The organism is Rhodocytophaga aerolata (genome assembly GCF_030503435.1).
In the GTDB taxonomy this organism is placed as follows: Bacteria; Bacteroidota; Bacteroidia; order Cytophagales; family 172606-1; genus Rhodocytophaga; species Rhodocytophaga aerolata.
The window spans coordinates 922,743-980,413 of the sequence record NZ_JAUKPO010000001.1; the positions used below are offsets into that span (position 1 = coordinate 922,743).

The following is a 57,671-nucleotide window of genomic DNA, read 5'->3' on the forward strand; positions in this document are numbered from 1 at the left end:
CTCATTTGCTTAGTTACATTCGCATGTAGCACGTTCAGTCAGGCGCAGGAGCTTAGATGCAATGTAATAATTGATACAGATCAGCTTAGAAGCTCTATGGTTACAGAAAAGCAAGTATTTGTAGATATGCAAACGGCTATTTCTAACCTGATGAATAATCAACGATGGACTAACGACAAATATCTCCCTCAAGAACGCATCAACTGTAATTTGGTGATCCGTATTACCGATATGCCTAGTATCAAGTCATTTGTTGGTACGGCTCAGATTCAATCATCCAGGCCAGTATATGGTACGGATTACGAATCTTTTCTGCTCAACTTCATTGACCGTGAATGGCAATTCGAATATACGCCTGCCCAGCCAATGGATTTTAACGAGAATACCTTTACAAACAACCTTACCTCTATGTTGTCTTTCTATGCCTATATTATTATCGGCTTAGACAATGATTCTTTTAGCAGGCTGGGGGGTAGTGCATATTTGCAAAAAGCCATGATTATTGCTAACACCGCCCAGCAAGGAGCAACAAATGGAGAAAAGGGCTGGGGATCTACAGAAGATAACCGGAACCGCTATTGGCTTATTGAAAATCTATTGAGTCCGCAGATGCTTCCGCTAAGAGAGGGATTATATACCTATCATCGCCAAGCACTCGATAATTTTCTGGCAAGCCCGGAACAAGCACGCACACAAATATTAGAGGTATTAGGCAATATCAAAAAAATAAATCAGATCAGACCAGCAGCTTTGTTGACTAACACCTTCTTTGATACCAAAATCAATGAATTAATCAATTTTTTCCTGGAGGGAACACCACAGCAGAAACAGACAGCTTATAACTTACTAGTGGAATTAGATCCTACCAAAACAGATAAATATAATGCCTTAATTAAGAATTAATTATTTATTCATTCAATTTTTATTGATTAGTTTATTTATGGGTAAAAGACAAGCCAGAATTTTTGCAAAAGATATTCCCATAAAATTGCTTGATTTAGTAAATAAGGAGGTAAATATTCTGTTAAAAAATGGCACTGTATTCCATGGAATAATAAAGAATACTGCTGGTTCGGCCATTCATTTAACCGATATGCTTGGCAGAAAGCACATTGTGGAGATGAGTTTGATTGCTGAAATAATTTTAGATATAGAGTCTTTATATTAGGCTGTATGGTTTATATCCTGGCAGAGTTCAATTAGTACTCCATTGGTTGTTTTAGGATGGACGAAGCAAACAAGCTTATTATCGGCACCTCTTTTAGGCATTTCGTTCAGTAAAATAAATCCTTCTTGTTTCAGCCTTTGCATCTCCTGTTCTATATCTGTTACCTCAAAAGCAATATGGTGTATTCCTTCTCCGCGTTTCTCAATAAATTTATTTATTACACTATCGGGATTAGTAGCTTCTAATAATTCTATTTTTGTTTCTCCAACTTTAAAAAACAGGGTGGTTACTCTTTCGCTTTCTACCGTTTCTTCTTTGTATGGCTTTACACCAAGTAATTTTTCATACAACCTGCTAGCTTCTTTTAGATTCTGAACAGCGATTCCAAAATGTTCAACTTTGTGCATACTTCATTTGAATTGATATTGTTGGGTAAATGAAGAAACTTTTTGCTTACCAAAAAAGTTTTACCGTAGATTTGTATTACAAGCGTCAAATTCGAATATTTTACAGATATATAAATTATCACAACTATTTACTTCCTACTGCCATGATAAGCGTTACTGATAAAGCAAAAGAAAAAATAATAGAACTGCGGTCAAAAGATGGATTAACCGATAATCATAATATTCGCGTATCTGTGCAAGGTGGTGGCTGCTCGGGATTAATGTATGATCTTGATTTTGATTCTAATGTGAAACCTTCTGACCAGACTTTTGAGGATAAAGGCATCCGAATACTCGTTGATAAGAAAAGTTTGCTTTATTTAATCGGCACTGTTTTGGATTTTTCTGATGGATTGAATGGAAAAGGCTTCCAATTTATTAATCCTAATGCCAGTAGAACGTGCGGCTGTGGCGAAAGTTTTGCAGTATAATTATTTCCTTACGTCTTTTAACAAACCTTTGCTGATACTAAGTTAGCAAAGGTTTTTTTATGCTCTACTGGCATATATAATATATTTAAGTTTTTACTGTTTACTAAAAATTCACAAGATGTATCTAGTTAACAGATGACGCTTAAAAAGTACACTTGTAAGAAAAGAGTTTCAAATTACAGAATGGATATTTAATAGCTTAATTACCTATAATTAAGCTATTATGAAATAAATAGGTCTAATAGTTTTATTGCATAAAAAGAACTGCTATTTTTAAATGTTTAACTTTTAAAAGTCTATTCTTGAATCATCCAATAAACAAAAATACTATTTATTTGCATTTTTCTAATATCAACAAGTTACTCTTAAATTTGCAATAACTTAGTTAGTCAACAAGACTAAAACTGTATTCAGTAATTCAACCATTTGACTAACGTATTTCTTTGGTAAAAAATAATAGAATATTATGGAAGTAATCCCAAGTAGATTCAAGAATATAGTAATGGATAATAACTCTGCTTATACATTTGAGCAGTTAAATGAAACCGTTTTTTTAATTCAATTCTTCGATCATCTTAAAGAAATTCTGGGTAACAGCTTTGAGGAGTATCAATTTTACATCTATGCAAACATAGATAGTACTATTCTCCCCGACTCACTAAGCATAAAAAATCCCAAAAAAGTATTATTATTTCTATCCAATCAGAATCATGAAATAAATGAGGGGCTTCCTGGAAATTATTTTGCTGTTTTTAAATGCCATTTACCAGCCGATATAGTAAGGGAGAGAATATTTCATTTCCCATTAGGCTATGTAAAAGACACCAAGCATCATCCGGTAAAAAAGATAGAACAACGAAAATATAAAGTATTTTTTTCAGGCAATCTTAATAAGGGCCGGGTATCTCTATATAAGGTATTGTCTAATTCCATTATCCCTGATATAATTTATGGGCAATTAATGAAGGTATTTAAACGGGTACCTAGCTTGATTAAGAGAGATTTTTCTTCCAGATTCCCTTCCTCGTATGTGCACTTCACAAATGGATTCAAGAAGGGCTTAGATTCTGAAGCATATTCTCAGATTTTATATGAAAGTCAGATTGTACTTTGCCCAAAAGGATTTCTTAGAGCAGAAACCTACCGGCATTTTGAGGCTATGCGGGCTGGCTGTGTTATTATATCTGAAAAGCTGCCAAATACGTATTTATACAGAGACTCTCCCATTATACAAACGGACACCTGGAAAGAAGGAATAGCCTATGCTCAAAAATTAATAAATGATCCGGTTTTACTAGCTCATCATCATACAGAAACACTTAAATGGTGGGCTACTGTATGTAATGAGCTGTCAACTGCCCGACGGGTTGCTGAGGTATTACGCTCCCTAAATACAGCGACTACAAAGCCTCAAGCAGTTAAATCTTTATAAATTTTACCTAGTTTTTCAACATAATGAAAATTTTATTATCAGCATACGCTTGTGATGCTAAAAGCGGAAGTGAATCAGGAATAGGCTGGAACTTTGCTAAAGAGTTAGCTAACCAGGGAAATAAGGTAACCATACTCACCAAAAACCCCGCAAAAGATACAGCCTTCACAGAAGAAATACAAAGACTCGGCCTGCAGAACAGGATATCTGTACTCTATTACGATCTTCCAAGATGGCTTCAAACTATTTATAAATCAGGTGGCAGATCTGAACAATTATTCTATATCTTCTGGCAAATAGGCATTTACTTTTATGTAAAAAAGCTTTTAAAAAAGCAAGAAGTTGATCTAATTCATCACATAACCATAGGTGTATTCCGCACACCTAGCTTTCTATATTCCCTAGGAAAGCCCTTTGTTTTTGGACCGGTAGGCGGGGGCGAAGAATTTCCTAAAGTATTGATGGAAAATTTTTTACCTAAATATAGATTATTAGAAAACCTCCGATCTTTTGCGAATTCTACAGCTAGGTTCAACCCCTGGTTAATCCAATGTTTCAAAAAGAGTCAATTAATTCTATTGAAAACCAGTGATAATTTAAATTTTATCCCAAAAGAATTTCATTATAAATGTAAAGTTTCCTTGGAAGTTGGCATAGCGCAGATACCGGATTTCGATAATACAAGGCACAACAAAACCATAAAAATACTATATGCGGGCCGGCTGGCTTATTTCAAAGGAATACATTTAGCTATCAAAGCTTTTGCCAAGGCAGTTGCCATTCATCCCGATATTGAATTTACGATAGTTGGTTCAGGTAATGACGAAAAGTGGCTAAAAGATATAGCCCGGCAGCAGCAAGTATATGACAAAATAACCTGGGTTCCTTTTGTTGCGCGCAATGTGCTGTTTGAGATGTATAAAGAATATGACCTGCTTTTGTTTCCAAGTTTGCACGATTCCAGTGGAGGTGTTGTATTAGAAGCTTTATCGTTTGGATTGCCCGTAGTATGCCTGGATCTGGGTGGACCTAAAGAAATTATAGACTCAAAATGTGGTTTCATAATCAGTACTAAAAATTTAACAGAAGACGAAGTAGCAATTAAGCTTTCCGAAGCATTGAACCAATTAATAAGCAATCCTGCGCTATTGGCACAAATGCAAGCCCACGCACGGATGCAAGCTTCTACATTCACCTGGGATAAGGTTATTCAAAAGATTTATACCTATGTGCATGAGTCTATGGAGAAGAAAAACAGGCTAGTAGAAGCAAAAGTATAAGAATACAATTAGTAACGCAGGTATAATAATACTACCTGGCAGGGTTGCAGAAATTAGCAACTTATTCAACTTTAAGGCAAAGGGTAAGCAAAATCAGGCTTATTCTTTGCCTTACTGCTTATTAGCCTTCCCTCCTCATATATTCAATCGAAGCTAGTATGTAGCTGTAACACCTATGTTATTCTTGTAACTATACTCCTGCAAGTTTCTTTGTAAGTCAGCTTTTCAGTTTCCCCGGTTTATTATTTATTGATTAGCAAAATAATTTTTCTTCTTCAGTAGCTAAGCTTAGTTTTGGCTACTACAATTAAGCACTTAAGATATGACACAGCAAGCCTCCGACGAATTAAATCAATTGCTCAGGTTGTTGGCAATGGAAAAAGAAGTTGATTTAGCGCAGTATCAGGAGAAAATCGTAAACACTCCCTTGCATACACGCCGGGAGCAGGGCACAAGCTGGTATCCGGTAATTATAGTAGAATCTGGCTTTGGTATTGGTGAAAGATTATATATTGAAGTAGAGCGTACAGCCCAGACACATATGCCTCATACATTTGGCCAAGGCAAAGCAGTTTCATTATTCAGTAATGCAGGAAATACTAAAGAAAAGAACGCGATAGAAGGAGTAGTAGTGTATGCCGGATTAAACCGGCTCAAAATCAGCTTTAATGAAGATGATTTACCAGACTGGATTGATGACGGCAAACTGGGAGTAGATCTGCTGTTTGACGAGAGTAGTTACAGAGAGATGGAAACAGCTGTAAAAAAAGTTAAGGAAGCTGACAAAACCCGGTTGGCACAGCTCCGTAATGTTCTTCTTGGATATAGCAAAGCTGGTTTTACTTGTTCTGTTTTTTTTAGTGGACTTCCTCACCTCAATGAAAGCCAAAATAAGGCGGTGCATCATGTGTTACAAGCACAGGATGTAGGAATTATTCACGGCCCTCCGGGTACTGGTAAAACTACTACACTGGTTGAAGCTATTATTCAGACATTAAAAACGGAAAAGCAGGTTTTGGTTTGTTCGCCTAGTAATGCAGCAGTCGATTTGTTAACAGAAAAATTAGCAAACAAAGGAGCAGCAGTAGTACGCGTAGGAAATCCCGCCAGAGTTAGTGAAGATATGCTGCAGCACACAGTAGATGCGAAAGTACAAACAGACCGTAACTTTCCGCAAATCAAACAACTACGCAAACAAGCCGATGAGTATAACCGCATGGCCCGAAAATACAAAAGGCATTTTGGTAAAGCTGAACGTGACCAGCGGAAATTAATTCTGGCCGAAGCACGCAAACTTTCGCAGGAAGCAAATAACACCGAAAAGTACATTACCGAGGGTATATTTGCCAGAACGCAGGTAATTACTTGCACATTGGTGGGAGCTGCTAACCGGATGCTTGGAGATAGAACTTTTCAAACTGTATTTATTGACGAAGCGGCTCAAGCATTGGAACCTGCCACCTGGATACCAATCCTGCGGGCTTCCCGGGTAATATTTGCCGGAGACCATTGCCAGCTCCCGCCTACCATTAAATCGCAGCAAGCAGAAAAAGCAGGTTTAGCAATAACCTTGTTTGAAAAAACTATGGCCCGTCAGCAGGCAGATGTAATGCTTACCATACAATACCGGATGCATGAGCAGATTATGCAATTTTCTAACAATCAGTTCTATAAAGGAGAGTTACAAGCTGATGAGAGTGTAAAAGAAAAAACATTAGGTATGGATGAATGGCTCAGTCAACCTCTTACTTTTATAGATACAGCTGGCTGCGGCTATGAAGAAAAATACAACCCCGAAAACCAGAGTGTGTCTAATGGCGAAGAAGCAAATTTACTGCTTAAGCATCTCAACATATTGTTAGAACATATTAAAACGCACAATCCCGGAAAATTGCAGGAAACATTCCAGATAGGTATTATCTCTCCTTACCGCGCTCAAATAGACTATTTGCAAGCACACATCACTTCTTATTCTTTATTAGCTGAATGCAGGAAATTCATATCCATAGGTACAGTAGATGGATTCCAGGGACAAGAAAGAGAGATAATCTACATTAGTATGGTCCGCTCTAACGACAGGGGCGAAATAGGCTTTTTGAACGATATACGCCGAATGAATGTAGCCCTAACCAGAGCCAAAATGAAATTAGTGGTAATTGGCGATAGTGCTACTTTATCTGTTCATCCTTTTTACCAGGATTTTTTAACGTATATTGAAGACATAAACGCTTATAAAAGTGCTTGGGAATATATCAATGACTAATAATGAATAAGTAGCGTTTACCTGTTTATCCATTATTAGTCATTAGGTATTATTTATTGAGCCAGAAATCCACCGTCCACGGCAAGAGAATGGCCTGTTACAAATGTAGCCTCCTCTGAACTTATCCAAAGCAATGCATCAGCTACTTCCTCAGGTTTACCCATGCGCTTCATCGCGTGCATATTTGCTATAGCCTGATGCAATTTATCGTCTTCAGCCAATCCGGCATTTTCCAACATAGGTGTATAAATAAATCCTGGGCAAAGCGCATTAATGCGGATACCTTGTGGAGCATATTCTAGAGCAGCCGTTTCTGTCAGGCCCACTACACCATGCTTGGCGGCAACATAAGCGGCAGAACCCATAAAGCCTACTTTACCCAGAATGGAAGCCATATTCACTATATTTCCTTTTTTTGCTTTTACCATTTCCTGTAATTCATATTTCATACACAGGTAAACGCCAGTCAGGTTTACATTGATTACTTTTTGCCATTCATCTTCCGGATAGTCGGCAGTATGAGCAGAGGCTCCGCCGATACCTGCGTTATTTATGGCCACATCTATACGTCCAAACTTGCTGATACTTTGCTTTATCATTTCTTTTACACTCGTAGCATCGGTCACATCGCAATGGATGAACAAACTTTCTTTAGATTTTTTTATAACTTCTTCCAAAGTGGCTTTCCCCTTCTCTTCAGATATATCGGCAAGTATAAGTTTAGCTCCTTCTGCTGCATACCTGATGGCTGATGCTTTTCCTATACCGGTAGATGCTCCGGTAATTAATACTACTTTGTCTCTGAATCTTTCCATAAAATTTAGTGGTTTATCAATATATTAACTCTGGCTATCTTAATTTGTTTGTACGGAAACAACTATAAAAGAGACAAAAATGATTAACATTTAGCCAATTCCTTAGCAATAAAGAAAACTATATCAAAAGAGCTTAGTATTTTAGAAGTTACTTTACTAATTTTCACGAGCTGTTAAGCGGTAATTTCTATCCGGTTCCCATCCGGGTCCAGAATTACACTCTCATAGTATCCATCGCCTGTTTGCCGCGGTTCACCTACTAAGCGTATTCCATTCATACGCAATTGTTCAGTGAGCAAATCAACCTGCTCTTTTGTGCCAACTGAAAAAGCCAGATGTGTAATCCCAGTAAATTCCGCCCCCTGCCCGTATGTAGATTGTGGAACAGAGGGCTTATGCATGAGCTCAAGCCTGGCTCCCGAATCGAATGAGATAAAATAGGAAGAGAATTGCTTAAATGGATTGATATATTTAGTAGTTGCTTTTCCACCAAAATACATAGTATAAAAATCTTTAAGCTCTTCCAGCTGGTTTGTCCAGATAGCTATATGTTCAATACGCATACAAGATGATTAGTTTAAAGTAAGGGTAGTTAAAAGGATTTATGTAATTGGTAATTTTCCTATTGTTAATTGTTAAACAAAATAATTAATGCGGAACCAGCCACCATAATACAGGCGCCTACCAGCTTTTTAAGTATATCGGTTTCTTTGAAAAATCTATGTCCTAATAAAACACTTAGCAAAGCTGAGAGTTGAAAAAGTGCCAGAGCATACCCAACAGGCATATGGTCAAATGTATAATTTGTTGTGAATTGCATAAGCCCGATACAAAAAATAAGCATTGCATACGTATTTATATGTCCGCCGGTAAGCCTGATTTGTCCAATGAGCTGAGCAGATTTCTGATAATAAACAATACCAAAGGAGAACAAAGCGCCAAACCAGCACCAGATAATAAATGATACTTCAGGGGAAGAATAATTAATTACTTTTTTAATCAATACTGCTTCTATGGCAGCCAGGAACATGGCTAGTAACCGGTATTGAATATCTTTGCGCGTAAACACAACCCATGAAAATCTTTCTTTGGCTGTATTTAACACAACATAACTTCCCACCACAATCAAAACAATTCCTAAACCACCCCAGATTCCGGGTACTTCTCCTAATAAAAAGAAAGCAACTACCAAACTAACTACAGATTTGTAAGCATTTACAGGTCCCAGAATTGATAAATCACCTTGTTGTAAGGCTTTTATTAAGAAGCCATTTCCTAAGGCTCCCAGAAACCCAACACCTATAGAAAAAAACCAGAACTCCTTAGGAAAACTAAGCCAGTTAATGGTAATAGCATATATACCCGATAAAAGGCCCAAAAACAGATAAGTAACAAAATTAATAAACAATGGATCGGCCCGGTTGTTGGCTAGTTGTTTTTGGAAAACATTGGCAAGTGGGTTAGCTAAAATGCGAAAAACTACAGCAAGTACAGTAAGCATTGGTTCATAGGTAAATCAACTTCTGCAAGGGCTAGCCAAGCGATACGGAAAGTGAAGGTGAAATTGTTAAATACCGGTGGCTGCCTTTTGGCTGCACCCGGACAGTATCGAAATTCAGAATTACCTCTTTTGCTCCAGCTTCTTTAAGCAAAGGTGCCTGGTAAACTCCTCCAACACCAATGGTAAACATTTCTGCCCCTGTAGAAGCTTTTACCCCACTTACTGCATCTTCAAAAACGATACATTGTTCGGGTGGTAATTGTAGTTTTTTTGCAGCTAACAAATAACAGGCAGGGTCTGGTTTGCCTTTTTCTACCAAGTCTGAGGTTACAATTATATCGAATATGCCTTTTAACTGAAGTTGTTTGATAACATTAGCCACCTTAGGCGGTAAAGAACTAGTTACAAGTGCTATAGGAATAGCATTCTTTTTTAAGTCTTCAAAAAATCCCTTGATTCCGGACATGGTTCTATAGTCCATGGTTGTTTCGAAATGCTCACAACGTTCAAAAAGCTCCTCCTTTTCTTTAGAAGATAACTCTGGAAAAAGCACAGATACAGTTTGCCTGGCAGGGCATCCATGAATCTGACGTTCCATCATTTCAGTAGTAATTTGAAGATTATGTTCAGCGGCAATGGTGTGCCAGAAAGCTTCTATAGGTTTGCGTGTATTGATTACTACACCATCCATATCAAACACTACGGCAGAAAATATATTTGTTGCTATCATAAGAAAGAAAATATTATGCGTTTTTATGCATGTTTTTTTATATTACTTTACAAATATGAATAAAATAATTGCATAAATCAACATAAATACGCAAATTAACGCAAATTTAATTTTGGTTCATGCACAAACCCGCATTGTTATGCTTAAGGAAGAAAGATTCAGATTCATACTAGAAAAAGTAAAGAGCCAGCAAAAAGTACTTTCGTCGGACCTTAGCCAGGAACTAGGTGTGTCGGAGGATACTATCCGGAGAGATCTTAATGAACTGGCGAATGCAGGCCATATACACAAAGTGCATGGCGGTGCTCTGCCGCGCTCGCCTGCCCTGTTGCCTTATAAAGAACGGGAATCGTATGCCCAGCAAAACAAACTTGAAATTGCAAAAAAAGCCTTAAACCTCGTTAAGCAGGGACAAGTAATTATTTTGGATGGCGGAACAACCACCCTCCAGATAGCCAGACTTTTTCCAGAAAACTTATCAGTTACTGTATTCACCAACAGTATACCCGTAGCCTTTCATCTAGCCGATCATCCTTCCATTGATGTAGTATTAGCTGGCGGGAAACTTCTTAAATATTCTCAGGTAACCCTTGGTCTGGAAACCATAGAAACTTTCCGGTCTATCAGAGCCGATATATGTTTTCTTGGCGTATGCAGTATTCATTATGAAGTAGGATTAACCGTACCTAACCGGGAAGAGGCCCAGGTAAAACAGGCAATGATTGCTTCTGCTGCACAAGTAGTTGCTTTGGCAACAGCTGAAAAAATAGGCACAGCCGAAACCTATATCGCCTCTTCCATAAATGAAGTAGATATTCTCATTTCTGATACGCCAGTTTCAGCAGAAGTAAGTAATTTATATAAGGATAAAGGAATAGAAGTATGGTAGCTATGTACTAAAATCAAAACATAGCTATAACAGGTAGCTATTCCAGATTTACATTGTCTACTACTACCCAACCCCGGTCAAGTTTGGTAATTTTATCTATCCGGAGTTTGTATTCTTTTTCTTTATAAGTGAACCGTACCACCGGGTTATGAATAATATATAACTCTCCCTCCTTCTGCATTTCTGCAATGTTGCCCATACCCGTATAATTAACTTCTTTCCAGTTTATCTGGTCAGTTATCCCTTTCTGAATCACCTCCTCAAAATTAGCTTTGGATGACTCTTCCATGCTCTCTAAGGCCTGTTCCGCATCATTCTGGCTTTGTTTTGACTTCTGAGAAATAGAAGCTGACTTTTTATTAAATTCTTCCAGATCAGTAGGGGTAAGATGGACTTTGAGGTAACCATCTACATCATTGGATTGCAAAGCTGTAATCAATTCTTGGCCAAGCTCCTGTATACCACTTTCGGCTTGCTGGGCAAAAGATACCTGCAAACTAATAATTGATATATATACGATGAATGTGAATACTTTTAAGTTTTTCATACGCTGTGTTTAAAACTACTCCTAATTAACGTAACCTGACGCCTTAAAGATTTACCCATTGTTCGAGAAGTAAAGTTTTTAAACCGGCCAGTCAACCCAGGTAGGGAAGATAAAAAAGATTGGTTTCCAGACAAATGCATGTTTTTTTCTCTCTGCCTGCCTAAACATTCTGCTTCGACAAATACTTATTTTTATGATTTTGCAATAGCATATTTTGATTGTATACTTGCATACCTAATCGTTGATGGCACTAAACATACAGGACATACAAGCCCCAATAGCAAATGAGATGGAATTATTCGAACAGAAATTCCGCTCCTTTATGAAAAGCAATGTAATGCTGTTGGACAAAATCATGAATTACATTGTGAAGCGCAAAGGCAAGCAAATTCGTCCGATGTTTGTGTTTTTAACAGCCAGAACCTGCGGGCAAATTACAGAAGCTACTTACCGCGGGGCCGCTTTAATTGAGTTGTTACATACGGCTACTCTTGTACACGACGATGTAGTAGACGATGCCAATTACCGGAGGGGTTTTTTTTCAGTAAATGCCTTATGGAAAAACAAAATTGCCGTACTGGTGGGCGATTACCTGCTCTCCAGAGGTATGTTGCTTTCTATTGAGAATAAGGATTTTGAACTGTTAAGTATTGTTTCAACTGCGGTAAAAGAAATGAGTGAAGGGGAATTGATGCAGATGGAAAAAGCCCGCCGTTTAGATATTACAGAAGATATTTATTTTGAAATTATCCGTCAGAAAACGGCTTCTCTCATTGCTTCGTGTTGTGCCGTAGGGGCAAGTTCGGCTCATGCTTCTGGCGAAACAATTGAACAAGCCCGCAAATTTGGCGAAAAGGTAGGTATTGCCTTTCAAATAAAAGACGATTTGTTCGATTATGGAACAGATGAAATTGGCAAACCAGTAGGCATTGACATCAAAGAGAAAAAGATGACTCTACCTCTTATCTACTCTCTTAATAAAGCCTCCTGGTCAGATAAACGACGTATTATCGATATTATCAAAAACCAGAACGATAAGCCCCGTAAAGTAGCCGAAGTAATAGACTTTGTAAAGAAAAGTGGCGGAATCGAATACGCCACCCATATTATGCAGAAATACCACACCGAAGCTTTGCATATTCTGCATTCTTTCCCACCTTCTGTGTACAAAACTTCATTGGAACAACTGGTAACCTTCACAATAGAAAGAACCAAGTAATTTACTCCTATCCAAGATTTATATCTGCTTTCTATAGAACTGTCTCTATTTCGCTAACCAAAAAATATTTGGCAGAGAAAGTATTTCTATTATTGCATCAATATAATTTATGAATGTTTTTTAATCCATTTTATTTAATTTATCAGCATATATTTTTTAAGTAGTGCATATTTCAGCCTTGACACCCTGATAATAGACTAAATTCTCTTTTCCTGCCTACAATTTTACGTTATACGACAATTCTATAAAAATTTTGTACTATAGCTATTTAAGCGAAAATAATTTTCAAAAGGTGCCCAATCTTTAAACTTTTTATTCTATAAATTGCATATAGTACATTTTTCAACAAAACCAAAATAACCAATATGAAGAGAGTTATACTCATTTTCCTGGTTTTGCTCATGTCTGTTATGTATTCATCCAGACTTCAAGCACAAGACAGGACAGTTTCAGGCAGAGTTACGTCAGCAGATGACGGAACAGCCTTGCCTGGGGTAAACGTTTCCGTAAAAGGAACTACCTCTGGTACCGCTACAAACGCCGAAGGAGATTATACATTAAGTGTACCTTCCGATGCCACATTAGTCTTTAGCTTCATTGGACTTACTTCTCAGGAAGTACCTGTAGGAAACCGCAGCGTAATAAATGTACAAATGGCTTCCGACATAAAATCCTTAAATGAAGTAGTGGTAATTGGATATGGTAGCCAACAGAAAAAGGATTTAACAGGAAATATTGCCAGTGTAAGCGGTGCCTCCATAGCCAATATACCGGTGTCCAGTGTAGAAGAATCACTGCAAGGCAGGGCTGCGGGTGTATATATTAACTCCGGTAGTGGTAAGCTAGGTCAGGGGGTGCAAATACGTGTAAGAGGAGCTGCTTCCGTATCTGCCGGTAACCAGCCTTTATATGTGGTGGATGGCATTCCGATTACCTCTTCTGATTTGGGAAGTGCTAACTCAGAACTTGCTAACCCCATAGCTGATCTTAACCCAAATGATATTGAATCTATTGAAATATTAAAAGATGCCTCTGCAGCCGCTATTTATGGTTCCAGAGCTTCTAACGGGGTGGTGCTAATTACGACAAAGAAAGGAAGAATCGGCAAAACCAAAATTGACCTGGGTTATTTTACTGGGGTAAGTACGCCTACCAGAACCCGTGAGTGGCTAAATGCAGCCGAGTATATAGAGTTATTCTCAGAAGCAGCAGAGAATGAAGGATACGATCCACAAGAAGAATTTGAAGGAAACGGATTGCCCTGGAATTCCACAGACGATACGGATTGGGCAAGTGAAGCTTTCCAGACAGGGGGTATTTCGCAGTACAATCTTTCACTAAGCGGCGGTAACGAAAAAACACGGTTTTTCCTGAGCGGTACTCATAACGATCAGAAAGGTATTATCGTAGCAAATGAATTCAAACGGTCTTCTGCGCGGATTAATCTGGATCATTCAATTAACCAAAAATTCCGGATTGGTACCAATATTTCGTTAATCAGAAGTGTAAACTACCGGGTACCCGATGACAATGCCTTTTCTAATCCGCTACAGTTAGTGGCTTTGCCTCCAATTCAGCCCAAAATAGATCCTGCCACTGGAGAGTTGAATAGAAATACACTGTATTACAATAACCTAATTGAATTGTCGAACGCAACCAATGTGGCAACTACATACCGTACAATCAGCAACATATTTGCTTCCTACGATATAGTGCCTGGCCTTACATTCCGTACGGAATATGGAATAGATTTTCTTGCATTGGATGAAGATATCTACAGAGGAAGGATAACAGAAGATGGCGGGCCAACAGGATATGGCTACAGCAACCAGGTAAGAAGTTTTAACTATACCACAAACAATACATTAAACTATAATAAAATTTTTAACGATGTGCACACCCTGGATTTGTTGGGCGGTATATCGTATCAGGAAGCTAATGTTAGAGGGACATCCGTAGAAGGAAGAGGTTTCCCTAACGACAACTTTCAACGAATTGCCAGTGCTGCCCGGATTACCAGTGGTTCTTCCAATGAAACCGGATATAGTTTCCTTTCCTATCTAGCCCGCGCCAATTATAAGTTTATGGATAAGTACTTGTTTGCCTTAAGCGGACGTATAGATGGTTCTTCCAGGTTTGGACAAAACAACCGGTATGGTTTCTTCCCTGCTGCTTCTGCCGGATGGATTCTCTCAGAAGAATCGTTTATGCAAAACTCCAATGTACTTAGCTTCTTGAAATTACGTGCCAGCTATGGCCTTACGGGTAATTCTGAAATTGGTAATTTCCAATCCCGGGGTTTGTATAATGCCATATTCTATGCTGATCAGGCGGGTATCACTCCTTCTACTATAGCTAGTCCTGATTTACGTTGGGAAAATACTGCCCAGACCGATATAGGTATTGATTTTGGATTCTTCAATAACCGTATTTCCGGTGAGTTAGATTATTACATAAAAACTACCAGAGATTTATTATTGGATGTACCGCTTCCGGCGATTAACGGGTTTACTAGCATAACTAAAAATATTGGTAGCCTGGAAAACAAAGGAATTGAATTTGTATTAAACACGCAGAACTTAGTAGGCGAATTTAAATGGACTACCAACTTTAATATCTCCAGAAACAGAAACAAAGTTCTTGAACTGAATGGAGATCCTATTGAAGGCGGTGGACGGTTAATAGGCCGTGTAGCCGAAGGAGAGCCTCTGGGGTATTTCTATACAGTAAAATATGCCGGTGTAGATCCTGCTAATGGGGATGCCTTGTATTATGACCTGGAAGGTAACAAAACCAGTGAATACAGCAGCAATTACCGCCAGAAAGTAGGGGACCCAAATCCTGATTTTATTGGTGGTATGACTAACACATTCTCTTACAAAGGTTTTGATCTGAATGTGCTTACACAATTCGTATATGGCAACGACCTTTACAATGTAGCCGGTTACTTCCAGTCAGTGAACGCCGATTATTTTGATAACCAGTCCAGAGACCAGTTAAAAAGATGGCAGAAAGAAGGAGATATCACCGATGTACCTCAGGCCAGATTATATGCTGGCAATGGCTCCGGAACTTCTTCCAGATGGGTACAAGATGGTTCATTCCTGCGTATCAGAACCGTTACCTTTGGGTATAACTTACCTACTGACCTAATCAAACGAGTTTACTTACAGAACGCCCGTATCTATGTGACTGGCCAGAACTTATTCACTTTCACTAAATATGAGGGCTATGATCCGGAAGTTAACAGTACCTATTTCCAGGGAACTACTGCCCAGTCTACCAACATTAACTTAGGCCACGATTTTTACACACCTCCGCAACAGAAAACAATCACGGTCGGAATAAATCTGGGTTTTTAAGTATTCCATATACATAACATTGCTATCTATGACAACAACATATATAAAAAGAGTAAGCTTGCTGATCTGTCTGGCATTTTCCGTAATTGCCTGCGACAATAAGCTAGATATTCAACCAAGGCAGTCCATTGATGCAGAAACTGCTTTAAACAACGAACAAAACGTAGAAAGTGCTGTAATTGGTGCTTATGCTACGCTAGGTGGTCCGGCCCTTTATGGCACTAACCTGAATCTGATACCTGAGCTATTAGCCTCTACCGATTATGTAAACTGGCAAGGTACCTTCCAGGGATACAGGGAACTGGATAGAAAAACGATTACATCTATCAACTCTGAAGCAAGCAGAACCTGGATAGACGCTTATGAAGGAATAAACACGGTGAATAACGTACTGGAAGCCTTACCGGTGGTGGAGGATGAAGATTTAAGAGCACAACTGGAAGGCGAAGCCTTATTCATCAGGGGAATTTTGTATTTTGAATTAGTCCGCTTGTATGCATTGCCATGGGCAGCCGGAACAGCTAACAGCCAGGCAGGCGTTCCCTTGATTCTGACAGCTACCAAAACGGAAGCACAGGCTGCCAACAAAGTAGCACGCTCTACGGTAGCTCAGGTGTACCAGCAAGTAATAGCAGACCTAACCAGAGCTGAAAGCTTATTACCAGAAGACAATGGCACCAGAGCTGACCAATTTTCTGCAGCGGCTTTTCTCTCCCGTGTATATTTGCAGCAAGGGGATTATACCAATGCCCGTGATGCGGCCAATAGGGTAATTGAAAGCGAATATTTCCGGTTAAACCCCTCTGTAACCTCTGCTTTCAGAAATAGAAATACGGCTGAAAGTATTTTTGAAATTCAGCAGAATGACCAGAACAACGCTGGTACAGCTAACGATGGGTTAGCTACTTTTTATGCCAGTTTACCGGGCATTGGCCGTGGAGATGTACGGGTACTGGAAGTTTTTGCAGAGCAATATGATTCATTAGATGCACGCTTAAATGAATTAATTTATGAAGGTACTGGCCGCCGAGCAGGAAGACTCCGTTCCGGCAAATGGACTGATTTTGGTGCAAATATACCTATAGTTCGTTTGGCAGAGATGTATCTAATCCGGGCAGAAGCGAATGTACGCTTGGGCACAGCTATAGGAGATACGCCTATAAATGATGTTAACAGAATCCGACTACGTGCAGGTGTAGATCCTTTGGTAACAGCAACATTAGAAGATATACTGCTGGAAAGACAATTGGAGTTAGCTTTTGAAGGATTGCGTGTACATGATGTAAAACGTACCCAAGGGTCCACCGGCGACTTTGCTTACAATGCTCCCGAGTTGGTGCTTCCTGTTCCACAACGGGAACTGGATACAAATGACCAGTTGGTGCAGAATACCGGATACTAAACTCATATAAAAATATACAAAAAGGGCCGTTACTTAACGGCCCTTTTTGTATGTATTCGTTTGGCTATACTTTTATTTTTTTATTCATTTCAGCTTTCAGCTTCTCTACTTTCTTTTTGTACTCCTCAATTTCATTTTCTTTTTCACTGTTCATAGAAGCTACTCTCTCTTGTATTTTCCGTAAGACATCTATAGTCTGCAGGTTTTCTTTCTCAGCCAATTTGTATTGATTAATATTCCGGGAGAGCACTGAAACGCCAGTTACTTGGTTTTTATCATTCCAGATAGGATTAAGTGACACATCATAGAAGACTTCGCCATCTTTGGTAATAACCTGGTCTACAATACTGAATTTTTCACCGGCAATAGCTTTGTCAAAATTCACTTTCCAGTAAGCGGTGTTGGCAGCAGCAATAATTGAAAAGATATTGTACCCAACCTGGAGCGGCAATCCTTTCTTTTCATACCGGCTTTGCAAGGCTTTGTTTAAAATGGTAATAGAATAATTAGTATCGATAGCATAAATATCATCTTCGGTGTTATCAATTAAGGCACGAAGCCGGGCTTCTTTTTCCTGGATATGTTCTTTTTGCTGCACCAGCGTTTCCTGAATAACCTTTAATTCTTCCAGATTTTGTCTCAATTCTTCTTCCTGCATCCGCAATTCTTCAGCATCTATACTTATTTTTTCGTACAACCGCTTTTTCTCAATTGCATCCTGTACCCGGTCGGTAATATCAAAAGTAAATTGTATAAGCTTATAGGGTTTTCCCTGTGAATCTAATACCGGGTTATAAGTTGCCTTCATCCACACGATCTCACCTGTTTTGGTTATTCTGCGGAATTCACCACTATAAAATTCACCTTCTTTCAGTTTACTCCATAATTCAAGAGTAGCTTCTGTATTTGTTTCATCTTCAGGTATAAGGATGCGGTAGTTCTGCCCTATTAACTCTTCTCCCGTATAATGCATCAGATGCAGAAAACTTTCGTTCACGTCTAAAATGGTTCCGTTTAAATCCAGTTCCAGTAAATTGTTAGACTTATTAATGGCATTTATCTGGCTGGAAAGCTCAGCTTCTTTTTTCTCTAACTCATCGCGGGTAATCATTAATTCATAGAGGTTATCCCGCATCATTTCGCCTTGGGCCATCAGTTCTTCTTCCCGGTCTTCGGCCTCTTTTAGCATCTTAGCTTTCTCTTGTTCCTGTTTTCTACGTTCCGTTATATCTCTTATAAATATGGACACACCTACTACTTCGTGTGTATCTGTTTTTACGGGATTGAAGGAAAGTTCATGAAAAACATTCTCCGCATAAGGCGTATCTTCCCAGGTAATCAGGAACTGCTCACCTTGCAAGGCTTGGTCGAAGCAATGTTTCCAGGCTTGCTTCTTCTCAGAAGGTAAAGCTGCCAGGAAATTAACACCTTCGCTTATCTCTGCATACCGCAACTTGTATACATCCAGCATTACCTGATTAATTACTGTAATGTTGTATTGTATATCAATAGAGAAAATGGCATCGCCAGTATTATTAATTAAGGCTCGTAAGCGGGCTTCTTTTAAACGCAGAATATGCTGGGTCTTTTCTAATTCTTCCTGGGTAGACATTAATTCTTCCAGGTTCTGACGCAGCTCCTCTTGCTGGGCTTGTAATTCTTCGTTAGTTTCTTGCTCTATGGCATACAACTTCTGTAGCTGATGTTCATGCGTTACTAATTGGGTAATATCATGCGTAAAGATGCACACCCCGGTGACTTCGCCTTGTTTATTCATTACCGGATGATAGGCTACTTCCAGCATACCTTCCCCAAATAGGTTCTGCACATGATCCATCACAAACTTCTCTCCGGCAAAGGCCCGTTCATAATCTGGTTTCCATACTTTCTCCTCTACGCCTTCAAACATTTTTCTGTAATCGCTGCCTTCCCTTATGAATATATCCTTACTGGCACACAGCTCTTTTAAGGCTGTATTCATAAAGGTGATCGTATAATTTGTATCAATAGCAACAATCTTATCATCTGTATTGTTAATTACTGCCTGTAAATGGGCTTCTTTATGTTGCAGGATTTCTTGCGCCTGCTGCATTTGAACCATGGCAGCGCGTAACTCAGAATCTTTGGTAAGTACTTCCTCTGAGCGTAGTTGGGCCTCTTTCAATAGTTGCTCGAGTTGTGCTTCATTTTGGTACCTGGGGGTAACATTCTGTATGAACACAGCTACGCCTACTACTTCTCCACTACTGCATTTAATAGGCTGATAATGGAGTTCTGTATATTCCTTTCCTGCTGCTTGCAGTTGCTGTGTGCTGATGATTGTTCTTTCGCCGGCAAAAGCCCGTTCAAAGGGTGTTTTCCAAAGGCTTGTTTCTCCTTCAAACATTCGGCTGCAATCCTGCCCTACCTCCAGATAAATACCTTTCTGAGCCAGTCTAGTCTGCAAAGGTTGATTTATGACGGTTAGCTGATACTGGCGGTTAACAGCATATATGCCATCAGCGGTATTATTGATTACACTGCAAAGGTTTTCTTCTTTCTCTGTTAATTTTTGCTGGTTTACCTCCAGGGCCTGTTTGGTAATTTGCAGGGATGCCAGTTGTTCTTTTACCACCTTCCGCTGTGCAATCAACTGACGCACAATAGTACGGGTCAGAAAATAAGAAACGATTCCGCCAATAAGCAATATGCCTACCAAAACCCGTTTTAGTATGGAAATATGCTGAATGGCAAGAATATTTTGGTGGGAAAGCGTAGCCTGCAGTAAATTTACCAAATCGTTGATCTGACTGGTAATTTCACCTGCCTGTGGCCGAAGTTCCAGAGCAATCTTGTCTTGCAGCGGTTTATGTACTTCATAAGTAGTCGTTTGTTTGCTTAAAGCAATCGCTTCTGCCAGAATTTTGTTGTAACGATGTACACTTAGCCGCAAGGCAGTACTAAGTTGCAGGGCCTGCGGTTGCTGCCATACTTCCAAAATGGCTTGTAAGGAGTCCAGCGATTTAGCAATTTCCGGTCCTGAATTGATTTCTGCTTGCGCACCAACAGAGGGCAAGTAAATACGTTGCTCCAGCAACAGCACTTGTTGATTAATCTGTTGCTGAAGGCGGTAGGCCTCCAATTGGGCTACTTTTATATACGTGTTTTTTTCGTAGGAGAGACGGTGGATATAGTCCAGACCAAAAATAAATATTACATATAAGGCAAGTGAAAACAAAAAAATATAGATCGCTACGAAAAGCAATTTTACGCCAGCCGGTGTAAAACCAGCCCATTGCATTTTAATATGAGGTAACGTAGAATCCGGCATGATATATTTTATTAATCTATAGAAGTATATTCACTACCAATTTGTTGTAAAAAATTAAAAATAGAAGACGATAAATAATCTGTTGAATAAAGTAGCTACTCATGCAATAAGAGTAAAAGACCTATGGATAAAAAATAAAAAACAGCTAAAAAGATACTTACCTCAGAACATTATCTGTTTATGTGAGAAGCACTTACTCAAGCAAATTAATGCTAGGGATCAAGTAGTGGAAGGAAGCTGAGGTTAGGAGGTATCAGGTACATACAACTCCCTTAGAAACGAAAAATGCTTTTATGTTTGCACCTGTATATTTGCACCATATAGGCGGCCTGTCTTCTTGCAAACTAATCCTGTATCTTTGTAGTAGTTTGATTCTTTGTTGCCAATCAAGTCATAGTCTATATCTACATAAATGCTTGAAGCTAAAATAGGTTTGTTTAAAATTTATGAGATTAAAACACTTTAATATCACCTTTGGTAGCCAGATTTTCAAGGCTTTTAGTGAAGAATCCCGTATACGGATTATCTACCTGCTCTATAATAATGAAGAAATGTGTATCTCGGATATAGAACATATTCTGGACTTTACACAAGCCAAAACATCGCGTCATCTGATTTATTTGAAGAATGCAGGCTTATTAGGTTTTAAAAAAGTAGACCAGTGGGCCTATTATTATTTAAAAGAAGAGGTGAAAGACATTGTACAACAAATATTCCAGTACCTGGGCAAAGATCCGGTGTTACTCAACGACCAGGAAACATACCGCATCTTATATTCAAACCGGGAGCTGGCTATTTGTAAAAGGCATCAGCATAAGTGGTCGGGAGGAGTATTGAAACAATAAGTCAATAGAGACGGTTAGTAAAAGAGGCTGAGGTAAGTCAACCCCATTTTATGCCTAACAAACCAAAAACAACCATTTGTATATGAAATATAAAAAACATGTATTCATCTGTACCAACCAGAAAGAAGGAGGCAAAAGATGTTGCGGAGAAGAAAAAGGCATGGTGCTTGTAAATGCTTTTAAAGAAGCCATTAAGACAAGAGGATTACAGATGGAAATGCGGGCACAAAAAACAGGTTGCCTGGATGCCTGTAACTTTGGACCGGCATTAGTAGTATACCCTGAAGGCACCTACTATGGCCATGTACAGCCAGAAGATGTGCAAGAAATTGTAGAGCAACACTTACTACAAAATCAGCCGGTTACCCGTCTGGTACTTCCTTACTAATTATTTATAACAGCCAAGTTAACGTAAAAGCATAGCAAAAAGCTTTTATTATTAACCAGTTATGTAAACCTTATTTTATGCCAGCTTACCAGCATATATTTTTTGACCTGGATCATACCTTATGGGATTTTGAACGATGTTCCTGCGAAACGCTACACGAACTTTTCTATACATACCAGCTGCACACATTAGCGGATAATCTTACTGTAGATACCTTTGTTACTGCTTTCCGTAAAGTAAACCGCCGTTTGTGGACTTTATATGGAGCCGGAGACATTACCCAGCAAGAATTACGTACCACCCGTTTCAACCTGATATTTAAAGAATTGGGCATTAGCAATAAGGAAATGGCAGCCAGGCTTGCTGATGAATATATTCAGCTTTGTCCACAAAAGCCGCACTTGCTGCCCTATGCCAAGGATATGTTAGATTACCTGAGTAACAAGTACATGTTGCATATTATTACCAATGGCTTTGCTGATGTGCAAATGATTAAACTGAAAAGTGCCAATATCATGTCGTATTTTTCTGAGATTATCACGTCTGAGAAAGCAGGGTGCCATAAACCAGACAGACGCATATTTGATTTTACCCTTCAACGGATAAAATCACATCCCAAAGAATGTATCATGATTGGTGACAGTTTAGACTCAGATATTAAAGGAGCCAGAAATGCGCAGTTAGATCATATATTCTATAACTATGAGAACATAACGCACCAGGAAAGCCCTATGCACGAGATAAAATGCTTGAGTGAGTTGAAGGAGTTACTGTAATTGCGAAATAAGAGAAATGGAAATTCATAGCTATTTATACTTTCAGAAGTTTAAATAAACTGCTAGCTTTTATTCCTCATTACTATATTTTCCAAGCAGATTACAGTTTCTCTATCAGTTTTTTGAATAATAAAGATAGCTTTTGGTCGGCTTTAGCAGCTACTTCTATAATTTCCTCTATGCTGATAGGTTGCAGATTGTCCGGGTCACATTCGTCGGTTACAACAGATATTGCTGCGCAAGGCAAACTCATATGATTGGCCACAATTACTTCCGGCACAGTAGACATACCCACCACATCCGCCCCAATCATGCGCAAAAAGCGGTATTCAGCACGGGTTTCTAGATTAGGGCCAGCGACCGATACATACACCCCTTGCTTTAAGGGAATATTTTCCTCAAGACTGATTCGTAATAATCTGGAAGCAAGTTCTGCTGAATAAGGCTGACTCATATCCGGGAAACGGGGTCCAAACTCATTATTATTCCGTCCAATTAGTGGATTATCTGGTAACAGATTTATATGATCTGAGATTAGGATGAGATCGCCTTTTTTGTATTGTAAATTTAATCCGCCGGCTGCATTGGAAAGGAGTAAATGCTGGATGCCCAGTAGCCGCATTACCCGGATTGGAAAAGTAATTTGCTGCATACTGTAGCCTTCGTAATAATGGAAACGGCCCTGCATAGCCAATACCTTTTTATCACCTATTTTTCCATAAATTAGCTTGCCTTTATGCATTTCCACAGTGGCTTCCGGAAAATGTGGAATATCCGTATACTCTATTAGTTGCTCTATGGCAATATACTTGGTAAGCCAGCCTAACCCTGTCCCCAGCACAATGCCTGTTTCAGCATGCTGTATACCCCGGTTTCTAAGGTAGGAAACAGCCTCCTCATAATGTGTCTTTGTCATAAGTTAATGGAAATTACAATAGTTTTCACAAAAGCGCGTCCGTCCGCAAGTATAAAAAACAAAATATAGCTGTGCACCAGATACCCTATAAAGATTTCAGTTGATATGTACTCTGTTTCAAAAGGGCTAAATCTTCTTCCCGGTCCACATCCTGCAAAGTAGGTAACAAAGTATATGCTTTATGCAACTTGTGTAGATCAGCCAGCGTACTGTTAAATACGGTTGGCGAGCTCCAGGCTTTATTAATGAACAGCTCAGGAATACTCTTTACTAAACCTAGCAAATAATAGCCACCATCCGTAGCAGGTCCAATAACTACATTAGCAGTTGCTAGTGCATCGAAAGCTTGGTGAATAATATGAGTAGTCAGTTCAGGACAATCACTGCCAATAATTACTACTTGTTGGTACAGTTGTTCAAAAGCCCAGCAAAAGGCATTCTCCATCCGCCGGCCCAGGTCTGCTCCCTGCTGAACCTGTTTGAGATAGTGCTCATTCGGCCATATATCGTTTTCCTCTACAAAATCAGAGTAAAATACGGCCCTGTCTGTATGCACTTCTTTGGTAATATTTACTGTATAGGCTAATAATTGCTCATATATTTGCAGGGCACTGTTTTCTCCCATCGTTCTGGCAAGCCTGGTTTTTACTTTTCCTTTTATGGGGTTTTTTACAAAAATCAATAACAATCTACGCGGTTGAGACATATTAGGTGATAAGGCTGAGCCACTCTAGTAGCCATAGCAGTTTAAAAGTAGCTAAGTATTAAGCAGTTGCCCCGCCACAGCTGGAACCTGCGCCAGCTGTACAGCCATAACAATGTTGCCTCAATACAATTTCCCGTTCATTTAATGTCTGTAAATTAAACGTAGATATGTGTTGAGAACTGGCAGCAGCTACAGGAAGATCCAACATCTGGTTAAAATCACAGTCATACAAGCCACCATCCCAGCTGACAGATATTGTATTGCGGCACATCACCCCTCTGGCTGCCTGGGCATTGAAGGAATTAACCAATTTCTCCATATATCCTTCATAATTGCCACTTTGCATCAGAAAATCCAGAAATCGGCTAATGGGCATATTGGTGATAGCATATAAGTTATTAAAGTGGATATTGAACTCCTCAAGCAATACTTTTTTAAACTGCTGTTCTAAGGAGTGTTGGGTAGCCGGCAGAAATGCACCACTGGGGTTGTATACTAAATTCAGCAACAAACCAGTGCCTTCCTGTCCATACCCTTGTTCATTTAACAACTGTAGTGCTTTCATAGAATCTTCAAATACGCCTTTGCCCCGCTGCCGGTCGGTACGGTCTGCATTGTAAAAAGGCAAGGAACTAACTACTTCTACATTATGCGTGCGGTAAAATTCTGGCAGATCATAATATTTAGGATTAGCTACAATAATTGTCAGATTACAGCGGACCATTACTTTCTTGCCCAATTTGGTGCATTCTTCTACAAACCAACGGAAATGTGGATTCATTTCGGGAGCCCCACCGGTAATATCCACTACAGAAATAACATGGGTAGCTAATACCTTCAGGCACTGCTCCATAGTCTCCTTAGTCATGATCTCTTTCCTGTCTGGCCCGGCATCTACATGGCAATGCCGGCAGGTCTGGTTACACATCTTCCCCACATTTACCTGGAATATATCTATCCCGGTAGGCTGCAAAGGATATAATCCGGATTGAGCTAATTTTTCCCGGAAATGAGGCAATAGTTTACCGTTTTTTGGCGAAGCTTCTAATAACTCCAGCTGGTAAGCTGCCTGCGCCAATGGGTCATTACTGCTTTTTAAACTCTTGGTTAATACCTGGGTCATAAAATGAATTTACATAGCAACCCATAGCTGCTGCTATTTTTGAAATTTACTACTTACACTTTCCGGTCGTTATGGAAAGCATGAAAGCCCATGCACGATGTTACATGGAAAGATCTTTCACTTTATTCATCATTTGTACGCCATGAACTAGCGTAGCCCCACCTCTGATAGCTGCTGCCACATGCACTGCTTCCATCATCTGACCTTCTGTATATCCTTTTTCCATGGCATCTACCGAATAGGCGTCAATACAATAAGGGCATTGTACGGCATGAGCTACCGCTAAGGCAATTAGTGATTTTTCTCTGGCCGAAAGTTCACCTTCAGCAAACACTTCTCCGTAGTAGCTGAAAAACTTATCGGCCAGCTGCTTTTGAAATTCACCAATGCTGCCAAATTTTTTAAGGTCTTCGGGGTTATAATAGGTTGGGTTCATACGAGCGTAACTAAGAAAGAGATTGACTATTTGTTTAACTGATACATACGAAGACTTGTTTGAAACAGATGTGTAACGTATATTTTTGTCGAACGATTAATGGACGCCACAAGGAGTCTGTTTACTACTAGGCACGAATTCCCAATATGGAAAAAAAACCTGCAAATGACAAAATTAGTATTATTATCCCCACATATAATGAAGCAGGCACTATCGAAAAATTAGTAAGTTACCTTATTGGTTTTAAAGCTGAAGCTATACACGAGATTCTGGTAGCTGATGGCGGTAGTACAGATGATACTTGCCAGCTAGCCCAACAAGCAGGCGCTTCAGTTATTGTATGTCCTAAAAAAGGCCGCGGTGCACAAATGAATTCCGGAGCAGCCCAGGCGACAGGTGGTATTCTATACTTTTTACATGCCGACTCTTATCCGCCATCGGGCTTCTGGCAAGATATTATTACTTCCATCAAATGTGGATATCCCAGTGGCTGCTATCAGCTGGCATTCGACGATCCACATCCTTTTCTGCGTTTCAATGCCTGGTTCACCCGATTTAACATAGATGCGGTCCGTTTTGGAGACCAAAGTTTATTTGTTACCAGCGACGTATTTCAGAAAGCCGGGGGCTTCCGGGAAGATTTGATTGTAATGGAAGATCAGGAAATTATTGGACGGATCCGCAAGTATGCCAAGTTTAAAATTTTGGCAGGCAAAGTAACTACTTCGGCTAGGAAGTACCGGGAGAATGGCGTGTATAAACTTCAGGGAATTTTCTTTCTGATTTATTTTCTTTATCAACTAGGTGTACCACAAGAAAAACTGGTAAAGCTCTATAAACGGTTGATCCGGCAGAATAAGGTATAAATCAACAACACCTCACAGGTTTTAGAAACCTGTGAGGTGTTGTTAGTTAGCTATTCTTAAATGTGGGTGGTATAGCCTATTTTATCGCCATCGGCATTGTATAAATCACCATTTTTAGATACATAGATATACTTCTTCTGGTCATTATAAATTACCAGCGGAAAATCTTCGTTGGTAGATTTAGCTATTTTACCCACAACCGCTATTCCATTCTGGCCTACTTTAATCAGATTCAAGTTTTTAGTGAGGTAATAATCCTCTGAAGCAGCATGGTTAAACACTACTTTGCCTATCAGGTGCTGCTTATCAATGCCTGTTTTGGGCTGTACTTCTGGCTGATAAACAGGCTCCTCTACAGACGGATACTGCTGAGCCACTGTTTCTTGCTGTGGAGTTTCCTGCTGCCTGGCTATTACCTCTGTGGACACGGTTTCATCCGCCTGTTTCCAGCCTACCGAAATGGCTTCCAGCCGGGCATTTTTAGCCGGATGTGTATAAGAACCTTCGTCAGCAGCTAATACGCGCATAGCCGCTTGTGCTTCATGTAAACTTGCCCCCATTTTCCGCAACACAAATCCTGAAAACTCGTCGGCCTCCAGTTCGCTGGAAGGGCGGCTACCAGCGTGGTCTAAGGTATGTCCGTTCAGATGATGGCCAATTTCATGAGCTAATATACTAATAGCCGCCCAGTTGGTACGGGTAGCTCCTTCAATCTGGGATATAAAATTCTGGCTGTACAGGATATACCGTTTGCTGTTGTAAATAACAGCAGCTGCATTATCCACATTAGCAGCCTTCAGTTCGAACCTCGGCTTTAGGCCCACAGCTTCCATAATCCTTCTGACTACCATATTTGCTTCACTACTGGATCTGAATTCGTACAACTCTCCATTAATTGGTTCTCCGGTATAAGTACAACTCTGCTCTACCTCAACAAGCAAAGGAGTCTGGCTGAAACTCTTACCAAAATTTAACAACACAAACAGCAAGCAAAATACAATTTTGCCAATATATAGTTGGTTTATCATACAAAAAATATAGGTATTAACGTGTAGTAGATCTTATATCATCCAAATATGATACCAAGTTGTGCGGGAGTTTTATTCTATATAACCTTATCCTGTATCTTTTATTGTATCTGCTTTGCAGCCAAATTTTTCTACGTCATTACAGTAAACAGCTGTTATCCTAACTTCCCGGCATACGTATACTAGTCATCCAATGACCTGCTTGCTCTTCATTCTCTTACTATTTTATGCCGAATTATGACGCCAAATGACGAAAATGCTACATTACCAACATCTCAACGGCCTTTCCGTGTCTTGCTGATCTCTGGTTCTCAACGCAGACAATACAATTGCCCGGGGGTAGATTCCAAATCCCGTACGCTTATGATGCGGATGGCCGAACAACTGCCACCGGACTGGGAAATAGACATGGAAGATCTGGCAAATGTATACGGACGAGAAAAAATACAGCCTTGCAATGCTTGTGTATCTACCTCTATGGCTTTGTGTGTATGGCCCTGTAACTGCTATGAGAAGAATAATTCCAAAGAACCTGACTTGATGTGGAACCTGGATCTGTATAGCCGCCTGGATATGGCTGATTCCTGGGCTATTATTGGCCCGATTAACTGGTATGGGCCGCCCAGTAACCTTAAGCTAATGTTTGACAGATTAGTATGCATGAATGGCGGCAATCCCCAGGAAGACCTTATTGAGCACAAAGATCCTGAAAAGGCCATGGCTTTGGAACATACAGATCAATGGAAAGAACTTAGTGTAAATCACCTGGAGGGCCGTACAGCTGCTTTTTTCTGCTATGGCGATGGAGGCGGAGATGAGCTGGATGAAAGCGGCCGGCCAAAACTACTGCAACATAAAAACTACTTTAACCCGGAAGCAGAACCTTTCGAAAATGATAGAGAAGCTTTTGCACCTTTAGTATGGCAGTGCCGCTACGGTGGAGTAGAAGTTCCCGACCATTTGTGGCAGTACAAAGAATTTGGTCATGGCAAAAAATACAGCGATAATCAGGCAGAAGATATGGTAAAAGAAACGGACGTAATGGCTCAGTTTGATCAATGGGTAGCTGATTTTGCTACATTCGTACAGAACAAAGGAAAAGTAGAACCAGGAAAATACAGGGCTTATGGCTATCAGGCTCCTGGCCATCAGTGGCGGGACGTCAAACTGGGTGTCCGTTATGCGCGTATGATGGCAGGCATTCCGCCTAAAGATTCATCTCCGTATGAGCAGCAACAGATGGATTTAAACAAAGACCAGACTTTTTCACCCAAGAAGGGTGAAGGAGAGAAACTAAGAAAAAGGAAGAATTGAAAGCTCTGGCAGCAAAGCATGGTTATTACAAAAAATATTTTAACTTTATTTGGGAAGGATAGTATAGTTCTTTTAGCAAATACCTACTTAAGATTTAAGCTCAAACCTGTTAGGCTTTGAAAACCTAACAGGTTTCTACTGTTTCTACTTGGGTAATCATTCTCTGTAAAAGCTATAAGTCTCATTCCTTCATCGCATCTTATTTGAATAGAACCCGTATACGGAATTGCTAAAGCTCGTTGAGCCTCTATAAAACTTTTTATGGGGATCAGGAAACATACTCCGAGCAAATATATACTGCTAGGGAAAGACTACTTGTTATACCTGTATAGGAAATAACTGCCTTATGCAGGTTTTTTATTGAGTTTAATGCTTCAATATTTTTAAGATACAGATAGTTATGAATGCAAAAAAAATGTTAACAGGCATATTGGTTACAGCCATTACAGCTGCTTTTCAGGAGCAATTGCAAAACTTGTCAGAAAAGCAATCAAAGAAAATAAAGAAAAGAATTACAAAAGAAGCTAAAAAGTTAGCGAAGCGGTTTGCGGTATTTCTGAAGAAAAAGGAGAAAAAAGCCCTGAAAGCAGCAGGCGCTTTTACTTCCAAACTAACCGATAAAATAATCACCAGTGTAGAAAAAACAGCTGATAAACTTGGGCAAACAGCGGCTAACACAACAGACACTTTAGTGAAAGGAGCTCAGAAAATACTTCCCAGTAAATAACTGGCGAAATTTCCTCTAAGGTTTCTACTACCAATTACGCAACGGATAAAGGGGTTTACTTAAAGGTAAGCTATTGTTCAATTTTTTTAGAGAGGTCTTCCAGCATCTTCTTTTCCCGCTTGGTTAGTCCATCTATGCCTTTTTCGCTTACCTTTTCCAACAACCGGTTAAGCAACTCTTCATCATAATAGCTGGACTCGTAATAGTCGTTTTTTGGTTTGCTCGTATATCCCCAATAATTTTCGATAAATAGTATTTCGGGCCGTTTCACTAGCAAAATCATAAAACCTATAAACGGCAGTAAGATTGAGGCAATAACTACGGGATAAATTTCCAGAATGATGGGTTCTATGGCAATAGAAATAAGTACCCCGGCAATAGCACCCCCTAAATGTGCCTCATGGCCAATGTTGCCAACCTGTGTTTTTATGCCATATATAGCCACTAACACGTAAAGTATACCAAACACCCAGCCCTGAATATGAAAGGGAAGAAAGGCAAAGGAAATTTCAGCTTCCGGAAACAGCACAATACTTGAAAAAATAACACCGCTAACTGCACCTGACGCGCCAATAGCCCGGTAATCGCCATGGTTCCGGTGTATGAATAAAGCCAGAAGATTGCCTGCAATGAGGCAGCTAAAATATAAGAGCAGAAAATTCTTTAAGCCCAGGACATATCCCGTACCGGAACTGAATGAATACAAGGCAGCCATGTTAAAGATTAAATGCCACCAGTTAGCATGCAAAAAACCGGAGCTTAACAGCCGGATATACTCTTTATGAATCAGAATAGCATCTACCTCAAATCCATATTTCTCGAAAAATGATTCGTCGCGGAAGCCTCTGTAAGATATAACGACTGTCGCCAGAATAAGCAGCAGGGAAATACTTTCAATATTATTCATAGGGAATCATCAGATTTTAGTAACTTTTGCACAAGCCCTATGTAATTTAATGAAAAGTTTTTCAATTCACCAATACCTGAAACTGACTTACCAGCGATAAGCAGTAAGCCATAGAAAGCAGCCTGAACTCTTTAGGGTATTTACACACTTTTTAATTCGCTCACCACTTTCGTCAGTGTAGACTTAGCATCGCCAAATAGCATAAGGCAGTTTGGAAAGCCAAAAAGTTCATTTTCTATACCAGCATATCCGGCACCCATGCTGCGCTTACTTACAATAACAGTACGCGATTTATCGGCATTCAGAATAGGCATCCCATAAATCGGACTTTGTGGATTTGTGCGGGCAGCAGGATTTACTACATCATTAGCCCCAATAATCAGGGTGACATCTGTATTAGAAAACTCATCGTTGATATCATCCATTTCTATGAGTTTATCATACGATACATTCGCCTCAGCCAGCAATACGTTCATGTGGCCAGGCATACGGCCAGCCACCGGATGTATGGCAAACTTTACGGATATGTTTTTCTTTTCCAGCAAATCGGTAAACTCACGTACTATGTGCTGTGCCTGCGCTACTGCCATGCCATAACCGGGCACAATAATAACAGAGGAAGCAGAATCAAAGATCATGGCAGCTTCTTCAACACCCACTTCTTTTACTACAATATCTGATTTGCCTGCAACCCCGCTACTGCCCGATGTTTGCCCAAAACCTCCTAATAATACGCTTACCAGAGAGCGGTTCATGGCTTTACACATAATCTGGGTGAGAATAATACCAGATGCACCAACCAAAGCCCCAGAAATAATTAACACCTGATTATTCAGAATAAACCCGGTAAAACAGGCAGCTACCCCCGAATAAGAATTCAACAAGGAAATTACTACTGGCATATCAGCTCCGCCAATAGGAATAACGGTAAGTATACCCAGCAGCAGAGAAGCGCCTATCAGCATCATCATATATAAGTCATTATTGGGATCTAAAATTACCATTACACTCAGTATGACGATACCCAAGAACAGTACGGCATTCAGCGGATGCTGTCCTCCAAAAGTAATGGCCTGTCCGTTTACTTTGCCACTTAATTTACCATAGGCTACCAGAGACCCTGTAAGCGTAACCGCTCCGATAAAAACACTTAATACGACCCCAACACCAGTAACAATTGGCATTACAATATCAGCATCGTGCACCATCCGCCAGTATTCGGAAGTGGCCACCAGTACCGAAGCGCCTCCACCAAAGCCGTTAAATAAGGCTACCATCTCCGGCATCTGGGTCATTTCTACTTTTTTTGCTACATACAATCCTACTGCCGATGCCAGAATAATGGTTGCAAAAATTTCTGTATAGCTTAGCACGTTCCGGTCGAGCAGGGTAACTACTACAGCAATAAGCATAGCCAGCGCCGAATAGGTATTTCCCTGCCGGGCCGTAGAGGTTTTTCCCAGCATTTTTATGCCAACAACAAACAGAACAGAAGCAATCAGGTAAGCCAGTTGAATAAGTATGGTTCTATCCATTAAATAGGTGTATTTGGAAAGTGAAGGTTAGAAAAAGAGGCAACTAGCATCCGCAGGATTTAAAAGCTGGAATGTGCGGAGCTTCCATCTATTATTTTTTCTTTTTAAACATTTGCAACATGCGGTCGGTAACAGCATAGCCACCTACCACATTCAGGGTAGCTAAAAATAAGGCCACTATACCTAGTATTTTGCTGGTAGGAAAACTACCTGGCAGTGGTCCGGCACAGATTAGCGCCCCTACGATTGTAATACCGGAAATGGCATTAGAGCCCGACATTAAGGGGGTATGCAAGGTAGGCGGAACTTTGGCAATCAACTCAAATCCCACAAAACTGGCTAGCACCAGTACATACAACAAAGCGATAAGTGTTTCTACAGACATGGGTATAATTTGAGAATTTGAAGATTAGAAAATTCAAAAATAAGTATGGACAGTTAGTGTTTGTTGATTAATCGTCAAAGTGCTTTATTCAGCAGTTACCACCATGCATTGATTTTTCTTGTTGGAAGTATACTATTTCAACAAGAAATTTTTCGCATGTCAGTATTCCCATAGCCTCATATTTTTTTCACTTCTGTTTGTTTACTTAGTATATCTTTTGTAAATGTATGCACCAGTTCCCCTTTGTGTGTTATTAGGCTACCCTTGGTAATTTCCTCCTCCATCTGCCATTTAAAGCCATCTTTGGTAGCCAGGTGTGACAACAAAGTACTGATATTTTTTGCATACAAATCACTTGCATTCATAGAGAGTTGTGCCGGCAGGTTGGATTCTCCGATAATGGTTACATCATACTTTACCACTTTCTGGTTCAGTTCGCTTAAGGCGCAATTACCACCAGATTCTACAGCCATATCTACAATTACGGCACCTGGTTTCATGGTTCTCACCATATCTTCTGTAATAAGCACCGGAGCTTTTTTTCCCATCACCAAAGCCGTTGTGATCACTAGATCTGCTTCGGCCACATGCTTGGAAACAAGTTCTTTCTGCTTCTGTAAATAGTCCGCAGATACTTCTCTGGCATACCCCCCTTCTGTTTTTACCCCCTCATCCGTTTTTACTTCCAGAAAACGGCCGCCTAATGACTCCACCTGTTCTTTTGTTTCAGGCCGTACATCCGTTACTTCTACTACGGCTCCCAGCCGCTTAGCTGTGGCAATGGCTTGTAAACCAGCTACACCTGCACCAAATATTAGTACTTTTGCTGGCGTAATGGTGCCGGCTGCTGTCATCATCAGCGGAAAGATTTTGGCTAAATAGTTAGCGCCTAATAATACCGCTTTGTACCCAGCCAGATTAGCCTGAGAACTCAATGCATCCATTTTCTGTGCCCGGGATATGCGGGGTACGGCATCCATAGCAAAAGCAGAAACTTGTTTATCCATTAATGCTTGCACAATACCTGGCACCGTGTACGCATACAGAAAGGAAATCAGCACGGCGCCTGGTTTCAGCAGGTGAATTTCTTCGGGAGCAGGTGCGTTCACTTTCAATAAGATGTCTGCTTCTTGGTACAGTTCTGTTTTGGCAAGGACAATGGTAGCACCAGCTTTCTGGTAGGACTCATCCGGATAATTGGATTGGAAACCTGCACCAGTTTCAACCAAACAATTAAAGCCGGCTTTTACTAATGATTTTATAACATCGGGTGTAAGCGCTACCCTTTTCTCATATAACTTAGTTTCCTTGGGTACAGCTATTTTCAAAACCATGCAGATTTAAAGTGACGGGAAAGTGAGTGCTTAGCCAAATTTTATAAATTCAAGCTAAGCGGCTAAAACAATTTTTGCTCAATATAATTTTTTTTGGATTTGTTTTACAGAATCTTCTAAAAATTTTCGCAAAAGAATAATTTCTTTAGAGAACAAACCCGGCCAGTAAACCTGCCAGAATAATAAATGGGTGAGGAATTTTGGTAAATACCAGTAAGCTAAAAGTACCCAAAACAATGCCTGCATTAATAGGGCTTTGCGCCATTGGCTGAAAAAGCAAAATGGCAGAGGTAGCAATAAGGCCAACACTGGCAGAGTTTATCCCTTCCAGGGAAGCACGAATAACCCTGTACTGCTTCAGCTGATTCCAGAAGCGGTAAACGAAAAAGATAAGGAAGGTGCCGGGAAGAAAAATACCGGCTGTAGCCATAAAACTACCCAGCAACTCACCCCCTATTCCCCATTTACGCATAGATAAGGTTCCAATAAAGGCAGTAAATGAAAAAACCGGACCAGGTACCACTTGAGCTATTGCCAGGCCGGATAAAAACTCCTGGGAGGATAGATATTTTTTAAACTGGACAAATTCGGTAAATAACAGCGGAATTAATACTTGCCCGCCACCAAAAATAAAGCTGCCATTCCGGTAAAAGTTCTCGAACAAGCGCATAGGTAACCATTTGGTAATTCCTCCGATAATGGCCGCTGCAAATGCTACTGATAAAAACAAAATAAAATTAGCCCATTGCACTTGTAATGGCTTTTTTTCAACCAGACGTTCATGCTTTTTGTACTGAGAGGCCGTAACCAATCCACCGGCCAGTAAAATAAGCGGGGTTACCCAGGGAGATTGTAAAAAATACGTAATAATGGCAGCTAAGGCAGCCAGCAGTACACTGGTTTTATTCTGAATAACTTTTAACCCTATTTTATAGCCGGCATAAATCATAAACCCTACGGCCATTGGTTGTATGAAGCGGGTAAAATTAAGTGGTATATTATGTTGATGCAGGTAAGAAATACTCAGGCCCATTATAGTCATAATACTAACCGCAGGGGCTATCCAGACCAGTAAGGTAAGATAGGCCAAGTTAGGCCCACCTACTTTAAATCCAATGGCAGTAATGGTTTGGGTGGAAGTGGGGCCGGGAAGTATCTGACAGAGAGCATTCAATTCAATTAGTTCTGCTTCTGTCAGGTACTTCCGCTTACAGACCATGTATTTTAAGAGCATAGCCATATGAGCTTGTGGTCCGCCAAAGGCTCCCAAAGCTAAAATGAGTACGTCTTTGAGAAAAATGTAATACCGGATGCGTCCTACGTGTGTAGGAGGTAACAAGGTTGGTGGAGTAATTGAACGGGTTACACGCTCCAGATACATTCAGTATAGTTATTTTTTCAGACCTATTTCTGCTAGCCGTTGCATAAGAAATTCGCCGGCTGTAATGTCAGAATATTGTTTGGGATGCTGAGCATCTATACAATTTTCCAGGCAAGTTAAATCCATTTCTGAACGGGGATGCATAAAGAAAGGGATAGAATACCGGGATGTGCCCATTTTTTCTCTGGGTGGATTTACTACCCGGTGTATCGTAGATTTTAATTTATTATTGGTAAGCCTGTCGAGCATATCCCCCACGTTTACCACAATCTGTTCAGGCAGGGCTGTTATGGGTATCCATTTACCATCGCGGCGCAGTACCTGTAAACCATCGGCACTAGCTCCCATCAGTAAAGTAATCAGGTTAATGTCGCCATGGGCTGCGGCACGGACGGCATCTGCTGGTATGGCATCCGGGTTCTCAATGGGATAGTAGTGAATGGCTCTTAAGATACTATTTCCATTTTTTATTTTATCGTCAAAATAAAATTCATCCAGATTCAGATAGAGGGCAATGGCACGTAACATTTGTTTGCCGGCGTTTTCCAGGCGGCGGTACACATCCAGGCTCACTTCCCGCATTTCAGGAAATTCCTTTGGAAAAACATTAACCGGATATTCGTTTTTTATCGGATCATTATCAGTCACCTCCTGGCCAATATGATAAAACTCTTTCAGGTCTCCGGTGCTACGGCCTTTGGCATGTTCTCTTCCTTTGGGAGTATAACCTCTTTGCCCGTTCAGGCCGGGTATGTCATATTGCAACTTCAGTTCGTCGGGCGACTGAAAAAAACGTTTAATAATCGCATATAAGCGGTCTGTCAATTCATCGGAAAGGCCATGGTTTTTAATGGCAACAAACCCAATATTGTTGAATGCTTCGCCTAATTGTTTGACAAAATTCGTTTTTTGTGTAGCATCTCCGGACGTAAAATGAGATAAATCCAGAGAGGGAACTTCACTATATAATATCTGGCTCATGTGGTAAAATTATTGCCGCAAGTTAAGCAGAAAATACCTAAGTACTTACTAGAACTCTCTATAAACGCCTTTGCCATGCCTGGCCAGGAATGACGACGGGTTGGCCTCAAGGAACATTCTCAGTCAATTTCACTCAAAACGTAACTACCGTTCTTTACAGAAAAAATCTATCACAAAATATATAATTAAACACAAAAACAATACTAAAACCAAAAAAATAAAAGCCTGGTACAGTTTGTACAACAGGCTTTTATCAGGTAATGTACGTAAAATCAGTGCAATTATTTCATAGTGATCACACCGCAACCAACACGGTCACCGGCATTGCCGGCAGGCTGCGACTTGTAATCGTCTGCTTTGGCATGCACAATAATGGCTTTGTTAATAATGTTTACTGTTGTATCAGCCCCACCTATTTTCCACTCGTTTACAGTTAGTTCCAGCTTGCCTTTTCCATCTTGTCCCACTTCCATGTTAGGCATATCGCCAGCGTGGTGCTGTCCTTCGCCGCGTTTGCCATGTGGATTTTTAGTTGGGTTCCAATGTGGTCCGGCAGAAGTAGCATCAGGTTTGCTGCAATCGCCATTCTGGTGCAAATGCACAGCATGTGGGCCCGGAGTGGCATTTTCTACAGTTAATACAAGTTTCACACTTCCACCAGTTTCAGTAAAAGTTGCTTTTCCGGTTAGTCCGCTTCCGCTGGCAGAAGCAATAGTAGCTTCAGCTGTTTTTCCGGCAGCCATCATAGCACCTTCGCCTTCAGCCATCATTCCGGTAGTGGTGTCAGCTGTTGAATTAGCACCTACGGTAGCATCCGTGGATTGTTCATTGGTATTATCCTGATCTACAGACCGGGTTTCACTACCTCCGCAAGAAGCCAAAAGTGAGCAAAGGGCAACAGCAGAAAAGAAGGATGTTATTTTGTTCATAAACGTGGTTTTAGGTTTGTAACTAATAAAATGTGCTGCAATTTATAGCAAATACATATATCATATACTGATCCTTACTCCTTTTTGTTTATCTAAAACTCAATCCTTTATGTTAGTTTATATTATTCTTTATTTTCGATCAGGCGCACTAGCTCATTATACCAGCTTTCACCGTATTGGCGGATCAGGGGTTCTTTCAGAAATTTATATAGAGGTACCCCCAGTTTACGTCCATGTTTGCAGGCAGCATTACAAATATCCCAGCGGTGGTAGTTAATTGCATGGTAATCTTCATATTTGGTAATGCGAATGGGATATAAGTGGCAAGATATAGGTTTTTTGTATGAAATTTTGCCATCCAGATAAGCCTGCTCTATACCACATTTAAGTATGCCTTTTTTATCATAAATAGCAAAAGCACATTCTTTATGGTTAATAGTAGGCGTAGAGTAGTCGCCTTCAAAATCTTTTATATATACCCCTTGCTCTTCAATAGCTTTCCGGCCTTTGGCAGACAAATAGGGTTTTACGTCTTCGTAAATTTGTTCCAATATAGCTAATTCTTCTTCTTCCAGCGGCGCTCCCAGGTCGCCTTCCACACAGCAGGCACCTTTGCATTTGTCCAGGTCACACACAAAAAATTGATCAGCGATATCGTCGCTGATACAGGTCTTGTCTAATACAATCATAGGATAAAAACAGTCAACAAAGCTACCAACAAAACCAGCGGCATAATAATTCTTCTACCTAAAATTTGGTTGAAAATACAGCGTACATCCTGTACGAATCAGGCAAATGATAAATATAATTAACTTTGCATGCGCCAATTTTTAAGCTGTTCACGGATGTGTTTCTGCATCTAATGGTTTATATTAGCTGTATTATCCGGAATCAGCGATAATTTACTTCGTTATGGAAAAGAATCTGCTTCTTTTTATCGGTTGTATTGGTTTACTAGCAGGTATGCACGTGCTAAGTGCCTGTGCTGAAAAAAGAGAGACCTCAACAATAGTTGCTGAACAAGCGCCAGCTGATCATTCTCTCCTCAATGAAGCTACGGAAGAAAAGCTGGATAACCTGTTAACAGATTATGTAGCTGATATGAAAAGTGCTCTGGCCGAGCTAGATGATAAGAAAGCAGCTGCTAAAATACAACGAATGAAGGGGCAATACAGTACGCGGATTGAAGAACTGCAAGCCGAATTAGAAACCTGGGAAAATTCTCTTTCAGAAGAAGAAGTGCGAACTTTTCAACAGCGGATGGAAAACAAGCCGTATTTTAAAGATCTCTTCGCCACCAGCCTTTCAGCTATGGGCCGGATGACCAAAAGCCCGGAGCTTCGCAAAGCCTTTGAAGAGCTCAACTCTACTATGAATTTTATTAATGAAGATTTAAATCCGGAAGAAGTCACCGGAGAAGAATATCCGGAAGATATGGTGGAGAAAGAAAATAAGCAGAAATAAAGGTATCCGTAAGTTCTTACAAACAACTCTATCTCAAACTACCCAACTTAAAAACAGGTAGTGACAGACTCCTGGTGAGGCTTTTACTCTTTAACAACCCCAGAAGAATCTCTTCTTTGAAAGATATGGTGAATATACCCTTCTTTGCCAACCGCATAGGTAGTTTCGTGAATCCATCCGTTTCTATATAGAAAATTAAAAATATCCATTTCGCTACCAAACGGACGATCTTTCCCTTGTATATTTTTTATACGGTTCTGCCGTAAATTTCGAAGCCGGATAACCTGTCCATAGTCAATTATAGCAAATACTTCTCCTTGTCCGAAAAGCCGCTGATCTATAATTAGTTCGATGTACCTGATGTCCTCATTCTTATTTATATCCTGGTTATTTACAATCACCTGAGCTTGCGAGAATACAGGCAAGCAGGCTATTGTGAAAAACAGCCAACACAATTGCTTCATAGCAGACAGAACTTGATTACTATAAAACTTTGCATAGCATAGGAAAGCAGCTATACTCACGATTTCTTAGTGTCTTTGCCAGGATTAGCTATTGCATCCCGCATATCTGTATCGGCCTGGATATTCTGCATCCGGTAATAATCCATGATACCTAGATTACCATTTCTGAAAGCTTCTGCCAGCGCTTTAGGTACTTCCGACTCTGCCTCAATTACTTTGGCACGCGCTTCCTGCGCTTTGGCACGCATCTCCTGCTCCACAGCTACAGCCATTGCCCTCCGTTCTTCTGCTTTGGCTTCGGCAACTTTCAGATCGGCATTAGCCTGGTCTATTTGTAGTTTTGCGCCAATGTTTGCACCCACATCTATATCGGCAATATCAATGGAGAGAATTTCATAGGCTGTGCCAGCATCCAAGCCTTTTTGTAATACCAGACGTGAGATTTTATCCGGATTCTCCAGTACTTCTTTATGCGATGTAGACGAACCAATAGAGGTAACAATGCCCTCTCCTACCCTTGCCAGAATAGTTTCCTCTCCGGCTCCTCCTACCAACTGTGAAATATTTACACGTACCGTTACTCTGGCTTTGGCTACCAGTTGAATGCCATCCTGTGCTACGGCAGCTACATTGGGTGTGTTTATCACTCTGGGATTTACTGAGATTTGCACTGCTTCAAATACATCTCTTCCGGCCAGATCAATAGCGGCCGCCTGTTTAAAAGATAGATTAATATTTGCTTTATCCGCAGAAATCAGGGCTTTTATGACAGAAGGCACATGTCCGCCAGCCAGATAATGCGTTTCCAGATCAGCAGTAGTTAAGTTCAATCCTGCTTTGGTAGAAGTAATAAGGGATTGTACAATTAAGCTTGGGGGCACTTTCCGTATCCGCATAAAGACCAGTTCGAATAAGCCCACTTTTACGCCGGAAAAGATAGCGGTAATCCAAAGATTGACAGGTACAAAATATAAGAAAACAAAAAAGGCTACAATAGCCCCTAATATCAAAAATATAAGGTAAACACCGGATGCTTCGCCCATAGCTTAAAAGAATTATATGTGAAGGAGTTAAAACTAAACTGCAAGTAGCCGCCTTGTTTTGGTATTGGAAGGCAGTATGCCATGTCTACCTGCTGTTTTTTCAAACAAGGTACACTCTTTTATAGACATATACTATTGAAACCTATTCAGAAGCTGTAACAAAAATTTTATTTGTATCAAACCGTACAATTCTAACCAGGCAACCAGCTTCTAAAAAGGGGCCTAAGGTATGCACTTCTACAATGGCTTCATTAAATTGAGCTTTTCCGGAAGGTTTCAAGGTAGATATTGCCTTGCCCATATCCCCAATTTTCAAAAGTACTTTGTTTTCGTCATTTACCTTACTGCTGATTGTGTGGTTCAGGGCAAACTTGCGCCAAACGCCAGACCGTAAGCCATATACTAAGGCAATGCCAGTAAGGGCAACAAAGCCGCCAAGAATACTGAAACCCATTACAGCGCCTAAGCTTTTAAAGCTGATAAATATACCAATGACAGCTAATATGAGCCCGGCAAGCCCAAAAATGGTGGTACCTGGTATAAAAATTATTTCTAATACAATAAGTGCTAAGCTAAACACCAATAACACTATTATAGCCATCCATTCCATATACAGTTCAAATTAAAGGTGCATTTTTATAATTAAATATAGCAAAAAGATATGAATAAATTCTACAGAACTCAAACAATAGTTCATACAAGTATAGCCAAGCAAACAGGCTATTTTTTAGCTTTGTCCGCTTGTTTAACTCTATACAATATTACTGAATCTACGTCAGCTAGTTTTTCAAGCGGTGGTTTATTTTTTTTCTTCCATTGATCCCATTCCATAAAACTGCCAAAGGTTTCGCGGAAAGTATGTGGATTATACAGGACAAATGTGCTGCTATAGGCTTCAGAATGTAGTCCATCTGCTTTGGCAAAGTCGGTAAACGTATAATTCGCTGGCGGCTGAAACTGGTAAAACCAGTTATAGGTTAAGGCTAAACGCTGGTCGGTAATTACCAGATGAGTACCGTTTGTATGGCTGAGATAGGTATTGAATAACTTTTTTTCGGCCTGGTACCCCCATTGCTGCGGACGAAACATGCGGTATAATGGAATAGATAAACCGATAAGAACAAACAACAGGTGCATCGTCTGTAAGAAATACTTAAACCGATTAATGGCAGGCAATAAAGCTACAAAGGCGTAGGCAGTATATATCAACGTATATTTAGATTGCACCCAGAAGCAATAACCGGCAACGGCAGCAAACAATATAAACAACCAGATACGTGCTTTGGACGAATTTTCTGCTTTTACCCAAAAAAAGCCTGCTAATATAGCGAAGGGCGGCAGTAACGGAAAATACATCCTGGGCAGCAAGTTAAGCGGATTATAATACCGCAGACTAGTAGTGCCAAAGTAAAAACACAAGAGAAACAGAACAGCAAACCAGCTCCAGAAATTCTCCATCGTTCCAAGACTGAATTTCTCTTTCCTGATACTGGCTAGAGCCATAACCAATCCTGGCAATATAGCCACCAACAACCCTGATTCAGTAAACATTTGCCAGGGTGCATAGGTAAGCCGTACAAGCAAGTAGGAAAAAGGTTTATCGTAATAACTTTCCGCATGCGTATAGTGGTTATCCATAATACTATTGAAGCGGTAAAAAGCATCGCCTGTATATAGATAATAGATTAAAAAATAAGCAAAAAATAATACCAAGCCAGACAGGACAGTGCTATATGTAAATTGATGAGCAGCTTTGCTTCGTTGTAGCCATGCTTGTACTACCAGAAAGCCGAAAAAGGGCCAGCAATACAGGCTGGTTTCTTTGGTCAGAAAAGCAGCAAAAAGCAAAGCAGCTATCCCTATGCCAGATTTTACCGGATAAAGTTGCCTGTATTGCTGGGCAATAATTCCTGCCAAAAGACAAAAGAGGGTAACTAAGGTATCTGGAATGAGTTTATCAATAAAGAAAAGAAAATAGGAATTTAACCCAGTAATTGCTACTGCATATAGGCATAGTGCCTTTTGTTTTCTCAGGTATAGAAAAAGTATGGTTAAAGTGCCTAAGAAAGCAGTTGCAGGTATTAGTACAGCTGAAAAGTCATTGATACCAAATAAGGAAAAGGAACAAGCTAGTAGGGCGATAAAAACCAACCGATGTGTAAATGTATCATATATAACAGAAAAGCTGCCCTTCGTCAACTGAAAGGCAGCTCTTGCATATTCATAATCATCATAGAAATAATATCCACTGAATGTCCGCCAGATATACGTGCTGTAGCATAAGATAATGCCAATGGCTACTAAGAAAGTATAGATAGATTGTGCTTTACTTATTCTTCCTTTTACCAGAGACATTCACAGATATACTTAGTAAACAGACGGGACTAGCGTATAGACTTTCTACTTTTTCCGCTTAATACGCCCTGGCAAATACTACTCTTCTGCTGGAGGGTTTACCGCTATACATACATTTACCCTCTTCCGGCTGGGCATTTATTGGAATACACCGGATAGTAGCTTTGGTTTCGTCCTTTATTATTTCTTCTGTTTCGGAAGTACCATCCCAGTGTGCTAGAACAAAACCACCTTTGCTATCCAGCACTTCTTTAAATTCTGCATAGGAATCTACTTTTGTGGTGTTCGCCTGGCGGAAAGCTAGTGCTTTATTATAAATATTCTGTTGTATATCTTCGAGCAAGGTTTCTATATGGTTTGCCAGACCTTCCAGGGCATATACTTTTTTCTCCTTAGTATCGCGGCGGGCTACTTCAGCTGTTCCGTTTTCCAGGTCGCGTGGGCCTATTGCAATACGTACAGGCACGCCCTTCAACTCATAATCAGCAAATTTATAGCCTGGCGAATGCGTATCGCGGGTATCAAACTTCACACTAATGCCCTTTGCTAACAGTTCATTCCTTACTACCTGCACCTTTTCGGAAATTTTGGCTAATTGCTCCTCGCCTTTAAAAATCGGCACAATTACTACTTGGATAGGAGCCAGTTTAGGGGGTAACACCAATCCTTCATCATCAGAATGCGCCATAATTAAAGCTCCCATCAGCCTGGTACTTACGCCCCAAGAAGTACCCCACACATAATCTAATTTACCCTCCTTATTGGCAAACTTTACATCAAAAGCTTTCGCAAAATTCTGTCCCAAAAAGTGAGAAGTGCCAGCCTGTAAGGCTTTGCCATCTTGCATCAGCGCTTCAATGCAATACGTATCTTCAGCACCAGCGAAACGCTCATTGGGTGTTTTAACCCCTCGGATAACCGGCAATGCCAAATGTTGTTCAGCAAAGGTAGCATAGACCTCTAGCATTTGCAGCGTTTCTTCTTGGGCTTCTTTTGCTGTAGCATGTGCTGTATGGCCCTCCTGCCAAAGGAATTCCGCTGTACGCAAAAATATTCTGGTCCGCATTTCCCAGCGTACTACGTTTGCCCACTGATTAAGTAGAATTGGCAGATCCCGGTATGATTGTACCCAGTTTTTATACGCACTCCATATAACTGTTTCTGAAGTAGGCCGGATAATTAGTTCCTCTTCCAGCTTTGCTTCCGGATCTACAATAACCCCGCTTCCATCGGGTGCATTTTTTAAGCGATAGTGTGTAACTACTGCACATTCTTTAGCAAATCCTTCTACGTGACTGGCCTCTTTACTCAGGTAAGATTTAGGAATAAAAATTGGAAAATAGGCATTGGTATGCCCAGTATCTTTAAACATTTTATCTAATGCAGCCTGCATCTTTTCCCAAATAGAAAAACCATAGGGCTTTATAATCATACAACCTCTAACAGGCGAATTTTCAGCCAAGTCCGCTCTTTTTACTAATTCGTTATACCACAGTGAGTAATCCTCATTTCTTTTAGGAAGTCCCTTGCTCATTGTATTATCTGATAAATTTAGTAGAATTTTTCTGGTATAAATTTTGTTTAATTTGATAGGGCAAAAGTCTTATAATTTCATAACTTTAGGTAATATTTTTGCAAATTATTCACTTTTGCCGGTAACAGTACAGGGGCAAATATAGTTTATTATATAAACAACCACCCAACTATTAAAAAAACCGTATAAATTATAAATTTCCGGGCATTGCCTACGTTAACTATAGTACTTATGAAAACTACTCAATCATTAAAATACTTATTATTTGCGGGAATTGTTGGCGTCTGGGGATGCAGTAGCCAGCAGTACTCGCAGAACCAGGAATATGATGACTTATATTTCTCCTCTAAAGATAGAGAGCAAGTAACGCTTACAGCTTCTGCCTCTTCCACCGACTATTCCAATATTGAAAATAAAGGAGTAGCTAGTGAAGATTACAGTCAGAAAAACGTAAACCCAGAGTATATTCAGCAATATGCCGATCAGAACCGGCAAAATTCCAGCACAACTAATAATGATAGTTACAGTGCAGACGACAATTCTTATTACGATGAGAATTACAGCCGGAATAATAACCCGATCGGCTTAGCCAGAGGCTACGAAAGGTACAACAATGGCGGTACCACTGTTAATGTATTTCCTAGCATTGGCTTCGGTGGCGGATACTATGGTGGCTCTGCTTTTTACGATCCATTCTATGATCCTTATTTCTTTAATAATGGTTTTTACGATCCATTCTTCAACCGTCCATTTTATGGCCGACCAGGCTGGAATATCAACATAAGCTATAACTATGGATGGGGAAACCCATGGGGCTGGGGAAGAAGTGCCTATTGGTATGATCCATTCTACAATCCTTACAGATCTTGGGGTTACTGGGGAGATCCGTATTACAGTGGATTTTATAACAGACCTTACTACGGATGGGGTGGCGGATGGAATCGCAACAATGTGATAATTGTCAATCCAGGTAACGATAATGGTTCCCGTCAGGTACGGACTAGTCCACGTAGTAACAGAGGTTCCGCTGTTGTGAATGATAACTTCAACAATACACCAAGAACTACACGCGACACCCGTGGTGGAAGAGTAGATCAATCGGAAGGTGCTGCTGGTACTAATACATCCCCTAACTATTCTGATAATACAAACAGGAGACCGTCTAATGTCAGCACAGATGAAAGCAGACCTGCCAGAGCCATACGGCCTAGAAGTGATGCTAATCCTGACTATCAGCCACAAAACACTCAGCCGAGTTATAACAATAATTCAGGCAACAGAACATATTCTCCGAATGTGAATAATGGTTCTAACGATGGTGGTATAACAAATCCGCGTGCTGTACGTCCACGTAGTAATAATGATAGTTATCAGAACCAAAATAGCAACAGATCCTACGATAATAATTCCAATAGATCCAGTGCGCCAACGTATAACAGCACACCTTCTTCCGGAAGATCACCCAGAACGTATGACAACTCCAGAAGCAACAATAGCTGGAACAACAACTCTAGTAACGACAGCTATCGTTCAAATGGAAGTTTCAACAATAATTCGTCTGGTGGCTCTTATTCAAGTCCAAGTTCTGCACCTAGCAGAAGCAGCAGTAGTGGTAGCAGCAGCGGCGGCAGTTCTCCACGAAGATCACCTAGATAGTGACAGCCGCTATTGTTGATTAGACATTCTAGCTATGCATAAAAGATTAATTATTGCCAGTATAGGAATTTTACTTCCTGTACTGGCTAGTTACGCCCAGACTGCAGAAGATGCATTACTGTTTTCTAATACCTCTGTTAATGGCACGGCCAGGTTTCAGGGAATGGGAGGTGCTCAAACAGCCTTGGGGGCTGATATCAGTTCTATTTCAGGCAACCCCGCTGGCTTAGGTTTTTTCCGCAAATCTGAATGGAGCATTACCCCTAGTATAGGTTTTTCCAATACCCAGTCTAATTACTTAAATACAGTTACATCAGATGGCAAAAGTTATCTAAATGTAGCAAATATGGGTATTGTGTTTGCCAAGCCAAAAGATGCAATTGTTGGAGGAAAATGGCGCGGAGGTGCTTTCGGTATAAGCTTTAACCGGATGAGCAGTTATCAGAGACAGGTTTCTTATCAGGGTGTAAACAATGTAAATTCTCTTCTGGACTCCTTCACAGACCAGGCTACAGGTATTACATTAGGTGATTTTGAAGGAAGCCTGGGTCCTCCACGACTTCAAGCCGCTTTTGATACTTATCTGATCAATCCTTTCTCTAATGATATCAATGAAGATAGATGGTTCAGTTCAATTGGAGAAATAGAAACTTCGCCGGGTCAATATATCCAGGCGCCGGTACAGCAAAATGAAACTATTAACTACACCGGAGCCCGTAATCAGTGGAATTTATCTTATGGAGGCAACTATGATGACAAGTTATATTTTGGCGCTTCTGTAGGAATTTCAAACATCCGTTTTGGCCAGCAGAACCGGTATAGAGAAGTAGTACAAGCAAGACCTGAAGATCTTATTGTAGATAATTTTACTCTTACAGAAGATATAGATGTGAGAGGCACCGGTGTTAATTTAACGGCGGGTATAATTTATAAAGCAAATGATATTATTCGCTTCGGAGCTTCGTTTACTAGCCCAACTTGGTACAGACTAACGGACAATTACATTCCTAGAATCCAAGCTAATTTTGAATATCCGGAATTTTTTGATCCTGCTATAGAACGTTACCAAGACAAGACTATTGAGGTGGAACCTTTACGGTATAACCTAACTACTCCTTTAAGTATATCTGGCGGTCTGGCTTTGTTTGCAGGTAAAAATGGCTTTATTACAGCAGATGTTACTTATAGCACCTATAATAGTATTCGCTTTGGCAATAGCAATGAAGTAGATTTTGGGTCAGAAAATGAATTCATCAGCCGAAATTATCAGCCTACCGTTAATGCCAGAATAGGAGGCGAGTTCCGGAAAGATATTTTCAGGCTACGTGCGGGCGCAGGTTATCAAACAGATCCTTACAAAGATTTAGTGGATGATTTAAATAGACAAGTATTAAATTTTAGCGCTGGCGCTGGTATTCGCCTGCCGGAGTTTTATATTGATTTAGCTGTAGTGCATAATCGTTTTGACAACGGATATACACCCTATACTATTTCAAATCAGGCTACACCTTCAGTCATTATAAAAAACCGGTTAACGAATGCTGTGTTATCTTTTGGAATGTTCTTTTAATTAGTAGTGTTTTCTTTTATATAAAGAAAGGAAAGTAAAGTGGATAATAAAGTATATGCAAGCTTAAAACAGAAACTAGACGAGCAATTTGCTTGGCCTATGTTGTATATGTTCAAGTTCATTGTTCCGGAAGCTAACAAAGATAAAGTAATCACTTTGTTTAATAAACACGATGTTAGCAGCCGGGATTCTAAAAATGGGAATTACGTGAGCCTGACAATTCAGATGTTTATGAAATCAAGCGAAGACGTAATTGATGTGTATAAAAAAGCTTCTACTATAGAAGGTTTAATTGCTTTGTAAAAACTAAATAATATAGGTATCAGGGAAAAGGATGAAGTTTAGACTTCATCCTTTTTTGTTTCTATCTAATAGGTTTTCTTAACATTCGTAAAAAGCTACATTCAATAACTGTGAACATTGCAAGCTTAGGTTACCATTACCTGGTTTTTCCATTAACTATAAAATCAGTAGAATTGGCAGCACAAAAATTTATAAAAATTATTATACTTTATTAATCCGTATACATTGCCAATATCAAAATTATTTATATCTTAAAGCAATAATTCATCACACATGAAAATGGCCAAAGACCCTTTCCTGGAACAAATGCTTACCCGATGCCCCTGGTCAGGTAAGAAATAGTGTGATATTCTTATGCCCGGATATTCCTAAAACTCTATATTGAGGCCGGAAAATAGGTTCTACCCTTTGTCTGTATATCTTACAGCCTAACATTATTAAATTAAATTTCCTATGAAAGAGTTACTAGAAGCTTCTGTTTCACTAGTAAATGTTATTCCTACGACTTTACTGGTTTTTGTGATTCTGTATTGGCTCATAGTTATACTCGGGCTGATAGATATGGATGCCATAAATTTAGATCTGGACCACGATGTAACGGTGGAACATGAAATTCATACTACTTTCCACACACATGCCGATATTCCAACAAAAGATGTAGCTGTGAAGGAAATGCACAACACAGAAGTAGCCAACTCTGGTAATTGGATGCAGGCTGCGCTTGTATTTTTTAACCTGGGTAAAGTGCCTTTTATGGTATTTATGAGCTTTCTGATTCTACCTATATGGGCTATTTCTATCCTAGTGAATCATTATTTGGGAAACAGTTCGATACTTGTTGCTATAGCATTATTGATTCCGAATATACTTATCAGTTTCTTTATAGCAAAAATTTTGACTACCCCTTTTGTCAAGGTATTCAGTTACTTGCAAAACGATCCGGATAAACAGCAAGTTTTAGGGCAAATTTGTACAGTGCTCCTGCCTGCCGGTTCTGGAAAATTAGGCCAGGCGGTTATCAACAACAAAGGCAATACCATACTTTTAAATGTAAAGTCGGCAGATGGCCATACATTAGAAAAAGGAAAAAGTGCCCTTGTTCTTGAGTTTAATAAAGAAAAACAATACTATTTAATTCAATCCTTTGATCAATAAACAACTATGTTCACATCTGTAACTTTCGCGGTTATAATTTTTATAGCCTTTTTTCTGATTGCCACCCTTATTTTTATAGCCAACTGCTATCACAAAGCAGAGCAAGGCATGGCCTTGATAAAAACTGGTGTTGGCGGTACGCATGTTTCTTTTTCAGGTATGATTGTCATTCCGGTAATGCACAGACTAGAGATGATGGATATTTCCCTGAAAACAGTAGTTATTTCCCGGCAGGGTAAAGAAGGATTGATTTGTAAGGACAATTTACGGGCAGATATTAAAGTAACTTTCTTTGTGCGGGTAAACAAAACAGAGCAAGATGTTATTCAGGTAGGCCAGTCTATTGGTTGCCGTAGAGCCTCCGATACTAAAGCATTGGAAGACCTATTTGATGCTAAATTCTCCGAAGCCCTGAAAACAGTAGGTAAAAAATTTGACTTTATTGAACTGTATAATTCCAGAGAACTCTTTAAGCAAGAAATTCTGCAAATTATAGGTACAGATTTGAATGGCTATATCCTCGACGATTGTGCCATTGATTACCTGGAACAAACTCATATTGAGGCATTGAATGAAAATAATATTATGGATGCGGAAGGCATCAAAAAGATTATTGAACTGACTGCCAAACAAAAAATAATGGCCAATCATTTTGAGCGGGAAAAAGAAAAAACCATTACCCAGCAGAACGTGCAAGCGAAGGAAGCTATACTGGAACTGAACCGGCAGTTGGCAGAAACCGAAGAAAAGCAAAAGCGGGAAATTGCTTCTATCCGTGCCCGTGAAGAAGCTGAAATCGCTGTAATTCAGCAGCAAGAACGGCTGAAAGCAGAAAAAGCACGCATTCAAACTGAAGAAGAATCCCGTGTAGCCGAAGAAAATCGCGACCGTCAGATTATAGTAGCGCAGAAGAATAAAGAACGCGTAGAAGCTGTAGAAAAAGAAAGAGTAGATAAAGACCGTTTACTGGAAGTTACAGAAAAACAACGGATCGTTACACTTGCTGACATTGCCAAAGAGAAAGCCATTGAAGAAGAACGCAAGAATATTCAGGAAGTAATCCGCGAAAGAGTAGCTGTACAAAAAGCAGTAGTGGCCGAAGAAGAAAAGATAAAAGATACCCAAGCATTTGCTCAGGCAGACCGTGAAAAATCCGTAGCTATCAAACGTGCGGAAATGCTAGCGGAAGAATCATTGGTTCAACAAATAAAAGCTGCCGAAGCTGACCGCCAGTCTGCCGAATTGAAAGCCAAACGCCTAGTAGTAGAAGCTGAAGCAGAGCAAGCCACTGCCGGCAAAAAAGCAGAAGCCATTAAAATACTGGCCGATGCTGAAGCCGCCAAAGCAGCCGCTGTAGGAGTAGCAGAAGCCCAGGTAATTCAAGCTAAAGCCTTGGCCAAAGAAAAAGATGGTAAGGCGGATGCTACGGTTATAGAGAACAAAGCCATAGCTGAAGCTAAAGGCATAGAGGTGATGGCGAAAGCGCAGGCAGAGGCTGATGAAAAATTAGGCTTAGTGGCTGCCAAGATCAACAAAGAGAAAGGCTTATCCGATGCCAATGTAATTGAAGTAAAAGCGCAGGCAGAAGAGAAAAAAGGCTTAACAGAAGCTAAAATTATGCATGAGAAGTTCACAGCGGAAGCCAAAGGTATTGAAAGCAAGGCAGATGCTATGCGTAAATTAGACGGCGTAGGCAAGGAACACGAAGAGTTTAAGTTGAGATTACAGAAAGAAAAAGACGTTGAACTGGCTATGATCAACATTCAGAAAGCAATTGCCGATGCACAAGCTACCGTATTGGGAGAAGCCCTGAAAGTATCTAAAATTGATATTGTGGGTGGCGAAACTATGTTCTTCGACAAACTGGTGAATTCCATTAGCAATGGAAAGTCTGTAGATAAACTGTTTACCAATAGCCATGTACTGACAGATGTTAAAAACACGTTCTTTACCAATGGAAACGGCAATGGACACAGTAATGGAAAAGATGACCCCAAAGCTATATTCAGAGATAATCTGAAGAAGCTGGTAGATCAGTTTGGCATTACATCAGAAGATGTAAAAAACCTGAGTGTGGCTGCCCTCCTGATGCAGATGTCTAAGTTGGCTGACGATAAAGAATCCAAAGGCTTGCTTAATCAACTGATGCAAATGGCTAAAAAGAAAGGCGTTTCTGACGATGCTGCGCAGACTTTAGGTATCTGGTAAAAAATGAGTACATAGATGCTCATAGGTAGGAATGTTACTATATAAAAAAGCTAGTAACATATGCCTTCAATTTAACAAAAGTAATTTTTCTGACTGTGTGCTGTTATCAAAAATGACAGCATACAGTCTTCTACCTATCTTACAGATCATTCACCGAAGAATGGTCAACTAGCTTTATAGATAAGCTAATCTTCAAGTAAAGATTTATTAGCTCCATGGCAAATCCAACCCCAGCAATAAAAGAAAATCCGGTAAAAGAAGCACATCTGGAAGAAGGCACTTATGAAATAATCCGGAACCGCTTGCGTAAACAAGGAAACGAACTGCGCACCCGACTCGATACATTGAATCACAAAAGGCGTGAAGTATTTGGTTCTATTGAAACACGTTTGCTGGCTACCGAACGCATTACTACCGACAACAACTGTGTCCCAGTAGACATGGTTCCTGTAAATGACCTGTTCATTTTTGGATACAATGTACACATGGGCCTAAAAACAGAGACTAGTATTAGTGATGTATTTAGTGTTTACCGGTATCAAAACCACAGTTTCGTTCAACAGCCTTTAGATTTAATTGCAGACAAACGTTTTGAAGAAGATTTTAAGAATCTCTACAAATACTACCGGAATACACAGTTTGCCAAATTTGCTTTATTAGGTCAGCGGCTGTTTATGATTTTTCAGGTTGGAAAAAGCCAGGATGATATCAAAACCTTTAAATGGGTAATAGAAGGAGACAAACTAACCTATGTGGATAACCGCAGTGAAGGCGAATTTTCATATCCGGACCAGTACCAGTTTAAATGGAAACGAACCTCCCGCGAAGCACGCAGAGAAGGAAAGTTCCCACATATATCTATCGCTGACCGGGTATTTGTTGAAACCATCGGCGGCGATCTTACGATCAAAATAGAAAATAACACAGCCAGTGGAGAGGGCATTTATTCAGAAGAGGTAAAACACAAAGACCAGACCCTGGACGATGCGGAAATCTTCTATGCCATAATTGGGAGCATTGTGGTACTCAAAATCAAACCATTTCAGGAAAATGAGTATCGCTATATTGTATACAATGAAAAAATCCGGCAGGCACGCCGCATAGATTCCCTGAAAGATTCCTGCGTATTTCTACCCGACGACCACGGAATTATTTTCGCAAATGGGTATTATCTGCAAACTGGAGAATACAAGCTATTCGATACTCAAATGGCTAATATGCTTTTTGAAAAACGTATTGCTTCTCCCAATGGCGAAGATTTTCTATATATATTTTATAGCAAGGTTACCGGCATTTATGAGTTACTCTCCTATAACCTCATAGAACAAAAAGTGGCCATTCCAATTATTTGCCATGGCTATTCCATCTTTGAAAATGGCGAACTCTGCTATTTTAAAGGAGAAGACGAGCCTAAGAAACATCATGTTGTACAAATCTGGCAGACACCCTATGTAGACCCTAACTTTCCCCTGCACACAAGCAATAGTGAGTCCTATTTGTATAAAATCGGCAATAAAGATGTAGTTAGGGCAATGGCCGAATGCAACGAACTGCTCACGTTAATCGACCGGGACGACAGTTATGCCAACTTGTATCTGGATCTGGTAAAGATGTCTACCGATATTATAGACTCTTACCACTGGCTTAATAAAGAAGAAACCCTTCGTTTGATTGAGCCGCTAGCAGAGCTAAAGCAATCGGCCTCAACGGCCATTGAGGAGTTTGAAAAAGTAACCCGTATCAAAAAGAATACAGCTGTTGAGGTAGAACGGGTAACTGGCAAAATCACAAAAGTATTTGCAGATGTCAAACGGCAACAGCCCGAAAGTATTGATTATTTTGTACATTTTCTGGCTGAACTGCGCACCCTACGAGGAGAAACTATTTCGCTAAAAAGCCTGCGGTATGTAGCCATTTCTTCCATTGAAAGTAAGGAAAAAGAAATTGAAGCATATACTACAAAACTATCTGATGAGTGTGTGCAGTTTTTATTAAAAGACGATGCGTTACTGCCCTACCACCAGAAAGTTACACTGCTGCAAGAGCATATCAACAAAATAGAAAAAGTAATAGATGCCAGCAAAACAGAAGAAGAAATAACCAAAACATCGCAGGAACTGGAGATGTTGATAGAGGTGGTAAGTAACCTCAAAATTGAGGATGCTACCCAAACCACGCGGATCATTGACAATATTTCTTCTATTTATGCCCATTTCAACCAGATTAAAGCTGCCCTTAAACGCAAAAGACAGGAATTAGTAGGTATAGAAGGCAAAGCTGAGTTCGCCTCCCAGTTAAAACTTATAGATCAGGGAGTGGCCAATTATCTGGATATTAGTGAAACACCTCAGAAATGCGATGAATACATCACTAAGCTAATGGTGCAACTGGAAGAGCTGGAAGGAAAATTCACCGAATTTGAAGAGTTTACGGAAAAAATTACAGAAAAGCGGGAAGAAATATACAATGCCTTTGAAAGCAAAAAACTAAGCCTGATTGAAGCCAGAAATAAACGTGCCACTAGCCTGCTGCAATCAGCCGAACGGATACTCAAAGGGATTAATAACCGGGTAACTTCTTTTGCTACCAGCTCAGAAATTAACGGCTACTTCGCCTCTGATCTCATGGTAGATAAGGTACGCGATATTATTAAGCAATTAATTGAAATTGGCGATACCGTAAAATCAGATGACATCCAAAGCCGTCTAAAAACTGCCCAGGAAGAAGCCATACGCCAGCTGAAAGACCGCCAGGAATTATTTGTAGATGGAGCCTCTATTATTAAGTTTGGCGACTTTAAGTTTTCTGTCAATACGCAGCCATTAGATCTGACGATGGTCTACCGCAACGGAGATATGTATTACCATTTAACAGGGACTAATTTCTTTGAGAAAGTAACCAATGCCGCTTTTAACAACTCCCGTAACGTATGGGAACAAAGCTTAGTGTCGGAAAACAAACAAGTATACCGCGCCGAATATCTGGCTTATCAGATAATTAAGAAGGCACAAGAAGCTGAAAAAACTTCTGTATCTAACGGAATGCAATACCTGACTCTGGAAGTTCTACATAAGTTAACCGATGAAGAGTTACTTGCCTACATTCAGAAGTTTATGGCTCCCAGGTACAATGAAGGCTATATAAAAGGAGTGCATGACCATGATACACGGATATTACTCCGGGCATTGCTGAACTTTACTCAAACAATAGATCTGCTGAGGTACCCTTCTGCAGCCCGTGCCTGTGCTTCGCTTTACTGGCAATACTTTGCCGATGCCGGCCACAAACAACTTATGTATCACCGGCTGAAAGGGGTGGGCATTATTTTACAAGTATTTCCGAAAACCCGGGAATTTGGCGGAATTATAGAAGAACTACAGGCTGAGATAGCTGCATTTAGCCGGGAGAATAAATTATTTAGTGAGACTTTTGCACCCGAAGCTGGGGAGTACCTATTCTACGAAATTACCCGCAGCGACAGTTTTATTGCGGATGCTGAGGCGGCGGATTTGTATAATCAGTTTATGCACTATTTGGCATCCAACCATTCTGCCGACAGATACCACAGTTCCATAGAAGCGCTGGAAAATACACCCATTGCCCGGTTTAAATTAATTAAAAAATGGCTGGGCGCTTATATTGATTTTATTTATCAGGAAGCTAAACGGGAGTATTTAGATGAAACGGCTGTCCTGTTATATGGGGAAGATCTGGAGAAAAAGAAAGTGATTCAGCTATCTCTTAAGTCTGAAATAGAAGGCTTGCAAGGTTCACATGCTGTAATAGAAAATGGCCGGTATCAGCTGGATTATAACAGCTTCATGACTAAACTGAAACTATTTGATACGCAACTAGTACCTGAGTTCAGCCAATTTCAGGATACAAAGAAAAAGCTATTGGAAGAATTTAAACAAGATCTGCGGTTGGAAGAATTTAAATCTCACGTTCTGACTTCCTTCATCCGGAACAAACTGATAGATCAGGTATATCTTCCATTGATTGGAGCTAACTTAGCCAAGCAGATTGGTACGGCTGGCGATACTAAACGTACCGACCGTATGGGTATGTTGCTATTAATTTCACCTCCGGGATATGGTAAAACCACCTTAATGGAGTACATAGCCAACCGTCTGGGAATTATTTTTATGAAGATCAACGGACCAGCTATAGGACATAAAGTTACTTCATTAGATCCTGCAGAAGCACCGAATGCCTCAGCCCGGGAAGAAATTGAAAAGCTTAGTCTGGCCCTTGAAATGGGTGATAATGTCATGTTGTATCTGGATGATATTCAGCATTGTAATCCGGAGTTTTTACAGAAATTCATTTCCCTGTGCGATGCTCAACGTAAAATAGAGGCTGTATACAAAGGCAAAAGCCGCACCTATGACTTACGTGGCAAAAAAGTATGTGTAGTCATGGCCGGTAATCCCTATACCGAAAGTGGTGAAAAGTTCCAGATTCCGGATATGCTAGCCAACCGGGCTGACATTTACAACCTCGGCGACATTATTGGCAATGCAAGTGAGGCTTTCAAACTGAGCTACATAGAAAACAGCCTGACCTCTAACCCGGTTATGCAAAGGTTGAGCAATAAGAGCCATGCAGATGTGTTGGCGATAGTCCGACTAGCTCAGACTGGTAGCAAAGATGGCATTACCTATGAAGCAAGTCATTCGGCAGAAGAAATTAATGAATATGTAGCGGTACTGAAAAAGTTATTAGTTATTCAGGAAGTTATTTTGAAAGTAAACAAAGAATATATTCATTCGGCTGCACAGGCAGATGAGTTCCGTACAGAACCTCCTTTCAAACTACAAGGTTCTTACCGGAATATGAATAAAATGGCTGACAAAGTGGTAGCCTTAATGAATGACCAGGAATTGGAGATGGTTATCCAGACGCATTACGAAAATGAAGCCCAGACATTAACTACCGGAGCTGAGGCCAATCTGTTAAAATTTAAAGAACTCATAGGAAAATTAACACCCACAGAACAACAACGATGGGAAAATATTAAGGCTACTTACGTAAAGAATAAGAAGATGAGAGGATTAGGCACTGATAATCAGGTAGGGCAAGTAGTTTTAACTATGGAATCTATTTCGGAAGGCTTGCAAGGTATAAAACAAGCTCTTTTAACAAAGGAAGAATAATAGATAAAAACCATTGGTAGAAGAATGTGAACAGGAAAATTAGAGAAACTGATTCCTTTCAACGGCTTCTTACGTAATATTTTATACAGAATTAGGCGAATTCTCCGTAGGTGAGTATAAATTAAAGATTATTTATGCAGGTTTATTTATTCTGTTACAAGTAATATACAGGAAATTTTGCTAATCTAAAGGCTTTTTCTTCTTTGGGCTTTAGGAGTAAGCCATCTGCTGCTTTTTTAAGCTAAAACAATTCTAATGTAAGCATACCATCGTATTTATTTAGTAAAAACTATAAATCCTGACGAACTTTCGGATATAAAACAAGCAAGATCTATAACATTACAAAATATATACGGCAATGACCAGAGAACAATTAGAACAAAAAATTAAAGAGATGGAAGCTACCATTAACCAGCTGAAACTGGAAAAAGAAGAAGCTCAGCAACTGGTAGAAGTAGTATATGAATGTGTACAAAAATTAGAAAACAAATACAGAAAGTCTGTAAACCGGGAATTGAGTTACCGCGAAATGCTGTTCCATTTCAATCACCAGAAAGCACAGGATTTATTAAGAGATTATATCAGCAAAGATGCCCTGAAAGTACAGTTCTATGGTGCTTACAACTATCGTTCTAACTAGTAAATAGAAATAAAAACAATAAGCTATGGAAAGAAACCTGCTCTAGAGCAGGTTTTTATTTTTAACGCCATACAAAAGCCTCCAAATATTTGGAGGCTTTTGTATACGAATAGTAAGGAGTTCATCTACTTTCTGCGCACAGAGAATTTGGCATCTTTTACATACAGATCATACCACTGATTGGTTTTACTGTCATGACGGGTAACAACTCCAGAGAATGTACCTTCAATTAATTTATCGTCATAACGAGTAACTGTAATTTTATTTTGCTTGATCTTTTCAGGTCCATTTGGCCCATAGGCAGTATAATAATTCAGCCGCTTCCCATCTTTCACTACCGTTACATTTATGCTCGGCCTGCAACCATAGGTGCCATTTACTGTACTGCATAAACCGTTAAATTCTCCTTTTTCACAACCGGGCCACTGTAATACCAAAGAAACAGGATCTGTCTGGTCGTTGCCTACACTGGCTCTGGTACTTTCCTCATTTGTACAATACCCAATCATGGCATTATCTGATGCTGAAAGTTTATTTAAATCCATCACTTCGTTGGTAAATCCATCTCCATTCAATGTTACAGTATTTTCATTAAGTACAGCTTTAGGAGGTTCACATAATTCTACATTGCCCAACTCTACAGTAACGCCATCTTCATTAGGAGCTTTAAATGTTATATCTCGCATTTTTCCGGTTGTATGATCAATGATAGTGATGGAAGACTCATATCCTGGTGCTACTGTCACCCGGA

Annotated in this window: 50 protein-coding genes (2 of these 50 cut by a window edge); 24 read left to right on the forward strand and 26 right to left on the reverse strand. The window is 40.0% G+C overall.

From position 1 onward, the window contains the following. Both porD and Q0590_RS03740 read left to right on the forward strand, forming a co-directional pair. Positions 1-903, forward strand: the 3' portion of a protein-coding gene (porD, locus tag Q0590_RS03735) for a type IX secretion system protein PorD (protein ID WP_302036134.1). Its footprint begins 30 nt before the window's first position; 903 of the gene's 933 nt are visible here — the last part of the coding sequence; its start codon lies beyond the left edge, outside the window; its stop codon occupies positions 901-903. Between the two features lie 37 nt (positions 904-940). Next, positions 941-1,168: a hypothetical protein gene (locus Q0590_RS03740; protein ID WP_302036135.1), complete on the forward strand. Its 228-nt coding sequence runs from the start codon at positions 941-943 to the stop codon at positions 1,166-1,168. Here Q0590_RS03740 and mce read toward each other — a convergent pair. Beyond that, positions 1,165-1,575, reverse strand: coding sequence for a methylmalonyl-CoA epimerase (gene mce, locus Q0590_RS03745; RefSeq protein WP_302036136.1), 411 nt, complete (start codon positions 1,573-1,575; stop codon positions 1,165-1,167). The two genes, Q0590_RS03740 and mce, sit on opposite strands and share 4 nt — an antisense overlap. Positions 1,576-1,718: 143 nt before the next feature. Between mce and Q0590_RS03750 the strand changes: the two genes are divergently transcribed. The 4 genes from Q0590_RS03750 to Q0590_RS03765 all read left to right on the forward strand — a co-directional run bounded on the left by Q0590_RS03750 (position 1,719) and on the right by Q0590_RS03765 (position 7,020). Then, positions 1,719-2,045, forward strand: coding sequence for a HesB/IscA family protein (locus tag Q0590_RS03750; RefSeq protein ID WP_302036287.1), 327 nt, complete (start codon positions 1,719-1,721; stop codon positions 2,043-2,045). 466 nt (positions 2,046-2,511) lie between these two features. Continuing rightward, entirely contained in the window at positions 2,512-3,477 is a 966-nt protein-coding gene (locus Q0590_RS03755) for a hypothetical protein (protein ID WP_302036137.1), read from the forward strand. Between the two features lie 23 nt (positions 3,478-3,500). Continuing rightward, positions 3,501-4,757 carry a glycosyltransferase family 4 protein gene (locus Q0590_RS03760; protein WP_302036138.1) on the forward strand — a complete coding sequence of 419 codons (1,257 nt, stop codon included), beginning with the start codon at positions 3,501-3,503 and terminating at the stop codon, positions 4,755-4,757. Positions 4,758-5,079: 322 nt separating this feature from the next. Beyond that, positions 5,080-7,020, forward strand: coding sequence for an AAA domain-containing protein (locus Q0590_RS03765; RefSeq protein ID WP_302036139.1), 1,941 nt, complete (start codon positions 5,080-5,082; stop codon positions 7,018-7,020). A gap of 53 nt (positions 7,021-7,073) precedes the next feature. Here the strand turns inward: Q0590_RS03765 and Q0590_RS03770 are convergent, their stop codons facing one another. The 4 genes from Q0590_RS03770 to Q0590_RS03785 form a co-directional block, all read right to left on the reverse strand. Beyond that, positions 7,074-7,835: an SDR family NAD(P)-dependent oxidoreductase gene (locus Q0590_RS03770; protein WP_302036140.1), complete on the reverse strand. Its 762-nt coding sequence runs from the start codon at positions 7,833-7,835 to the stop codon at positions 7,074-7,076. Between the two features lie 173 nt (positions 7,836-8,008). Continuing rightward, on the reverse strand, positions 8,009-8,398 hold the full coding sequence (locus Q0590_RS03775; protein WP_302036141.1) for a VOC family protein: 390 nt from the start codon (positions 8,396-8,398) through the stop codon (positions 8,009-8,011). Between the two features lie 65 nt (positions 8,399-8,463). Further along, the gene (locus Q0590_RS03780; protein WP_302036142.1) at positions 8,464-9,336 is read right to left on the reverse strand and encodes an EamA family transporter; all 873 of its coding nucleotides are present in this window, start codon (positions 9,334-9,336) and stop codon (positions 8,464-8,466) included. Between the two features lie 31 nt (positions 9,337-9,367). After that, positions 9,368-10,066, reverse strand: a complete 699-nt coding sequence (locus Q0590_RS03785; protein ID WP_302036143.1) for an HAD family hydrolase — start codon at positions 10,064-10,066, stop codon at positions 9,368-9,370. A gap of 139 nt (positions 10,067-10,205) precedes the next feature. Here Q0590_RS03785 and Q0590_RS03790 point away from each other — a divergent pair, with 139 nt between their 5' ends. Further along, on the forward strand, positions 10,206-10,955 hold the full coding sequence (locus tag Q0590_RS03790; RefSeq protein WP_302036144.1) for a DeoR/GlpR family DNA-binding transcription regulator: 750 nt from the start codon (positions 10,206-10,208) through the stop codon (positions 10,953-10,955). 37 nt (positions 10,956-10,992) lie between these two features. Here the strand turns inward: Q0590_RS03790 and Q0590_RS03795 are convergent, their stop codons facing one another. Then, on the reverse strand, positions 10,993-11,502 hold the full coding sequence (locus Q0590_RS03795) for a hypothetical protein (RefSeq protein WP_302036145.1): 510 nt from the start codon (positions 11,500-11,502) through the stop codon (positions 10,993-10,995). Positions 11,503-11,746: 244 nt separating this feature from the next. On the opposite strand from Q0590_RS03795, the gene Q0590_RS03800 reads away from it, so the two are divergent. The 3 genes from Q0590_RS03800 to Q0590_RS03810 all read left to right on the forward strand — a co-directional run bounded on the left by Q0590_RS03800 (position 11,747) and on the right by Q0590_RS03810 (position 17,485). Continuing rightward, positions 11,747-12,721 carry a polyprenyl synthetase family protein gene (locus Q0590_RS03800; protein ID WP_302036146.1) on the forward strand — a complete coding sequence of 325 codons (975 nt, stop codon included), beginning with the start codon at positions 11,747-11,749 and terminating at the stop codon, positions 12,719-12,721. A gap of 365 nt (positions 12,722-13,086) precedes the next feature. Then, positions 13,087-16,083, forward strand: coding sequence for a SusC/RagA family TonB-linked outer membrane protein (locus tag Q0590_RS03805; RefSeq protein WP_302036147.1), 2,997 nt, complete (start codon positions 13,087-13,089; stop codon positions 16,081-16,083). 28 nt (positions 16,084-16,111) lie between these two features. Beyond that, the gene (locus tag Q0590_RS03810; protein WP_302036148.1) at positions 16,112-17,485 is read left to right on the forward strand and encodes a RagB/SusD family nutrient uptake outer membrane protein; all 1,374 of its coding nucleotides are present in this window, start codon (positions 16,112-16,114) and stop codon (positions 17,483-17,485) included. Positions 17,486-17,549: 64 nt separating this feature from the next. Here Q0590_RS03810 and Q0590_RS03815 read toward each other — a convergent pair whose 3' ends face one another. Continuing rightward, entirely contained in the window at positions 17,550-20,795 is a 3,246-nt protein-coding gene (locus tag Q0590_RS03815; protein ID WP_302036149.1) for a PAS domain S-box protein, read from the reverse strand. Positions 20,796-21,241: 446 nt separating this feature from the next. Between Q0590_RS03815 and Q0590_RS03820 the strand changes: the two genes are divergently transcribed. From Q0590_RS03820 to Q0590_RS03830, 3 genes are all read left to right on the forward strand, one after another. Continuing rightward, complete coding sequence (locus tag Q0590_RS03820; protein ID WP_302036150.1) at positions 21,242-21,640, forward strand: ArsR/SmtB family transcription factor; 399 nt, start codon at positions 21,242-21,244, stop codon at positions 21,638-21,640. Between the two features lie 82 nt (positions 21,641-21,722). Then, a complete protein-coding gene (locus tag Q0590_RS03825) occupies positions 21,723-22,028 on the forward strand; it encodes a (2Fe-2S) ferredoxin domain-containing protein (protein ID WP_302036151.1) in 306 nt (101 codons plus the stop codon). A gap of 77 nt (positions 22,029-22,105) precedes the next feature. Continuing rightward, a complete protein-coding gene (locus Q0590_RS03830) occupies positions 22,106-22,804 on the forward strand; it encodes a YjjG family noncanonical pyrimidine nucleotidase (protein WP_302036152.1) in 699 nt (232 codons plus the stop codon). 100 nt (positions 22,805-22,904) lie between these two features. Here Q0590_RS03830 and Q0590_RS03835 read toward each other — a convergent pair whose 3' ends face one another. The 4 genes from Q0590_RS03835 to Q0590_RS03850 form a co-directional block, all read right to left on the reverse strand. Then, a complete protein-coding gene (locus Q0590_RS03835; RefSeq protein WP_302036153.1) occupies positions 22,905-23,720 on the reverse strand; it encodes a purine-nucleoside phosphorylase in 816 nt (271 codons plus the stop codon). An 85-nt stretch (positions 23,721-23,805) separates the two neighbouring features. Further along, a complete protein-coding gene (locus Q0590_RS03840; protein ID WP_302036154.1) occupies positions 23,806-24,426 on the reverse strand; it encodes a TIGR04282 family arsenosugar biosynthesis glycosyltransferase in 621 nt (206 codons plus the stop codon). Positions 24,427-24,484: 58 nt separating this feature from the next. Further along, on the reverse strand, positions 24,485-25,549 hold the full coding sequence (gene arsS / locus Q0590_RS03845) for an arsenosugar biosynthesis radical SAM (seleno)protein ArsS (RefSeq protein WP_302036155.1): 1,065 nt from the start codon (positions 25,547-25,549) through the stop codon (positions 24,485-24,487). Between the two features lie 100 nt (positions 25,550-25,649). Beyond that, complete coding sequence (locus tag Q0590_RS03850) at positions 25,650-25,985, reverse strand: arsenosugar biosynthesis-associated peroxidase-like protein (protein ID WP_302036156.1); 336 nt, start codon at positions 25,983-25,985, stop codon at positions 25,650-25,652. A 146-nt stretch (positions 25,986-26,131) separates the two neighbouring features. Here Q0590_RS03850 and Q0590_RS03855 point away from each other — a divergent pair, with 146 nt between their 5' ends. Beyond that, positions 26,132-26,851, forward strand: coding sequence for a TIGR04283 family arsenosugar biosynthesis glycosyltransferase (locus tag Q0590_RS03855; RefSeq protein ID WP_302036157.1), 720 nt, complete (start codon positions 26,132-26,134; stop codon positions 26,849-26,851). 56 nt (positions 26,852-26,907) lie between these two features. Here Q0590_RS03855 and Q0590_RS03860 read toward each other — a convergent pair whose 3' ends face one another. After that, positions 26,908-27,879: a M48 family metalloprotease gene (locus Q0590_RS03860; RefSeq protein ID WP_302036158.1), complete on the reverse strand. Its 972-nt coding sequence runs from the start codon at positions 27,877-27,879 to the stop codon at positions 26,908-26,910. Between the two features lie 237 nt (positions 27,880-28,116). On the opposite strand from Q0590_RS03860, the gene Q0590_RS03865 reads away from it, so the two are divergent. Continuing rightward, positions 28,117-29,193 carry an NAD(P)H-dependent oxidoreductase gene (locus Q0590_RS03865; protein ID WP_302036159.1) on the forward strand — a complete coding sequence of 359 codons (1,077 nt, stop codon included), beginning with the start codon at positions 28,117-28,119 and terminating at the stop codon, positions 29,191-29,193. A 400-nt stretch (positions 29,194-29,593) separates the two neighbouring features. Further along, positions 29,594-29,920 carry a hypothetical protein gene (locus Q0590_RS03870; RefSeq protein ID WP_302036160.1) on the forward strand — a complete coding sequence of 109 codons (327 nt, stop codon included), beginning with the start codon at positions 29,594-29,596 and terminating at the stop codon, positions 29,918-29,920. A 70-nt stretch (positions 29,921-29,990) separates the two neighbouring features. Here the strand turns inward: Q0590_RS03870 and Q0590_RS03875 are convergent, their stop codons facing one another. From Q0590_RS03875 to Q0590_RS03910, 8 genes are all read right to left on the reverse strand, one after another. Continuing rightward, positions 29,991-30,827 carry a rhomboid family protein gene (locus Q0590_RS03875; RefSeq protein ID WP_302036161.1) on the reverse strand — a complete coding sequence of 279 codons (837 nt, stop codon included), beginning with the start codon at positions 30,825-30,827 and terminating at the stop codon, positions 29,991-29,993. Between the two features lie 140 nt (positions 30,828-30,967). Beyond that, complete coding sequence (locus Q0590_RS03880; protein WP_302036162.1) at positions 30,968-32,362, reverse strand: NAD(P)(+) transhydrogenase (Re/Si-specific) subunit beta; 1,395 nt, start codon at positions 32,360-32,362, stop codon at positions 30,968-30,970. 91 nt (positions 32,363-32,453) lie between these two features. After that, positions 32,454-32,747 (reverse strand): NAD(P) transhydrogenase subunit alpha part 2, encoded by a 294-nt coding sequence (locus tag Q0590_RS03885; protein ID WP_302036163.1) that lies wholly within the window; start codon positions 32,745-32,747, stop codon positions 32,454-32,456. Between the two features lie 176 nt (positions 32,748-32,923). Continuing rightward, positions 32,924-34,075, reverse strand: coding sequence for a Re/Si-specific NAD(P)(+) transhydrogenase subunit alpha (locus Q0590_RS03890; protein ID WP_302036164.1), 1,152 nt, complete (start codon positions 34,073-34,075; stop codon positions 32,924-32,926). Positions 34,076-34,226: 151 nt separating this feature from the next. Next, positions 34,227-35,462 carry a chromate efflux transporter gene (gene chrA / locus Q0590_RS03895; protein ID WP_302036165.1) on the reverse strand — a complete coding sequence of 412 codons (1,236 nt, stop codon included), beginning with the start codon at positions 35,460-35,462 and terminating at the stop codon, positions 34,227-34,229. Between the two features lie 9 nt (positions 35,463-35,471). Beyond that, positions 35,472-36,443, reverse strand: coding sequence for an isopenicillin N synthase family dioxygenase (locus tag Q0590_RS03900; protein ID WP_302036166.1), 972 nt, complete (start codon positions 36,441-36,443; stop codon positions 35,472-35,474). Positions 36,444-36,724: 281 nt separating this feature from the next. After that, the gene (locus Q0590_RS03905; RefSeq protein ID WP_302036167.1) at positions 36,725-37,372 is read right to left on the reverse strand and encodes a superoxide dismutase family protein; all 648 of its coding nucleotides are present in this window, start codon (positions 37,370-37,372) and stop codon (positions 36,725-36,727) included. A gap of 122 nt (positions 37,373-37,494) precedes the next feature. Further along, positions 37,495-38,061 (reverse strand): DUF3109 family protein, encoded by a 567-nt coding sequence (locus tag Q0590_RS03910; RefSeq protein WP_302036168.1) that lies wholly within the window; start codon positions 38,059-38,061, stop codon positions 37,495-37,497. 223 nt (positions 38,062-38,284) lie between these two features. Here Q0590_RS03910 and Q0590_RS03915 point away from each other — a divergent pair, with 223 nt between their 5' ends. Next, on the forward strand, positions 38,285-38,836 hold the full coding sequence (locus Q0590_RS03915; RefSeq protein WP_302036169.1) for a hypothetical protein: 552 nt from the start codon (positions 38,285-38,287) through the stop codon (positions 38,834-38,836). Positions 38,837-38,919: 83 nt separating this feature from the next. On the opposite strand, the gene Q0590_RS03920 is transcribed toward Q0590_RS03915, so the two are convergent. From Q0590_RS03920 to proS, 5 genes are all read right to left on the reverse strand, one after another. Further along, positions 38,920-39,300, reverse strand: coding sequence for a hypothetical protein (locus tag Q0590_RS03920; protein ID WP_302036170.1), 381 nt, complete (start codon positions 39,298-39,300; stop codon positions 38,920-38,922). Positions 39,301-39,356: 56 nt separating this feature from the next. Then, the gene (gene floA / locus Q0590_RS03925) at positions 39,357-40,343 is read right to left on the reverse strand and encodes a flotillin-like protein FloA (RefSeq protein WP_302036171.1); all 987 of its coding nucleotides are present in this window, start codon (positions 40,341-40,343) and stop codon (positions 39,357-39,359) included. Between the two features lie 142 nt (positions 40,344-40,485). Then, entirely contained in the window at positions 40,486-40,944 is a 459-nt protein-coding gene (locus Q0590_RS03930) for an NfeD family protein (RefSeq protein ID WP_302036172.1), read from the reverse strand. A gap of 119 nt (positions 40,945-41,063) precedes the next feature. After that, on the reverse strand, positions 41,064-42,698 hold the full coding sequence (locus Q0590_RS03935; RefSeq protein ID WP_302036173.1) for an ArnT family glycosyltransferase: 1,635 nt from the start codon (positions 42,696-42,698) through the stop codon (positions 41,064-41,066). 58 nt (positions 42,699-42,756) lie between these two features. Then, positions 42,757-44,232: a proline--tRNA ligase gene (proS, locus tag Q0590_RS03940; protein ID WP_302036174.1), complete on the reverse strand. Its 1,476-nt coding sequence runs from the start codon at positions 44,230-44,232 to the stop codon at positions 42,757-42,759. Positions 44,233-44,463: 231 nt separating this feature from the next. Between proS and Q0590_RS03945 the strand changes: the two genes are divergently transcribed. The 7 genes from Q0590_RS03945 to Q0590_RS03975 all read left to right on the forward strand — a co-directional run bounded on the left by Q0590_RS03945 (position 44,464) and on the right by Q0590_RS03975 (position 56,920). After that, positions 44,464-45,888, forward strand: coding sequence for a hypothetical protein (locus Q0590_RS03945; protein WP_302036175.1), 1,425 nt, complete (start codon positions 44,464-44,466; stop codon positions 45,886-45,888). Positions 45,889-45,922: 34 nt separating this feature from the next. Next, positions 45,923-47,458: an OmpP1/FadL family transporter gene (locus tag Q0590_RS03950; protein ID WP_302036176.1), complete on the forward strand. Its 1,536-nt coding sequence runs from the start codon at positions 45,923-45,925 to the stop codon at positions 47,456-47,458. A 39-nt stretch (positions 47,459-47,497) separates the two neighbouring features. Further along, positions 47,498-47,761: a DUF493 family protein gene (locus Q0590_RS03955; protein ID WP_302036177.1), complete on the forward strand. Its 264-nt coding sequence runs from the start codon at positions 47,498-47,500 to the stop codon at positions 47,759-47,761. Positions 47,762-48,214: 453 nt separating this feature from the next. Further along, complete coding sequence (locus Q0590_RS03960; RefSeq protein ID WP_302036178.1) at positions 48,215-48,916, forward strand: hypothetical protein; 702 nt, start codon at positions 48,215-48,217, stop codon at positions 48,914-48,916. Positions 48,917-48,922: 6 nt separating this feature from the next. Continuing rightward, on the forward strand, positions 48,923-51,124 hold the full coding sequence (locus Q0590_RS03965) for a flotillin family protein (RefSeq protein ID WP_302036179.1): 2,202 nt from the start codon (positions 48,923-48,925) through the stop codon (positions 51,122-51,124). Positions 51,125-51,339: 215 nt separating this feature from the next. Continuing rightward, on the forward strand, positions 51,340-56,280 hold the full coding sequence (locus tag Q0590_RS03970; protein ID WP_302036180.1) for a DNA repair ATPase: 4,941 nt from the start codon (positions 51,340-51,342) through the stop codon (positions 56,278-56,280). Positions 56,281-56,638: 358 nt separating this feature from the next. Then, positions 56,639-56,920, forward strand: coding sequence for a hypothetical protein (locus Q0590_RS03975; RefSeq protein WP_302036181.1), 282 nt, complete (start codon positions 56,639-56,641; stop codon positions 56,918-56,920). Between the two features lie 125 nt (positions 56,921-57,045). Here the strand turns inward: Q0590_RS03975 and Q0590_RS03980 are convergent, their stop codons facing one another. Beyond that, positions 57,046-57,671, reverse strand: the 3' portion of a protein-coding gene (locus tag Q0590_RS03980; RefSeq protein WP_302036182.1) for a carboxypeptidase-like regulatory domain-containing protein. The gene runs 1,339 nt beyond the window's last position; only the last 626 of its 1,965 coding nucleotides appear in the window; its start codon lies beyond the right edge, outside the window; it ends in the stop codon at positions 57,046-57,048.

Excerpts from the sequence above, each read along its gene's own strand:
- Q0590_RS03740 (WP_302036135.1), top strand. The coding sequence starts at position 941 with ATGGGTAAAAGACAAGCCAGAATTTTTGCAAAAGATATTCCCATAAAA.
- mce (WP_302036136.1), bottom strand. The coding sequence starts at position 1,575 with ATGCACAAAGTTGAACATTTTGGAATCGCTGTTCAGAATCTAAAAGAA.
- Q0590_RS03750 (WP_302036287.1), top strand. The coding sequence starts at position 1,719 with ATGATAAGCGTTACTGATAAAGCAAAAGAAAAAATAATAGAACTGCGG.
- Q0590_RS03755 (WP_302036137.1), top strand. The coding sequence starts at position 2,512 with ATGGAAGTAATCCCAAGTAGATTCAAGAATATAGTAATGGATAATAAC.
- Q0590_RS03760 (WP_302036138.1), top strand. The coding sequence starts at position 3,501 with ATGAAAATTTTATTATCAGCATACGCTTGTGATGCTAAAAGCGGAAGT.
- Q0590_RS03765 (WP_302036139.1), top strand. The coding sequence starts at position 5,080 with ATGACACAGCAAGCCTCCGACGAATTAAATCAATTGCTCAGGTTGTTG.
- Q0590_RS03770 (WP_302036140.1), bottom strand. The coding sequence starts at position 7,835 with ATGGAAAGATTCAGAGACAAAGTAGTATTAATTACCGGAGCATCTACC.
- Q0590_RS03775 (WP_302036141.1), bottom strand. The coding sequence starts at position 8,398 with ATGCGTATTGAACATATAGCTATCTGGACAAACCAGCTGGAAGAGCTT.
- Q0590_RS03780 (WP_302036142.1), bottom strand. The coding sequence starts at position 9,336 with ATGCTTACTGTACTTGCTGTAGTTTTTCGCATTTTAGCTAACCCACTT.
- Q0590_RS03785 (WP_302036143.1), bottom strand. The coding sequence starts at position 10,066 with ATGATAGCAACAAATATATTTTCTGCCGTAGTGTTTGATATGGATGGT.
- Q0590_RS03790 (WP_302036144.1), top strand. The coding sequence starts at position 10,206 with ATGCTTAAGGAAGAAAGATTCAGATTCATACTAGAAAAAGTAAAGAGC.
- Q0590_RS03795 (WP_302036145.1), bottom strand. The coding sequence starts at position 11,502 with ATGAAAAACTTAAAAGTATTCACATTCATCGTATATATATCAATTATT.
- Q0590_RS03800 (WP_302036146.1), top strand. The coding sequence starts at position 11,747 with ATGGCACTAAACATACAGGACATACAAGCCCCAATAGCAAATGAGATG.
- Q0590_RS03805 (WP_302036147.1), top strand. The coding sequence starts at position 13,087 with ATGAAGAGAGTTATACTCATTTTCCTGGTTTTGCTCATGTCTGTTATG.
- Q0590_RS03810 (WP_302036148.1), top strand. The coding sequence starts at position 16,112 with ATGACAACAACATATATAAAAAGAGTAAGCTTGCTGATCTGTCTGGCA.
- Q0590_RS03815 (WP_302036149.1), bottom strand. The coding sequence starts at position 20,795 with ATGCCGGATTCTACGTTACCTCATATTAAAATGCAATGGGCTGGTTTT.
- Q0590_RS03820 (WP_302036150.1), top strand. The coding sequence starts at position 21,242 with ATGAGATTAAAACACTTTAATATCACCTTTGGTAGCCAGATTTTCAAG.
- Q0590_RS03825 (WP_302036151.1), top strand. The coding sequence starts at position 21,723 with ATGAAATATAAAAAACATGTATTCATCTGTACCAACCAGAAAGAAGGA.
- Q0590_RS03830 (WP_302036152.1), top strand. The coding sequence starts at position 22,106 with ATGCCAGCTTACCAGCATATATTTTTTGACCTGGATCATACCTTATGG.
- Q0590_RS03835 (WP_302036153.1), bottom strand. The coding sequence starts at position 23,720 with ATGACAAAGACACATTATGAGGAGGCTGTTTCCTACCTTAGAAACCGG.
- Q0590_RS03840 (WP_302036154.1), bottom strand. The coding sequence starts at position 24,426 with ATGTCTCAACCGCGTAGATTGTTATTGATTTTTGTAAAAAACCCCATA.
- arsS (WP_302036155.1), bottom strand. The coding sequence starts at position 25,549 with ATGACCCAGGTATTAACCAAGAGTTTAAAAAGCAGTAATGACCCATTG.
- Q0590_RS03850 (WP_302036156.1), bottom strand. The coding sequence starts at position 25,985 with ATGAACCCAACCTATTATAACCCCGAAGACCTTAAAAAATTTGGCAGC.
- Q0590_RS03855 (WP_302036157.1), top strand. The coding sequence starts at position 26,132 with ATGGAAAAAAAACCTGCAAATGACAAAATTAGTATTATTATCCCCACA.
- Q0590_RS03860 (WP_302036158.1), bottom strand. The coding sequence starts at position 27,879 with ATGATAAACCAACTATATATTGGCAAAATTGTATTTTGCTTGCTGTTT.
- Q0590_RS03865 (WP_302036159.1), top strand. The coding sequence starts at position 28,117 with ATGACGCCAAATGACGAAAATGCTACATTACCAACATCTCAACGGCCT.
- Q0590_RS03870 (WP_302036160.1), top strand. The coding sequence starts at position 29,594 with ATGAATGCAAAAAAAATGTTAACAGGCATATTGGTTACAGCCATTACA.
- Q0590_RS03875 (WP_302036161.1), bottom strand. The coding sequence starts at position 30,827 with ATGAATAATATTGAAAGTATTTCCCTGCTGCTTATTCTGGCGACAGTC.
- Q0590_RS03880 (WP_302036162.1), bottom strand. The coding sequence starts at position 32,362 with ATGGATAGAACCATACTTATTCAACTGGCTTACCTGATTGCTTCTGTT.
- Q0590_RS03885 (WP_302036163.1), bottom strand. The coding sequence starts at position 32,747 with ATGTCTGTAGAAACACTTATCGCTTTGTTGTATGTACTGGTGCTAGCC.
- chrA (WP_302036165.1), bottom strand. The coding sequence starts at position 35,462 with ATGTATCTGGAGCGTGTAACCCGTTCAATTACTCCACCAACCTTGTTA.
- Q0590_RS03900 (WP_302036166.1), bottom strand. The coding sequence starts at position 36,443 with ATGAGCCAGATATTATATAGTGAAGTTCCCTCTCTGGATTTATCTCAT.
- Q0590_RS03905 (WP_302036167.1), bottom strand. The coding sequence starts at position 37,372 with ATGAACAAAATAACATCCTTCTTTTCTGCTGTTGCCCTTTGCTCACTT.
- Q0590_RS03910 (WP_302036168.1), bottom strand. The coding sequence starts at position 38,061 with ATGATTGTATTAGACAAGACCTGTATCAGCGACGATATCGCTGATCAA.
- Q0590_RS03915 (WP_302036169.1), top strand. The coding sequence starts at position 38,285 with ATGGAAAAGAATCTGCTTCTTTTTATCGGTTGTATTGGTTTACTAGCA.
- Q0590_RS03920 (WP_302036170.1), bottom strand. The coding sequence starts at position 39,300 with ATGAAGCAATTGTGTTGGCTGTTTTTCACAATAGCCTGCTTGCCTGTA.
- floA (WP_302036171.1), bottom strand. The coding sequence starts at position 40,343 with ATGGGCGAAGCATCCGGTGTTTACCTTATATTTTTGATATTAGGGGCT.
- Q0590_RS03930 (WP_302036172.1), bottom strand. The coding sequence starts at position 40,944 with ATGGCTATAATAGTGTTATTGGTGTTTAGCTTAGCACTTATTGTATTA.
- Q0590_RS03935 (WP_302036173.1), bottom strand. The coding sequence starts at position 42,698 with ATGTCTCTGGTAAAAGGAAGAATAAGTAAAGCACAATCTATCTATACT.
- proS (WP_302036174.1), bottom strand. The coding sequence starts at position 44,232 with ATGAGCAAGGGACTTCCTAAAAGAAATGAGGATTACTCACTGTGGTAT.
- Q0590_RS03945 (WP_302036175.1), top strand. The coding sequence starts at position 44,464 with ATGAAAACTACTCAATCATTAAAATACTTATTATTTGCGGGAATTGTT.
- Q0590_RS03950 (WP_302036176.1), top strand. The coding sequence starts at position 45,923 with ATGCATAAAAGATTAATTATTGCCAGTATAGGAATTTTACTTCCTGTA.
- Q0590_RS03960 (WP_302036178.1), top strand. The coding sequence starts at position 48,215 with ATGAAAGAGTTACTAGAAGCTTCTGTTTCACTAGTAAATGTTATTCCT.
- Q0590_RS03965 (WP_302036179.1), top strand. The coding sequence starts at position 48,923 with ATGTTCACATCTGTAACTTTCGCGGTTATAATTTTTATAGCCTTTTTT.
- Q0590_RS03970 (WP_302036180.1), top strand. The coding sequence starts at position 51,340 with ATGGCAAATCCAACCCCAGCAATAAAAGAAAATCCGGTAAAAGAAGCA.
- Q0590_RS03975 (WP_302036181.1), top strand. The coding sequence starts at position 56,639 with ATGACCAGAGAACAATTAGAACAAAAAATTAAAGAGATGGAAGCTACC.